A 57,671-nucleotide genomic window follows, 5' to 3' on the forward strand; every position below is an offset into this window, starting at 1 on the left:
TCCGTATTTCTCTACGGTCCAGTCGATCAGGGCTTTGATTTCGTCTCCTTTGGACACGTCCACTTTGTATGCTCCGGCTGTGCCACCACCTGCTTCAATCTCAGATGCAAGCTTTTTGGCACCCTCTTCGTTATAGTCTGCTACAACAATCGTTGCACCCAGATCCGAAAGCTGAAGCGCTGTTTCTTTACCAATACCACTCGCTCCGCCGGTGATAATGATTACTTTTCCATTTTGTTCAGACATAACGTAGGTCTCCTTTGATAAGAACATATTTTGCACACTAAAGTAAGCAACTATATTTTCTTCCGTTCTTTAATCATATTAAACGGTTTACCGCTTTGTCAAACAACAGGAAATTCTTTCTCCATTATGAGAAAAATGTCATATCCAGCACACAAATCCATTACATAGTCTTGCTAGTGTGAAGCTAAATATTCATCTGACTCGGATGCAGGGTCAAATTTTTCCTTACTCATAAACCAAGCAGCCAATAGAGCAATAACGGCCGGAATGATGGCCCAGGCAAACGTATGAACGATGGATGAGGACAATGCTTCTGTAATCTTATCCAACATTGGCGCAGGAATATCAGCACGAGTGTCCGGTTTTAGGACTAAGCTAGGATCACTCAGATTCACGCCACCACCCTGCTCACTACCATTACTATTTCCAAAGAAGGAAACCAATTTACTCGCAAATACGTGACTCTGTACGATACCAAATACCGTAATTCCCAACGTCATACCGAGTTCCCTATTGAAGTTAAGGGTTGAGCTGGCAGAACCGCGCTGTCTTGCTGAGAAACCGTGAATGGCTGCATTGCTCAATACAGAGAACGAAGACCCAATGCCCAGACCAACCAGAATCATGAAAATGGTCACCATAAATCGGGAGGAATCCGTCGTTAACGTTGTCAGCAAGGCGATACCAATGACCAGCAGCGCAAGTGTGGGTAACATGATGGAGCGGTATCTGAGCTTGGTAAGCATGGCTCCTCCACCCGCAGCTGTTACAACTGATCCAAGCATCATCGGCAGCAGAACCAGACCGGAGTTGGTAGCTGATCCACCAAGTACGCCCTGAATATAAATGGGGATATAGATGGAAGCTGTAATAAAGGCTGCACCGCTAAATATAGCCATTAGATTGCTGGTGGAGTACAGCCGGTTTTTGAACATGCTGAATGTAATAATTGGTTCTGCCACACGCCGCTCTATGAACACAAATGCAGTCATCAGCACGGCGAACGCAGCAAACAAACCCACAATCATGCTGGAATTCCAGGCATATTCCTTGCCTCCAAGTTCAAGTGCAAACATGAGGCACACGATGGAAGCTACCAGTGTGAATGCGCCAAAATAGTCAATTTTCTGTTTGGAATGCTCTACGGATTCTTTATAGAAGAATGCAATCATGACAAAGGCGATCAGACCAAGTGGCAGGTTGATATAGAAAATCCAGGACCAATGAATGTAATCAGTGATATAGGCTCCGAGAAGTGGTCCGAAAATACTGGATAAACCAAAGACTGCACCAAATAGTCCACCCACTTTACCCCGTTTGTCTGCGGGAACGACATCGAACATAATGGTAAATGCGATCGGCATCAACGCTCCGCCGCCGATTCCTTGAATCGCACGGTAAATGCTGAGCTGAATGATGGAATCCGCTGTCCCGCACAATGCAGAACCAATCATAAATACGATGATTCCAAAAATGAAAAACCGCTTGCGGCCATACATATCCGATAGTTTACCGAAGATCGGCATACCCGCCATCTCTGCAACCATATAGGCAGAGGTGACCCACATTAATTTATCAAATCCGCCAAGATCACCCACAATGGTACCAATTGCAGTGGCTACGATGGTGTTATCCATCGAAGCCATGAGAATGGCAAGCAGCAAGCCTGCAAGAATAACGCCTAATTTATTGCTTTTTACCATGATTATTTTTCCCCTTATCCATTCTGATTAAAGCCCCTCGGCTAATATACGCTTCAAAAATTGTCCTGTATGGGAGGCTCTGACCCCCGCCACCTGCTCCGGCGTGCCTTCGGCTACTAGCTCACCACCCGCTGCGCCACCTTCTGGGCCAATGTCAATAACCCAATCGGATTCCCGAATCAATTCCAGACTGTGCTCTACAACGACAACGGTATTCCCCGACTCAACCAGCTTATCCAGCAAAATATGGAGTTGCTTGATGTCTGACGGATGAAGGCCGGTTGTTGGCTCATCCAATAGATAGAGCGTGTGTTTTTTGGTCTTTTTACTCAGCTCTTTTGCCAGCCTGATCCGTTGACCCTCACCGCCTGACAATGTTTTGACGGATTGCCCCCATTGGAGATAACCAAGTCCAACTTCACACAACATCTCGACGAGATCGGCGATTTTGGTCTGACTTTTCAGGACAGGCAGACTTTCGGCTACTGACATATTCAGTACATCGGATATCGAGAATCCTTCGTATTGAACCTGTAACACCTCATCCATGAATCGTCTGCCCTTACAGTCATGACAAGTTACCTCCAGATCAGGCAGGAAGTTCATGTCCACAGACAACACTCCCAGGCCTTGACAGGTTTCACAGCGCCCTCCGGGTGTATTGAACGAGAAATGCTTCGCAGTAAGCTTTCGTGCCTTGGCATCTGGCAAACCAGCGAACAGTTGGCGCAGGTGCGTAAATACGTCTGTGTAGGTGGCAACATTCGACCGTTGCATTCTACCCATTGGCGTTTGGTCAAAAATAACGATATCACCTACGTGCTCCAACCCTGTTATCTCTTCACAACCTGATGGTTTCTGACCTGATTCCATTCCCTGTGCGAGGATATCAAATACAAGCGTAGATTTGCCTGACCCTGAAACACCCGTTACGGAGATCAGCGTGCCTAATGGAAAAGATACAACCGGAATATCAATGTTGCGCAAATGCGCTCCCCGAATGGAAAGATGTTGCCCCGTACCTGTTCTTCGGTTATAAGAAGGACTAGCCACAGATTCATTTCTCAGATAAGCTCCCGTAACCGAAAGCTCACTTGCCATTAAATCCTCCAGGCTCCCTTCACCAACAACCATTCCTCCATTGACTCCAGCACCAGGTCCAATGTCGATCACATGATCAGCAGCACGCATCATCTCAATATCGTGTTCAATGACGAGGATCGTATTGCCCAGATCACGAAGCTCCTGAAGTACGCGAATCAGGCCAATGGTATCTTTCGGATGAAGCCCTGTCGTCGGTTCGTCCAGAATATACAATACGCCCGTTAAACCAGAGCCTAGAAGCGATGCAAGTCGTAATCGCTGAGCTTCACCACCAGATAAAGTTACGGTCTGACGATCCATGGAGAGATAGCCAAGTCCAACATCCATAATGCGTTTCAACTTGGTGGGCAGATCATGAAGGATTGGATCAAGCAGGTGATGTGCCTCGGGTGAGATCACTTCTTGTAGTCCTACCGTCCATTCCAGCACTTTACTGAATGACCAGTTGGTTACGTCGGAGATGGATGCGCCAGCTACGCTTACCAAAAGAATTTCTTTTTTCAAACGAGCGCCCTGACATTCAGGACACTGCTGTTGATGAAAAAAACGTCCGTCTTTTTCCGTTCCGCCACCTTCTCCTTCCTTTTCTTTATATCGTCTCCACAATCCGGGGATCACACCTTCGAACTTGGTTCCCTGGATGGGCTTGATATTAGGGTAATGCTGCTTAAACGCTTCGCTCTCGACGCCGTAGTACAGCAAATCGCGCTCGATTTCACCAAGGTCCTTCAATGGACGATCCGGATCGAATCCGAATCCAAAATGCTGTCCAGCCGCAACCAGAATTCGGATCTGGATATCCCGATGCACACCATTTAACGAAGCTACACCTCCATCCCGCACACTAAGCTCAGGATTGAATACAGCCGCTTCGTTGATTGATGCCACATGACCAAGCCCACTACATACATCACAAGCACCCTCCGGTTTGTTGAACGAAAAGTGTGACATGCCAAGCTTCTCAAGCACGGCATTGCAATGTGGACAATGTATAGTCTGATGACCCATGTATTCGTCTTCCTCGGTTAAATGACCAGCCGCTTCCCACGATGGCGAAATGGTGCCATTACAGGATGGACATATACGCTCCCCAAGTCTGGAAAAAATGAAACGAACGTAAGTGTAAATGTCTGTCACTGTTCCTACTGTTGAGCGTGGATTCCGGTTAGTAATGTGCTGTCCTACGCTGATGGATGGAGAAAGACCTGTGATGGACTCCACTTTCGGTTTGCTGATCGAATCCGATGTTAATCCCATCGATTCCATGTATTGTCTCTGGCATTCTCGCTGAAGGGTATCCATTGCCAGCGTGGATTTGCCGGAGCCGGACGGACCCGTTAGAACAACCAACTTATACTTCGGAATCGAAAGTGAAATATTCTTCAGGTTGTTCTCACGTGCTCCTTTAATCATCATTGTTTCTCTCAAAATCGATCGTCCCCTTTGCAAATAAGTACAGAGTTCGTTAAAATAAGTTGAAATTAATCATACGTCAATCTAGTATCTCCAAAATTTATTGTCTCGTTAATCTAATATCTCGATAATCAAGATATATGTCATCTTAAGAGGAGGGTTATCTTTTGTCAAGAGAACATCAACAACAACCTACCGAATTACAGGAGAATTTTACGTTGCGAATGCGGAGCCTGGGTACCCGAACCGTTTTATATCAGCAGCATGTAGCTGCCTCTTTGGGCTTGTACAATAACGATTTCATATCCGTGGATATCCTGCGCGAGAAAGGTCCAATCACTGCTGGTGAGCTGTCAAAACTTACCGGTCTGGCCACAGGAAGTGTCACGACATTAATTGACAGGCTTGAGAAGAACGGCTTTGTCCGTCGAGAAAATGACCCTAATGACCGCCGTAAAGTCATCATTGTGCCTTTGTACGAAAACAAGGAAGAGGTCAGCAGCACCTACCTCACCCTTCATGCAGCTATGGTTAATCTGGCTTCCACATACACAGAGGAAGAGTTGGAGCTTATTACAGGGTTTCTGAGTAAAGCAGGAAATGTTCTGGATGGACAGATTGAAGATCTAAGCTCCAAAATTCGTGGCAAATCAACATCGTGATCCATTTTTATATTTTGTAAAAAATGTGAGTTATATTAGAAAAACAAAAAGGACGATACCCGCAAGTGATCAAAATCACTCCGGTATATCGTCCTTTTTGGGGATGAAGCCGCTTTGACTCAAGGCCTATCCTAGTTTAAATCTTAATTGGCCTCGATCCCAAGCCCGCTTAACGGATCTTTTAAACCATTAATATTGGTGATCAATTCAGGAATACCTGTCTTCTCCCAGTTTTCTGCCGTAAAACCATGCTCTGCAAGCGTGTTCTCAAATTGACCCACAACTTCAGTTAATTGATTGTTGTAACTGACCAGATTTTCATGAATGCTTTCCCCTATCGCTGGTGCTGTCAGCTGAGAGAATTCGCTGGCTTCCGCCTGAATCTGATCTATTTTCTCCTGTACCTGAGTTGTTATTTCAGGGTTACTCACCGCTCCTGATGCGAGTTCTTGCAGATCGGCTCCGGCGTTCGATACTTGCTCTATATAATCAGTAGCCCCACTAACGTAATTCAAACTTTGATTCGCTTGTTCTACAACGGAACAGGCCGATATCACAAGAATACTTGACGCAATGAGGCCTGCCATCATCAATGTGTGCTTTCTTTTCCGTTTAATCATGACCATCTCCCCTTCTTCAACTTGAAGTGTTTCTTCCAGATTTATGATAACTGCTCCGTATGCTTCATTGCAAATGGGTCTACATTCACCGTTATTAACATGTATAATAAAGGAATCATACGGTAAAGGGATGTCATGAATATGCTTCAGGCCTTAAATGTACGCTTGAACCGCATCATGCCACTGATTACTCCAATCAGCATTATTATTGGCGTTCTTTGCGGGAGTCTTCTTTCTTCTTATACCTTTTTGTCGCCATGGCTTTTTGCGTTCATGACGTTTGCGGGAAGCATCAGTCTCGGGATACGGGATTTTGTGAACGTGCTGAAGAAGCCTTTTCCACTGTTCGTTTGTCTGTTTATTCTGCATCTGGCGATGCCTCTGATTGCTCTGGGCATGGGTCACCTGGTCTTCCCAACGGATGCCTACACGATAACGGGCCTTGTTCTGGCTGCCGTTATTCCGACAGGTGTGAGCAGCTTTATCTGGGTCAGTATCTATCGGGGCAATATCGCTCTGACGCTGTCGATTATCCTGATTGACACCATGCTTGCTCCTTTCGTGGTACCCGGCGTATTATCCTTGCTGATTGGCACTAGCGTATCGTTGGATATAGCAGCCATGATGAGCAGTCTGTTCTGGATGATCGTTGTTCCCTCCTTGCTCGGGATGCTTTTGAATGAATGGACCAAAGGGGCCATTGTTCCAGTCTGGGGGCCTAGACTGAATCCGTTCTCCAAATTGTTCATGGCAGCGGTTGTCGCGATTAATGGCTCTGTTGTTGCGCCCTATTTAGCTGACTTTAACTGGCAGCTCGCTGGTCTAGCAGCAATCATTATTTTTCTGGCCTCATTTGGCTATGCTCTAAGTTACTTCGTTGCCCGATTACTCGGTTGGAATGAAGCCGATCAAGTCGCACTTGTATTCAACGGAGGCATGCGCAATATTAGTGCGGGAGCGGTGCTTGCCGTATCGTATTTCCCTCCACCGGTTGCCGTCCCGGTTGTACTCGGCATGGTATTCCAGCAGATGTTGGCCTCGCTTGCAGGATATCTGCTTGGCCGCCGCTCGCCGACTCTTCACAATGCTGATAAGACGTCCGCAGCCTAGTACAAAATAAACAAATCAAAAAAACGCCGACAGTATTGTCGGCGTTTTTTTGATTAAACTTTATCAAGCTACGTATTCATAAACCTAGTAATCCGAAAGCGAAATTCCAGTTCCAATGATAAGTACGAACACTAGAATATACACAACAATTCCGATCGCTGCCCACAGCAACGATGCTTTGGCATAATTGGCTTTCGAAGGATTGGAATCTCCAAATGCCCATACAAACAACATAATAATGTTTACAAGCGGAATCATCATAAGGAACAACGTGAGCATCCAACTACCGAAACTTACTGGCTGTGGTCCTGGCTTATGTACTCTTTGACTAGCAACTTCTGACATAACATTTCTTCCTCCTTTCTTCTTCATTTCAATTGCTACCTGCTAAGACAATCTACTTCTACTTTATAAAGAAAAGTTTGCCGTTAATAAAAATACCGGAAATCTCATGAATTTACAATGTAATATTTACCATATTAGTTTCAACATAAAATTTTTATAATATATCCTGATTCTGTATAACACAAAGGACCTGCAGTAAGTGACACTTATGATTAATGTGTCTACTCTGCAGATCCTCGTTCATTCTATTTCTATTTTCCTCACAGTAATTTACAAGGTATCACAACGATTTCAAAAATCCCACGATTCGGGAGGCAATTCTTTCATGTCCGGCCTGGTTGGGATGAAGCCCATCAGGTACAAGTTTTCTTGCCACACGATACCAAGACAATCTTAATAGAGAAGGGGATCAGCATCTATCGCTCATACATTCCAGGCATTCTCCACTAAAATATCACCTTGTTACATCACGCACGGTGCTGTTCCTCGCCTGGATGATGTCTCCACTGGAAGCCATTGGTGTATCACCTGCTACGGTATGCGCCAGCATTCCGGCTGTCGCAGCAAAAGAGATTGTCTCCGCTGGCATCCACCCCTCCATTTCACCATACATGATGCCGCTCGCAAACGCATCGCCCGCGCCGATCCGGTCATAAACAGAAAAGGTCAGCGGCTCGGAATAAGCGAACACCCCTTCCTTGAACATATAGCCCTGTAGGCAGTGTCGGTTATCGCTGTATATGGTACGATGCGTTCCAGCAAGGGTACGCACGCCATACCGTTCGGCAACCAGGGGAATGAGCTCAGTCAGTTGCTCTTCCCTTTGTACTTTGTCCGTATTTAACCCCAGAATATGAAGAGCATCCCGCTCATTCATCAGGACGATATCTGACAAATGCAACATTTCCTCATAATGCGGCTTCGCCATGGCATAACCCTGATCCCCCCATAAAGCAGGACGATAATTACAATCAAAAACAACTGTGCCGCCTTGTTCTTTGACCGCCTGTGCCAATTGTTTCATCGTCAATCTCACCGAATCATTCATCGCCAGCGTGATTCCGCAGAAATGAATAGCGTTCATGCCTGATGCAACTTCCGCAAAGGGATACGTGCTTTCAGGCGCAATATTAAAGCTGCTCTCCATCCGGTTAGAGTAAGTCACCCGCCCAGGTCTGGCCCCATAACCATTCTCCAGAAAGTACATCCCGATATACTGCCCTCCGCGACGCACATACTCGGTGCTCAGGCCCAGTCCGCGCAAGTAGGATTCGGCGGCATCACCCAAGGGATTGACTGGAAGCCTCGACACCAGCAGGCCTGCATATCCGTAACGTGTCATCGCCGATACTACATTGACCCCACTGCCCGAAAAGGAGTATTTCAGCCGATTACTCTGAATCAACAGATCATGTCCCGGAACTTCAAGCCGCATCATGACTTCGCCAAAAGCCCCTACGCGTTTAACCATACTTCTTCGCCAGCGTCTTCATTGCTGCATATAACGACTGCACATCACTTACAATGGTCAGACCCTCCTGATCAATAATGGAGGAATACACATGTGGAATAACCTGCGGAACCCCCGCATCCAGTGCGATTTCGAGAATGGCTTCAAAATTATCCATATCGATGCCACCGGTAGGCTCCAACGCAAAGTCCGCTTCTGCACACGCTTTCGCTACCGCTCGCAGTTCATCTTCCCTTTTTAGCCCCTGCATCGGGAAATACTTCAGTGCATTGCCACCCATATCCCGTACCAATGCAATGGCCGCGTGTACAGGCACCACGGCAAGCTCGGATTGGGCAGCGCTCACTGGACCCGTCGAAATATTGACAAAGCCCGGCTGACCAGTCGGGGAGACGAGGCTGTTAATCCAGCTGTCCCGGTCTCCGAGATTCGCTCGGGTTGCGCCGACTGCCGGAAATACCTGATTGATATGACTTCCCGGAAAATGCTTTACGATTTCGGCAACGACAGCAGCCTGTCGATTGTCTCCGGCACCTAGTCCAATTGAAACGGCATTGTCAATTTCCCGCCCATAGGCTTCCATCGCTTCCACCGCTTCAGCCACAGTGGCATAATCCTTGGAAAGAACGCCAACCAGAACATGGCCCTCAGCTGCATCAAAAACCTCTTTTGCATTCGTAATGTCCTTGGCGAGCACATTCAAAGCCACCCGATTGTTATAAAATCGTTTTGCAATCTCAGACATTTCCTTCTCCTCCTGTCAATTGTCGAATTCGATCTTCAATGACCCGCATGTCATCCCCCATCAACGGACGGGGATCGATATCGAAATAACCTTGCCTTACGCCATAATCACGAGTATAAATGGCTATAGGACCGCGTCTCAGCTCCTCATTAAGCTGTTTGGCACTGATCCCCGCCTTCGCTTCGTCGACCTGGATGCGCCCCCTGTAAATCGCTCGGCCCGCTTCGTCCTGGACAATCGATACCTGAATCCCGGCTATCTGATTGAGTGACATTAACTCCTGCAAGGAAGCCCTTTCCTGCTCACTATGGTCAGCTTTGACTGCATATTCATCCAAAGCCTGAAGCAGGCCAAACGTAGTTTCTTTACCTACTTTCATGCTGCGCCCGATCCCGTGAAGCTGAACCTTCAACCATTCGATATAGGTTCGTTTACCTGCCACAATGCCGGAAGTTGGGCCTTCAATGGCCTTGGAGCCGCTGTATATGGCTAAATCCGAATACTTCACATATTTGTGCAGTTCCTCTTCCGCAGCCGCATCGACAATGAGGGGTACCTCACACTTCTGGGCAACCTGCCAGGCTTCCTCTATGGAAATCATGTTTTTCTGTACCGCATGATGGGATTTGACGTATAGGATCGCAGCCGTTTTGTCTGAAACCGCATCCGCGATATGCTCCGCCCGACCTTCATTGGCATATCCGGCTTCGATCAGCTTCCCACCACCAAGGTAAACCATCGTCTCCACGGGTGCTCCGTATTGTACATTGTGGCCTTTCAGCATAACAATTTCATTGTTCGAAATGACTTCCTGATGTAGCTTCAAACTTGCGTGGCGGTTGCCCTTTGTTACCATGGCAGCTACGGCGAGCGCGATGCCACTAGAAGCGGAATTGACAACAACGGCCGCTTCGGCACCGATTAGACGGGATACATAGTCCCCTGATTTGTCTACAAGATCTGCGATCTCCACATAACTCTGCCCGCCTTGCTTCATGGCATCCATGACTGTGTCCGTCGGTGCAGATACGCCGAGGATACTCATCCGCCCGCTGGCGTTGATAACACGTTTCAGTCCATATTTAACATTCAATGAATTGGTCACCCACAATCACTCCTTTTACTTCAATTTGACGGCTGCCTATCTTATTTACTCCCTCGGAGTCCACAAGCGTTACAGGCTTGTCTACTACTTGGAAAAGAGTCAAATTGGCTTCATCACCTGCTTGAATCCTCCCCAGCTGCGGTCTGCCCAGCCACTCTGCTGCCCGTACGGTCACCCGATCTATCGTCTCGTTCAACGAGTAGCCAAGGGCCAGAAACTTACTTAACAGATTAGCCATGCTGTAGACCGGACCGTTCAGACGATTGCCCCTGTAAATATCCGTACTGATCGTATCCGGGTCAATGCCATGCTTCTTGGCAGCTTCTGCAACCTGAAATGAAAAACTCGCAGTCCCATGTCCCACATCCAAATGCACACCGCGCTTGATGGCATCGTTCAATACATCCAGCGGCGCGCCTCTATCATCGAACAAATTATTGTTTTTTCCATTTAAATAGTGAGTGACCACATCACCACCCTGTAAGAGCGGCATGACCTCACGAATATCAGGTGGGGCTGATCCAATGTGAACCATAAGCGGCAGGCCTGTTTCCTGCGAAAACTCTCTTGCCAAATACAGCGGCCGCAGTCCGCTTTTGCCAACCACACTCCCACTGATTCTTGCTTTTAATCCCACGATGAATTCAGAATATGCCCGGGTAGCCTGTAACAACTTGTCCCTATCAATCCAGTCCAGATTCGACAATTCGTCAGTACGCAGTAAGCCGAGGCGAGATATGTTCAAAAAGGCAAACACCCGGGTAGCCGCCTTATGAGTGCTTATCGCCAGATCGCCAATTCGATCAGCACCGCAGCTGCCTGCGTCCACAATCGTAGTAACGCCCTGTTTTACACCGATTTCATCAATGTCGTCCCCATAAGGATCAAACTCTGGAAAAGCATGCACATGCATGTCGATCCATCCGCTGGATATGTAAGCTCCAGGCGATTCCCATATCCGATCTCCGGTTGCCGTTCCACCAGGAGCGAATTTCACAATCAGTCCCTCATTGATAACCACATCCACCTCTTCACCGCTTGTAAGACGGACTCGACGCAATACCAGCTGACCGTCCATCACAATCCCCTTCCTGTTCTGGAATATTGGATTCACCTGTTCCTGCTTCATATGTATTGATATGAAAATACCCCTCTGTTCAACAAAAATAAATTCATCTTCCCAGATGCTCATACTCTTGTCTACTAAAAGGGGTAGCCTGTCAGTAATATTCTATTACTTCTATTCCTATTTCCACAATGCCTGTTTATTTCGGCTGAATATATCCTTCAGCTTTGAGCAATTCAGCGATCAGAACAGCACCGCCTGCTGCTCCGCGCAGCGTGTTGTGAGACAGTCCTACAAACTTGTAATCATATAGGGAGTCTTCGCGCAGTCTGCCCGTTGAAACGCCCATACCGCGCTCGATGTCACGATCCAGCTTCGTTTGTGGTCTGTTCTCTTCTTCAAAATACGTAATGAACTGTTTCGGTGCGCTTGGCAGACCCAGTTCTTGCGGACGACCTTTGAATTGCAGCCAACGGTCCAGAATTTCTTCTTTGGATGGTTTTTTCTCAAAGGATACAAATACTGTCGCCAAGTGACCATCTGTTACCGGTACACGGATACATTGTGTTGTAATTAATGGTGAGGACGCTTTTACAATCTCATTATTTTGAATGCTTCCCCAGATGCGCAGCGGCTCCTGTTCACTTTTCTCTTCCTCGCCACCGATGTATGGAATCACGTTATCCAGCATTTCCGGCCAGTCGGTAAAGTTTTTACCTGCGCCAGAGATCGCTTGGTATGTGGAAGCCACCACTTGAGTTGGATTGAACTCGCGCAACGCGTGAAGTGCAGGTACATAGCTCTGAATCGAGCAGTTTGGTTTCACTGCGATGAATCCGGTTTTCGTTCCGAGACGTTTGCGTTGAGCTTCAATCACGTCCAGATGTCCTGGGTTAATTTCCGGAATAACCATTGGTACATCCGCTGTCCAGCGGTGAGCCGAGTTGTTGGAAACAACCGGAGTTCCCGTTTTGGCATAAGCCTCTTCGAGCGCTTGAATTTCATTCTTTTTCATATCTACAGCACAGAATATAAAATCAACCTGGCTTGCAAAAGCTTCCACTTGGGAAGCATCCTGCACAACGATGTTTTTCACTGCTTCCGGAATCGGAACAGTAAGCTTCCATCTGCCTTGTACGGATTCTTCGTATGTTTTACCTGCCGAGTTAGCACTTGCTGAAATAGCCGTTACTTCAAACCATGGGTGTTCATTGAGCAGATCCACAAAACGCTGACCTACCATCCCCGTTCCTCCGACGATACCGACTTTCAATTTTGCTGACATAAAATCATCATTTCCTTTCGGTGTGAGTTTCCCCTTATTAAACACTATTCAGGCATTTCCAAAGCGTGTAGCTAACATCCCGGAAAAACCAAAAAATCCCATCCCCAAGACAAAAGTCTCAGGGACGAGATTGTTACACTCGTGGTACCACCCAGATTCGCCAATATGTCGCCATACCAGCCTCTTCGAGTTAAGGATAACTGCATTCAATTATGCCGCATCCGCATATACTCTCGCTCTGTAACAGGAGCTCCTGTCACACCATCCCTCAAGCCTTCAAGTTCCGATGTGCTGCTCTGAGTCTTTATTCAACAAAAAATTCTTTACCCCTTTTCAGCTGCCGGAGCTCTCTGTGAAAGAAACCTTTTATCTACTCATCTCTTCGTCGCATTTGATATTGCGATTATAATATCAAAATTACCATCGTGAAGTAAACACATTTTTTTAGATAATGGAATTTATACGTTTTCAGCGGAGCTGCACAATTCAATTATCGCAAGAAAAACTTTAGCTAAACGCGGTCTATCTTCTGTGAAAGTACGTCGATAGACGTTTTTCTTATAAATTACTGCAAATGGCTATTTCTTTACTGCTATTTGGCAACAAACGCATACGTTCCCAGTGGACTCCCAGGCCCGGAGGCATAATGTGTCCTAAGTAATTTCAATTCGGAAAGAAGAAGTGTTTTTACCTTATTCGGAATCGGAAGCATCTTGAGTTCCACAGGCGCTTCTGCCAGTGTCATTTCGGTTTCCCAGCGACCGTCCTGCAGCTCGGGAGAATGGATCGAAATCTCTTCCTTAATCGTCCAGCCCGCCGCAGAGACAAGCTCTTGGATATCCTCTGGTGTAAAAAGCGTGCGCACATTGGAGAAGCTGTTCTCCTTGTAGCATTCGACCTGGGACTGAATCAAAACGGATAACCAGTGCGAGAGCTGGCTCACATCTGTAACTCTTGCATCCCATTCGGCGAAACATAGCTGATGTCCCCACGTCCTAACCTTGCTAAGAATCTGCGCGAGTTCGTCAAATGATTTCAAGTACCAAGAACAATGGGAAAGTACAATCACATCAAACTCATTCTCGCTGAATTGGGCCTGATCACTTAGAATGTCGAAATCATAGTCCATTCGAATTCGGTCACCCAGCGGAGATTTCCGCAGTTTGGCTGCCGCTTCACCTACGGTCAGTGGTGCACCATAATCCTCTGGTGCAATGTCTACACCATGAACGTACCCGTGCTCCCCCACCAGATGTGCAAGCACGGCCGTTGTATCTCCCTGACCACAACCGATTTCCAGAACGCGGCTGCCTTCCTGGATCCCCCAAAAGAGTCCCAGTTTCATCCGATGCTCGGTCTGAATGTATTGAATGGCGGCGTTGTCCTCCACGTCCATATACTTAATAAGGTCCCTGATGATAGACTCATTCATGATTCCTCACTCCTCAAAGAGCAACTTGAACTTCTTGCTCATTGTATCGTGACAGGCACCATAGTACAATGCTGGTGTCTATGCCAGAACTATGACACAGAGGAGACTCCGTCCTACAGCAGATCTAAACCTCTGCTACATATCAATCCCTATCCCCACTGCGTTGCAAGCTTCTGAAGATATGGTGTCAGCATGGGCTGTAATTCCTTACGCATCAGTCCGATCTCCAAGATCGCCTGAATATATCCGAACTGATCACCAATATCGTAGCGGCGCCCTTCCAGCTCAAGGGCCAGCAGTTCTTCCACCTCGCTTACTTGTTTCAGCGCATCCGTTAGCTGATATTCCCCTCCAGCCCCTCTCTCGATTTGATCGAGAATGGGAAAGATGGAAGGTTTCAGAATGTATCGTCCCATCACGGCTGTTCGGGAGGGCGCTTCTGCCATTGAAGGTTTTTCTACCAGATTGGTAATTCGGTGAACCCGATCCTGTGCGCCCTGTGAATCGATAATTCCGTATTTACTCACGTCAGCATCCTGCACTTGCCGTACGCCGACAATCTGGCTGCCTGTCTTTTCATATAAATGAATCATCTGTGCGAGCGCCGGAGGATCAGACACCATAATATCATCTCCAAGCAGTACGGCGAACGGATCATCTCCCACAAACTGACGAGCACACCCAATCGCATGGCCCAATCCAAGCGGCTCTTTTTGCCGGATAAAATGAATACTCGCCATTTCGCTGATCGCTTGTACCTCTTCCAGTAGTGCTTGCTTGCCCTTGGCGTACAGGGAATGCTCCAATTCAACCGATTTGTCAAAATGATCCTCGATCGATTTTTTATTGCGTCCGGTTACGATGATGATATTTTCAATGCCCGATTGTACCGCTTCTTCCACAATGTATTGGATGGCCGGTTTGTCCACTATCGGCAGCATTTCTTTGGGTTGAGCCTTGGTTGCCGGCAAAAATCGGGTGCCAAGCCCCGCTGCCGGAATAACTGCTTTTTTAATTCTCATATCATGAAACACTCCTTTCATTAGCATCAGATGAAGGATCAGATCCTTGAACGGGCTCTGCCCGGAACACCCAATACCGACTGGCAATATAGTTTATAACCATGCCTGAGAGAGTCGCCAGTATTTTACTCATTACAACACTCCAACCTAATGTGCTATTGCAGATATACAAAATCAGGGAGGATAAAGACAGTACCACCAGATTGGTGATTACAAAACGCATGATTTCGTTTTTTTTGCCTTGTCTTCCCGCATCCTGGAAGGTCCACCTGCCGTTCCACCAGTAACTGTTCACGACCCCACAGCTATACGAGATCACCTGAGCAATTAGAGCAGGTGCGCCTGCGGCAGCGAGCAACATGAATACCATTGCATCCACCGCCGTATTCAGGACACCCACAATTCCAAACTTAAATATAGTGACCAAACGATTAGTCATGATGAGCAACTCTGCCCGTTAACCGTGACTGACTCGACTGACTTTCCACCTGATATACATCTCTTACGATATATAGCGGACGCGCCTTCGTTTCATCATAGATTCGGCCAACATACTCGCCAAGAATGCCCAGCATGATCAGAATAAAGCCGTTAAAAATCAGCATGATGCTGACCATTGAAGGCCATCCTTTGATCGTTGAATCTGTAAATATCGCTGAAGCGATGACACTTAGCATATAAATGAAACCGCCGATGGATAGAACAGCTCCTACGTAACCTGCAAGCTTGAGCGGTTTGTGTGAGAATGAGGTAATGCCGTCCAGACTCAGCTTCAGCATGCGTTTCAACGGGTATTTGGTCTCCCCTGCCAAGCGTTCATCCCGTTCATACTCAATGGCCGTCTGACGGAACCCCACCCAACTGACCAGTCCGCGAACAAATCGATTTTTTTCCGGAAGACGTTTCATCTCATCACATACCTTGCGATCAATCAGACGAAAATCGCCGGTATCCACTGGAATATCCGTATCCGTCGACGCACGCAGTACGCGGTAGAACAGGCTTGCCGACCATTTCTTGAAGCGGGTCTCCCCGCTTCGTCTGGTCCGACGGGCATAGACAACCTCATAGCCCTCTTTCCACTTGTCGATCATGTCCAATATCAGCTCGGGAGGGTCCTGAAGATCCGCATCAATAATGACGACCGCATCGCCTGCTGCATAATCCATCCCTGCTGTAATCGCGATCTGGTGACCGAAGTTGCGTGCAAAATCAATCAGCTTCACACTCTCGTCCCAACGGGCGTAGTCACGGATCATCTGTGCACTTTGGTCCACGCTACCGTCATTGACAAACAGCAGCTCGTAGCTCTCTCCCGTACTGCCCATCACTTTTTTCAGACGCCGATAAGTCTCCTCAATCACCGCTTCTTCGTTATACATCGGAATGATAATGCTGTAACGGCACTTTTGAGCCATGTTCGTTCCCTCCCTTATACCAATCGATCACGCTTATAATTTCACTTCATATAAGGTGGTTTGACCACCGAAACCGGAACCGCTGTCCGTACCTGTCTTCCACTCTGACGTTGGAATTTCGGTACCATGCTCCTTAATCCAGTCACCGATATCAGAACTGCCACCTCGGCCGCCCATGCCACCTACCATGAAGTATTTCACTTGTCCACTCTTCACGAGTTGTTCCAGCTTTTCCGTTGTATACACCGGATCTGAGCCCGAGAACCCACCAAGCGTAATGACTGCTTCATTCTCATCGATGATATATGGAGCTGCCTGGTTATAGTCCGTCGTTGCGAAGAGATAGGTTTCACCTGTGTTATGCTCTCTCAGATAACTCAGTGTAGTGGTGTCCACTTCTTCGTTGCGGTTTCCCGCTCCACCTCGCCCACCTGTCGTCGGCATGCCTGCTCCGCCATTCATGTTTCCGTCTGAATTCGGAGGTGTTCCCATGCCCGCATTGTTCGGGTCAGCTTCATCGGATGATGGGAAAGCCTGATCGGTGTCGGTGTCATTTGATGCGTTCGGCGGAACCATATCGCCACCATTGCGACCACCTTGTCTATCTCCCATAGCCATGCCCATTCCACCGAACATCCCATTGGAACCTGTCGGTCCAGCCGCCGGAATCATGCTGTTGCCTCCATATGTGATAGGGGTGAATGCCCAATAGGTTGGACCGATCAGCATGACCATGAAGCCTGCGATAATCAAACCTTGTTTCCATGGGTGTGAACGATTAAGCATCACAATCAGAATAACCGTGATCAGAATACCTGCGATCAATTCACTTATGGACCAACCTGCCCCTATAGTTTCGTTATACACCTGCATGATATACCAGCCGAAGATGGTCGTAAGCAGTACGGATATCGGAAGCAGCCAGGCTTGCCAGCCATTGCGTTCACGATACGCCATCCACATGGCTGCAAATCCTGCTCCGGTTAATGCCGCTACTGGAGGGGCGAGCATAATCAGATAATATTGATGGAAAAAACCAGCTACACTAAAGAAAGCAGCTACCGGAAGCAGCCAGACCAGCCAGAACAAAGCTTCCTTGTGCTTATCGGTTATATTTCTCCGTCTTAATCCTGCAAAAATCGCGATGCAGCCAAGTAATACCATCGGCAAAAGCCAACTGGCCTGGCCGGACAGTTCGGTCTGGAATAAGCGCAGAGGACCTTTTTCCCCTGTACCAAACATGCCCCCCATGCCTCCACCGCCGCCATTACCGCCTCCGAAATTCCTTCCATTAGGCATCTCGCCACCGTTTGGCATCTGACCGCCCGGGAAAGTCATTCCGTTCATACCACCCATTTCACCATTTCCCGGTGCATTGCCTGTTGGAGCCGAGCCGCTGCCCGACTGATCGGATGCTGATGTCTGGGAAGCTGCGTTGCCACGGGCCTTGCCTTCATCAGAGGCGTTTGGCATGCCTGCATTCGCTGATCTGTTCTGTTGTCCCGTGAGACGGGATAAGCCGTTATATCCAAAAGCCAGCTCCAGCACCGAATTGGTTTCACTGCTGCCGATATAAGGCCGTTCATCTGTCGGTATAGAATCCACGGTGACTGCCCAGGATAAGGAAACAACTGCCAGCACTGCCGTACTTCCGATCAGCAGGATGATTTTTCTTCTCCACTTTGCATTGAATGCAAGCAGATAGAACAAGTAGAAAGCCGGAAGAATCATGTAGGCTTGCAGCATTTTCATATTAAAAGCAAGTCCAATGAGTGCAAAGGCAACCAGGATGCTCCACGTACTACCTTGCTTGCTTCCCTTGAACAAAAACCATGAACCCAGCAGCAACGTGAATACCAACATGCTGTCAATATTGTTGGTACGGCTGACCGCTGCCACAACAGGAACAGTCGCCATCGCAAGTGCTGAGATTCGCGCCGCGGCAAGACCAAATGTAGGCTTGACCATGAAATATATCAGCAGCACCGAACCGATCCCCGCTAACGCTTGCGGTAAAATAACACTCCATCCATGTAATCCAAATACGTAAGCAAAAGCGGTTTGAATCCAGAAGACAACCGGTGGTTTGTCTACGGTTACCGAACCAGCCGAGTCAAGCGATGCGTAGAAAAAGTTATGGAAATTTCTCAGCATGCTCCCGACGGCGGTCGTATAATAGGAATTGGCATATTGGTCGTTCCAGATGCCATACCCGTTCAGAAATGCCGCCAGTAAAACAATCGGCAGAAGGACAAGGTCAATCCTTCGTTTGGCGTTATTCAATCTCAATCACTCCTTCAAGTTCTTCATGTCTACTATTGTGACAGGCCAAAGTAAAACTGGGATGAGTGCCCGCTGAATGTTGCCTGAGGATAACTTGCAAACTTTTCAGCTAATTTTCAGTTTGGCGAGCGATAATACAGCATATAGACCTCTAGATTTGAGGGTATATAATCGATGGATTTAACGGGAGGGAACGCCTGCTTATGAAGCTAAGTACTGGCATTAAAATACTATTGGCAGATGATGAACCACATATTTTGCAATTTCTGGAGCTTGGGCTAAGCAACGAAGGATTTGACGTACGTACGGCCCCGGATGGAGCCGCTGCGCTTGAATTGGCACTCGACTTTCGTCCACATATGGCCATTCTGGATGTCATGATGCCCGAGATGGATGGGTTTGAGGTTGTTGAGCGTCTGCGCAAGAGTGGGGCTCAGGTCGGGGTGATCATGCTGACAGCCAAAGATGAAGTCGAGAATCGGGTAAAAGGCCTATGGCTTGGTGCTGACGATTATATGATTAAGCCTTTTGCGTTCGATGAACTGCTTGCACGGATACAGGCAAGGCTGCGTAACCAGTTTCCTTTATTAATAGGGGCAGTGACTCATGGTCCATTCCGAATCGATGATCAACGCAAAGAGATTACCTATCACGATCAGATTCTGGAGTTATCTCCAACCGAATATGAACTATTAAAATTCATCGTGCTTAATCATGGCATTGTCCTGAGTAAAGCAACCATTCTGAACCGCGTGTGGGGATACGATTTTGGTGGAGAAGAGAATATTGTGGAGGTGTACGTCCGCTCCTTGCGTGACAAACTGGGGGATAAAGAACATAAGCTCATTCGTACACTTCGAGGTGTCGGATACAGGGTGGATCTCTAATGACCTCTTTATTAAAGAAAGATAAACATTTTTGGACATGGCTTCATCAATGGATATCGCCACATTCGCTCCGCTCTCAATTACTCGCGCGATCCCTGTTTATTATGGCTGCTCTGTTATTGTTAATTGGCATTCTTCAATTCTGGATTATGGAAAGCTTTCTGTATCGCAACCAGGCGAAAACCATGGAAGAGCAGCTCATGTCCATGCCTCCTGTGTGGCTCGGATCGTCTTCACGAAATGGTGCGACGAACAATCCTTTTGGTGGACAATCTGGATCAGATCCAAGAGGATCAGGCAATCGTTTCTTATACATTCCTGATCGTTCACTGGCCTTATTCGATAATCAAAGTGGCTTCGAGGACATTTTTGGTGAAGACGGTCTGACCGCTCCTCGCTTGACATCAGTTGAATATCAGAACATTACAGATCGGATCAACGATAAACAACATGTTCCGTACCGGATTGTAACGGATAACCAAGGCAATGAGCAGCTAATCGTCTTCTCCTCGCCTGGACCGCGTAATCGCGGCTTACCCATGGTGCAGATGGGCACTGCTACGAAACCGCTAAAAGATTTGATTGTGAAACAGCTTCTGATCTTCTTGATGTTATCCCTGCTGGCTATGGTGGCTGGACTCGTTCTATACGCCAAAGCACTTCGCCGGACACTGATTCCCTTGTCCAGTATGGTAGATACGGTGCAACGAATCGATGCAGGCAGCCTGGCCGAACGCCTTCCTTCTGTCCAGGGACAACAGGAAGTAGATCAGCTGGCTCTTTCATTTAACGGCATGCTCGAGAGGCTTGAAGACTCGTTTGAAGCGGAGCGGGAGTCGAAAGAACAGATGCAGCGTTTTCTGTCTGATGCTTCCCATGAACTGCGTACCCCTCTTACCTCCATTCACGGATTTATTGAGGTGCTCAAGCGCGGCGCAGCTTCCAACAGCGAGCAATTATATAGCGCTTTGAACAGCATGTATGGTGAATCGGTGCGGATTAACAAACTTGTAGAGGATCTGCTGATGCTGACCAAGCTGGATCAGGCGCCTCAGCAGGAGCAGGAAGTCATCCAACTTGACAGTCTGCTGCTCGAAATGCAGCCACAGTTGATCATGATGGCTCAGGAAAGACAGGTTCATCTCGACCTGACCGCTGAAGTTCATGTAATGGCCGATGCTCACAAACTAAAACAGGTTATACTCAATCTGTTCCACAATGGAGTACAGCACACCGATTCAGATCGGGGAACCATCAGTATTTCGTTGTATGCCGCTCAGCATAAAGCCGAGTTAACCGTCAAAGATAACGGCTCTGGGATTGAACCGGAACATCTCCCTCATATTTTTGAACGCTTCTATCGGACAAGCTCTTCCCGTTCTAGAAAACAAGGAGGCGCGGGTCTCGGCCTTGCCATTACCCGTTCGATTGTGGAATCGTATGGAGGGAAAATTGCAGTGCGCAGCCAACTAGGAGTAGGAACGGAATTTACGATTTTGCTGCCATTGGTCAAGAGTGAATCCTAAGCTGAACGAGGCTTGTAAGATGCAGCCTTTCGTTTTATTGCGGCTCTTATCACATGACAAATGCCCCTTTCATTTCTGCGGAGAAATGAAGGGGGCATTTGTTTGGTATCGGATTGGTAGAATGGTGAAGAGTGCATATGTATCAAGGATTATCGTTGGTCTACGAGCCATGCGTCAATTTCAACAATCCATTGATGCTGTTCATCAGCAAGTAATGTTTCCCATCCCAGCTCAGCAGCAGGCTTCAAATTTTTAGCCTGATCATCCACGTATATAATACGTACATCCCTGTCTAGATGAGATTGTACAAGTTCATATATCTCTATATTGGGCTTGCAATATCCGACCTGATTGGAAATGGTTATGCTCTTGCAGTACGGTTGGATCAACGGCAAAATAGATTGAATCCATTCATGACAATGATTGCTCAAGAGATGAAGTTCTGCCTGCTCGCTCCATCGTTCAAGACAATGCATGGCAGGTAGCAACTCTGTTGTTTGTTCAAGCAATTCATAAGCATACATCTTATCCATATTGGGATATTGTGTTTGCATCCAGATCCAGAACTGTTCCTCCGTCAGCCTCCCTGTCCACAAGTCCTTGCGTATACCGCTTAATTGCTCGATTAAAACAGGAAAAGGCGTACCTGCATACCTAGCAAGCTCCTGCCAGAATGAAGAGGAAAGATTGGTGATCAACACACCCGCCAGATCTAAAACAAGCTGCGGTTTGGAATCCATGGGATCACTCCTGTACAGTCATCTTGAGCCAATTACAGTAGGATTATCGTTGGTGCTTCAACAGTTGATAATGGTTGTACGGTTCATTCTCGATTTCGATCAAATTTAGCCATTCGAAATTGCATTTCTGTATTACCTTATTCGATGCCTGATTCGTTAATAAAGCAATGGCATTCAATACTTCAACGTTTGTATTTTCAAATAAATACTGCGTTATGCCTTGTACTGCCTGCGTTGTATAGCCACGGTTCCGGAAGTGTTTCGAAATGCCGTACATAATCTCCCGATTGGGCGCTGGCAGTTCATCCTTGATCCCCGAACAGCACCATCCAATAAACTCATCATTTTCTTTGAGCACGATAGCCATACGTAAACAGAGGTCTCCAATGTCCCCTTCCGCCAAAACAGCTTGTTTAAAATTCTGATTCTCAGGGATTTCGTATTGAGTGAGCCAAAGTGCTCTATCTTCAACCGCAGCATTCCATCCCGGCAAAAATTTGTAAACCTCAGGTTGCCAGGTGATTTCCTGCAATTTCTTCAAATCCTCAAGTCGATACTCGCGCAAATAAATATCTTTGCATTCAATGATTAATTCATCACTTTGTATGGTTTGTTTCATATGTTTTTCTCCTTAACTTGCAACTAAAGTTCATCTAATTAACATTGGCAGATCATCAGCCAATTCCCGTCCGGGTCCAGGAAGTTAAACCATTTATCATGCTCTATTGGCGTTGTTATGTTTACATTTTTGGATTGCATATACGTATAAGCTTCTACAATGTTAAGCGTGTCAAAATGGAATGCTGGCGTTTTAAATGTACGATCCTCTGAATAAATTTTGCTATCTAGCACAATACGTGTTCCATTCATCGGAATAATGTACAGATGACCAAATAAAATCTCCCCGTCGACAGGTAAACCCAATATGTCGCAGTACCATTCACGTGCTTTACCAATGTCACGAACAGGGATAAACACTGTACTGATCTGTTTTAAAATGGGACTCACGCAAGTCCCTCCTTTTTCATAAACTCGTCTTTGGTTAATCCGAACAGGATCATATCCTGATATTTCCCATCGGTATAAATCACCTGACGACGCACGCCTTCCTGCACACATCCAAGCTTTCTCATCATGGCTGCGGAAGGTTCATTTCCTTCCAGAACATAATCATTGAATTTATTAAGCCTGCGCTCGAAAAAGGCATATTTCAACAATATTCGAATGGCTCTCGTCCCGTATCCTTTTCCGCGATGATCCCTGTCAATTTGAATCCCAATACTAAAGGTTCCATTCCGCTCATCGATGCTGTTCAGGTTCACGCCTCCAACATTCTCACCATCCATATTTTCAATCGTGAACATGATCCGCCCTCTGTCTAGAGAGAAATCGGAAAAGGCTTCCGTAAATTTCTTCGCCTCAGCATTCGTAGGTGGCAGCTCTACTGCACATTCCAGTAAACGACGAGCGGGTGAATCAAACCGGTTATAATAATGATCCTCCCAATCTTCCTCACGCAAAGCACGTAATCTGACCTTATCATCCTGCCAAAAATAATCGCTATAGTTAATCTCTCTCATTCTGACATCCCCCGCTTGACCATGAATTGTTTATCATTTTAATACGAACTACGCCTATGATAACCCATATTGTGGAATTTGAGGAGATTTGTTTTCATAAACGGTACAACTAAAAATAGCCCCCGGACAGGAAAATCCTGCCGAAGGCTATCATCTATTTTATATAATACGTCATTACGATTCTTCTTCTTCCGGGTACTGAGGCTTGGTTACATTATCGGGAACCGTTTCATCGTAGACATCCTGACCTGGATAATCCCGAACCTCCCCTTCGTGCAGCTCATGATTTTCATAATCGAAACGATGCGCGGTCCTTTGATCCACTCGCCACGGCGAGCTTTTGCCAAGAGATTCAGACATTAGAGATGAGCCGTAAGGACCTTCAGGGAACTCTTCGAGTGTGATATCATTTCGCTGCGACTCCACCGTGGACACATCGGTATATTCTTGTCTTTCTTCTTGCAAAAATTTATCCTTCATCGTTCGTCCCTCCATATCTGCTTCGTGGTGATCAAAGCATGTTTATTTTGAGCGGAAATGAAAGGATTTATGCATGATCAATGGCAAACACTGCGTTTCAGTCTCTGATCCAGATATAAAATACAAAAACAATAAGTCCGATTATGCAAGTCCATGTATCTCGTCTGGACCATACCAATAAGGAGGAACGTGCTCCAAGCAGGGAATTCTCTCTAACTTTCCGCATTTCCATCGCAATCGTCATATCTTCTGCACGCTGAAACAACGCCATGAGCAAGGGAATAACCATTGGACCAAGATCACGTACCCGTACCGTATTCGGTCGTAATGCAGCTTTGCCGCGTGCCCGGACGATCAGCGAGAATCGCTGCCATTCACTCCAGATCATCGGGATAAAACGAAAGATTAAAGACACGGCGAGTGCAAACGACGACACGGGCAGCTTGATTTTTTCGCCGATACCAAGTACCCAATTCAGTCCCTCGACCATGCGGCCATAAGGCGTAGTCAGTGAAAACCAAAGACTTGCTAACGTAACGATAAACAAACGGTAGACATTCATTAACGTCCCCTCCGCCTGTATCAGGGAAAATCCGAATTGTAGGCCGCCACCTTCTGTAGAAAGAGTCGTGCCCGACAACGCGGTTGATACGAGAAAGAACAGTACGAGCGGTTTCATTAATTTCAAGCATCCCATCAGAGCCTGACGTGGCAGCATAACGAGCGCCAAGATGACTGGCACCAACGTAAGAGATAGACCTAACCAGTCGTGTTGAAGCATCGCAGCGGTCACCAGCAAAATGTATAGAACCCATTTCAGACGCGGGTCCATGGCACCATACAATCCTCTGTTGGATCCTGATTCTGCGTGGGTGTGTATGACCCCCTGTGTGCCTTCTCCTCCCAAAGTGTCGGAGCTTGAAAAGACAAGCTTCGCTTCATCTGTGAATTGATCCTCATTACCAATAACATCAACCTTCTGCTCTAAAGGCTCATTGACGGACTGAACAATACCTTCAGCCATTTCCTCCGGGGTCAACGCAGTAGAAGGAAAATGAATGCCCGCCGCCGCAAATTGTTGTGCCAGCTGCATGGAGGGTGGCAGACCAATTCCGGCAAGCTCCAGCAGATCTGGCCTTGTATGAAGTTCCCTTGGTGTGAGATCAGCAACTAGACGTCCCTCCTGCAACAAAAGAACCCGATCTGCATGTGGTAAAAATGTGTCCAGGTCGTGTGTAGCCACAATGGCTCCCTCACCTGCAGTTCGATGCTGATTCAAAGCATCCAGCAGTATAAGCACACTTTGTGCTTCCAATCCGGCGCTGGGTTCATCGAGCAATAGCCATGAAGGCTGCGTAGCAGTTCCCAAGGCAAGCCCCAGTCTTCTCCGTTCCCCCCCACTTAGTGCAAAGGGGGATCTGTCCGAATGGAATCGTTCTTCCCCTCCCTGACCCGCTGGGGAGTCCCAGCGCTCCAGCGCTTCGGAAATCTGCTTTTTCTTTTGTTCATCTGGTAGACGATATGGACGCAGGGAATAAGCAAATTCACGGCCAATGCTTCGGGCGAACAGCTGTTGCTCTGGGAATTGAAAGACCAGCCCCATTTGCAACAGAATGGACTGCGGCACTTTCCCGTTCTGCCAGAAAGGCTCTCCGTCCAGCTTGAGACTGCCCTCATCTGGAGGTTTTAGGCCAGCGATCGTTTGCAGCAGTGTGGTTTTGCCTGATCCTGTGCAGCCTAACAATAAAGTGATTTCGCCACGGTTCAGTTGGACAGTGATATCTTGAAGCAGCGCTCTTTTGTCAGGTTGTGATGAAACTATACCTACATGTTCTAATTCGATTGCCAATGGGCTACCTCCTTAACCAACTGCTCTGGTCGCAGAGGTGTCGCATGTTGCAGCAGACCTTTCCGTTTTAGGAGTAGAGCCGTCTGCACTGTAAAAGGTGGAGCAAGCCCAAGCTGTTCGCAGGGTGATGGTTGTTGTGCTTCTTTTCCAGCGTCAGCCGTCGTCTCTTCCTTATCTTTTCCATAAAAGAAAGCCGCAGGCACTCCATCGTAAACACAGCGTCCCTGTTCCATGGCAATAATTCGATCGCACAGCGTCGCTTCCTCCAAATGATGCGTAATCCAGATTACCGCCGTCCCTTGCTGGACAATGGCTTGAACTACCGCCTCCATTCGTTCTCTGGCTCCCGGATCAAGCATGGCCGTAGGTTCGTCCAGAATGAGTACATCCGGTTTGGCCGCCAGCGCTACCGCGATATTAAGCAATTGCTTCTGTCCTCCAGACAGCATCGATATTGCCGCCTCCGGCGAGTGCTCAAGTCCTACCGTATGTAATGCGTGCTCTCTCCGTCGTAATTGTTCATCAGGAGATTCCAGCAGCGAGGATAAGGAAAAATGAAATTCCTCCTCAATGGTGTCTCCAAGTACCTGCGCATCAGGCTGCTGGAGGACTCCACGAACAACCAGTTCCGAAGAAGCCTTCCTTTCTCCACCGGATAGCGGAGTGAATCCGATTAGCAGCCCTGCCAGCGTACTTTTGCCGCTACCATTGGCTCCCACAATACTTATCCATTCTCCCGGAGCTAATTCCAGCGAAACTCCATCCACTGCCTTACGAACACGTCCTGACTCCGACGCATAATGAACACGGACATTCTCTAGTTTTATCAAAGGTGTAACGTCTTGCATCGCAAATTGGTCCTTTCCCTTTTGAATCTTTTGTGGTACGATCCAAATCGTTAACCACATCCGTTTAATCGGTTAACAATAAGATTACCAAAATTGAAAGGAATGTTCAAACATGAAATTATCTTTGCGAGGTATTGTATTCAGCGCACTGATGGCAGCCATACTTGTTCTTTTTGGTTACATAAGTATTCCCATTGGTTTCTCTCCTGTGCCGATTACGCTGCAAACTCTTGCGGTTATGCTGGCAGGCGGACTGCTTGGCCCATTATATGGTTTTCTAAGTGTCGCTTTGGTCGTGGTCCTGACTGCAATTGGCTTCCCGCTTCTGCATGGCGCAGGCGGACTTGCAGTACTCCTTGGGCCTACCGGGGGATATGTTATGATGTGGCCCTTCTCCGCATTGCTCATTGGACTATTGCTCAGCAGAATCAAACTGAACGGATTCGTTGGTTATTTCCTGGCCTTTATTGTATTTGAGGTGTTTGGTTCAATGTTGATCTATGTCTTGGGCGTTCCTTGGCTGGCCTATGCTTACAAAATGTCGTTACCCGAAGCCATGATACAAGGGTTCTATCCCTACATCATCGGTGATCTGATCAAAGCCTTGTTCGCTGCGATCATCATCGCACCTGTGCGCATGGTCTTCCCTCCGCAACGACTAACAGGCAATATGAACTCAACGGTTGTGCGAGCAGATTCTTAGGACATCATTGGATCGTGAATAAAACGAAACAAATGCCTCCAAAATTAATTTTTGGAGGTATTTTCTTTTGTGCCAGAACGTCATGTCCATATTTTCCATGCTTCAAGTCCATATTCAACATGTTCTTCAAAAGAAGTCTTGACTATAATAATTGATAATGATTATCATTATAAAAGAAAAAGGGGATTTCATTATTATGTTGCGTCATCCAAATAAACTCCAGCTTTCGTGCATTATCCTTGTGCTAACCTTGCTTCTCTCCGCTTGCGGTCAAGGGAAACAAACATCATCACCTTCTACTGAAGGTAATTCTGCACAGCAGACAGAAACGTCAACCGATACTGCCTTAGAATCGGCAACTCGCGTATATAAGGATGCTCTGGGCCGTGAGGTAACGATTCCAGCCCATCCCCAACGTGTTCTCACTACACAATATTTACCGGAAATGCTGGCAGCAGGACTTAAGCCCGCTGGGGCAGCATCACATCTGCTTAACAACTATGTCTCGATTCAAGATCAATTGGAAGGGATCGAAGATATCGGGGTCTCCAATAAGCTGAATTTGGAAAAGGCACTCGAACTGCAGCCGGACCTCATCATTGCTGCAGAGTGGAATGAGGATCAATTGGAGCAGCTGTCCAAGATTGCCCCTACGGTTGTTGTTCAATGGGAAGGTGCCGATGCATTCCAACATTTCAAGTCAGTGGCTGACGTTTTTGGCAGAAGCGAACAGGCACAGGAATGGATTCAAGCATTTAATCAGAAATCCGAAGAGGCACGGACCAAGCTTTCTTCCTTCGTTTCACCAGATGAGACATTCGGCGTTGTGGTTATTGGCGGATTTGAAAAAGGTCAACTCAGAGTGTACGGGAACGCTAATGTCGGTTATACCTTATATGATGCTCTGAAGTTCAACATGACGGATACCGTCAAAGAGGAATGGGCAAAAGGGAATCATGAACTCGGCATCAACATCTCTCTTGAGAAACTGCCGGAATATGCTTCAGCAGATCGACTGTTTGTGGTAAGATTCGATAATGATCCTGATTTCCTGAAAGAGGTGGATGATAGCCAGTTGTGGCACTCACTGCCTGCCGTCAAAAATAATAAAGTTTACGTGGTTGATGAGAGCCTATGGTTCTCTTACGACGTGATGTCTCTCAGTGCTCAATTGGATGATGCCGTTCAATTGCTCACCAAATAAAAGATATTAATCACATCATATACAATAGAGGAGAAGTTCTTCAGCGATCCTGCCTGAAGAGCTTCTTTTCAGCTTTTGAGGAGGGATACCATGATTTCGCTGGTCTATATACTTACAGGGACATACTGCAATGCGATATCCGGTCCGTGTACAAAATCAATACACCGTCATACATTGATGATCATCACCGAAGGGCGTGGTAAAGTCCATTCCATGGATAAACAGACTGAGGTTATGCCAGGAAACTGCTTTCTATTTCATCCCGGTATGGAAGTGCAGCTTGAGAGTCTATCAGATCTTCCTCTGCAAGTATATAGCGTTGAATTCGAACCTCTGCCCGTGCCTGTTCAGGGTACGCCCCGAATGGCTGCATTAGCGCAAGGACAAGTATACCCTGAACATGTTTCTCGCATGATTCAATTGGTACACTTGCTGCATCCCGTGGAGGATCTTTGCGATGAAAAGGAAAACTACAGCAAACATGTGCTGTTTCAGGAATTGATTTTACTAGCCATGAAAGCCGACACGATGGATAAAGAACATCGCAGCATACAGGCCGTAGATACACTCCTTCAACGGTTGGAACAATCCGTTACACTTGACTATACTTTGGATCAACTTGCCGCAGAGACTGGGCTATCCACACGCCATTTTTCACGTCTTTTTCGTGAGCACACCGGACAGAGCCCTATCCAATATTTGAATGCCTTGCGAATGAATCGTGCCAAAAAACGTCTGCTGGAATCAAACGATTCGATTCAGGAAATTGCAGGACACATCGGATTCCGCGATCCTTTTCATTTCAGTCGCAGCTTCAAGCAATATACCGGTGTATCGCCGCGTTTATATATTCATTTAAGAAAGCATACAATGCGTGTCGCCTCCTTTCAGTTCCTGGGTGAGCTGCTGGCGCTCGGCATAACACCTATTGGTGCACCTTACCAATTGCTAGACTGCCGTTATTACCAGGGTCATGTGCGAGGTGTTCCTTCGATTGGAAATTCCGTGGTAACGCCATATATGGATAAGATATCGGAGCTGAAACCCGATCTCATCGTGACTTTTAACGGGCATCATTATGCCGAATACTCCAAAATTGCTCCTACACTGGATGTTCCCTGGTCCCTGCCCTTCTTTGAACGCTTTCGTCTTATTGCGGATTTGACTGGAAGGACATCTGTGGCAGAAGCCTGGATGGAAAGCTATATGAACAAGATCAAGGAAACCCAAAGAGTCTTGTCTCCTCTTCAAGATGGTGACCAAACAGTTTCATTCTTCTGGATGAGAGGACTTCCCGCTACCTTCCAGGTCTACTACGACGTAGGTGTGTTATATCGTGATTTGCAATTAAAACCACCTGCTCCGGTGCTGGCAGCCCAGCAAAATAAATCTCATCCGTTCAAAGAAGATATTCCTTTGGATCAATTGCATAAGTATGCGGGTGATCATCTCTTTATCGTTGTGTCGGGCGACCCGGAATCCATCCGACAGTTTGAACAGCTTGAACGCAGCAAGTATTGGCAGCAGCTTCCGGCAGTGCAGAACGGTCAGGTTTACCGTATGACGGAGGACTGGCTTCGGGAAGATCCAATCTCCATGATGGGACAGGTTCAGGATCTGATGAATTTGATTGGGTAACAGCAAAAAAAGCCGCGTCCACGTAAACAGAAAATGTTCTGTTCCACGTAGGACACGGCTTTTGTTATTTTTACTCTTGTTCCTGTCCCTTTCTTCCATACAGGGTAAGTAAAGGCTCTTGAACCCGAACTTGTCCCGTAGTCAAAGGAACCACTTCCTCATAATTCGCAGAATTCGTAACAATTATAGGGGTTACCGTATGATAACCAGCGGCCTTGATTGCAGCGATATCGAATTCCAGCAGCAAATCTCCTGCTTTAACCCGATCTCCTTCCTGAATATGTGATGTAAAGTGCTGACCATCGAGCTTGACGGTATCCACCCCAACATGAACCAAAATCTCCGCACCTGTATCCGATACAACAGCCAGGGCATGTTTCTTTTTGAAAGCCACGGTAATAGTACCGTCAAAAGGAGCAACGACTCGGCCAACTGCTGGCTCAATCGCAATGCCTTTGCCCATCGCGCCGGATGAAAATGCCGGATCTGGCACCTCAGTCAGTTCAACAATGGTTCCCTCAATCGGGCTAAGAACTTCTTGATCCAAGGAATCCGCTGTTCTTACTGATGCATTGGTGGATTCCGTGCTTTTTTCTTGTTCTTCCTCTTCCACCGGATCTTTGAATCCCATAATGTACGTCAATGCAGCCGAAACAACAAAGGATACACAGATCCCAAGAATCAGTCCAGGGAAGCCCTCTCCACCTGGTCCATAGAAGATAGGCAAAGTCAGTAATCCTGGAGCGCCCGAAGCAAATGCCTGAGTACCTGCCTGACCAATGATGGCCCCACCAACAGCACCCCCGATCACTCCTGCGATGAATGGACGTTTGAGTGGCAGAGTGACACCATAGATGGCAGGCTCGGTAATCCCGAACAAGGCCGTCAATGTCGATGAACCCGCCAGCGTTTTCAGCTTCTTATTTTTGGTTTTCAACATAACGCCGAATGCAGCTCCGGTCTGTGCGAAGATGGAAGCCGTCGCAGCCGGTTTGACACCATCGCGTCCATATACAGCAACGTTGTTAATAAATACGGGAATGAGTCCCCAATGAATTCCGAAAATAACGAGCAGCTGCCAGCTTGCACCCATAACTGCTCCTGCTAATAGAGGACTGAATCCAAAGGCGGCCACAAGTCCTGATGCAATGGCATTACCTACATATACTCCAAATGGACCGAATACGAGCAAGGTAAGAGGTACCATAATAACAAGCAAAAATAATGGAGTGACAAAATTTTTCACACTTTCGTGAAGAACTTTATTGAAGAATTTCTCCAATTTGCTCATAACGATGACTGCCAGAATAATAGGGATAACGGTAGATGAATAATTCATCAAAATGACAGGAATACCGAAGAAATCGGTTGGCGTTCCCTCCGCCTTGAGCGTGACGATGGAAGGATAGATTAATGCGCCAGCAATGGTCATTGCTACAAACATGTTACCCTGGAATTTGCGAGCGGTTGTAACCGCTAACAGCAAAGGTAAGAAATAAAACAGGCTGTCTGCTGCTGCAAATAAGATCTTATACGTGGTTTCCGTTGTTTCCAGCCAGCCGACATTGCTTGCAATGAGCAGCAGCCCTTTCAAAATACCAGCTCCCGCCATTACCCCTAGCAGCGGTGCGAAAATACTGGAAATTACATCGATAATGCCGCCTAAGCCTTTTGCGGACTTCTTCGGCTTTTCCTTTTCGGAAGAGTCATCCAAAATGTTGCTGATCTGACCAATGGCGCTGTAAACCTCAGGCACCTTATTGCCCACGACCACCTGAAACTGTCCCCCGTTTTCTTTGACTGCGATGATTCCTTCTGTCTTTTCCAGCTTGGCTTTGTCTGCCTTGGCATCATCCTTCAATACAAACCGCAAACGTGTTGCGCAATGTACCAGTGATACCACATTTTTTTCCCCGCCGACCAGCTCGACGATCTCTTTTGCGAGTTTTTCCTGACTCATGATGTGCACCCCCATATTTACTAAAACAGGCACCTTACCGATTTTTTTGCACGCAAAAAACCTAAGCCTTGAGTAAGATTTGGACACATTGGTCCTGCCTTCTCATGACTTAGGTTTTGCCTGCATAACCAGTAACAATCCCAGTTAAATCGTATTCAATTCCTGTTAATCTCATATTATTATGATTTAACCAAATTTGTCAACATTTTAATTATTATCGATTAACGACTCGTTCAATGTGGACGGTCAGATACAATTTCTCTTCGTTGGTGAGCTGATGGTTATATTCCTTGTTGACGAACATTTCGATTTTCTCCGTACATGCCGCCGCTTCCGGGTGCTTCTCTTTGATCATGTCGTAAAAGTGGTCATAATTGTTGTCATAATGCGTCCCGCTTAATACCCTCTGGGAGAAGAATTTCAGATGCGTAATGAAGCGAAAATAGCTGAGAGACTCTTCATCGAATTCCATCTTGAAGTGATATTTCGCTATATTAATAATCTGCTGAATAAACTTCGTGATGTTCATCGTTGTAATAACTTCTTCATTCATCTCCGCATTGACAACATGCAGGGCTATATACGCTGCTTCATCCGGTGGAAGCTCGATATTGAGTCTGGACTTGATCTGCTCCAGCGTTTTCAGACCCAGTCCAAACTCAGCCTTGTACAGCTGTTTGATTTCCCACATCAGTGCATTCTTGATTTCAACCCCTTCACGATATCGTTCAATCGCAAAGTTAATATGATCTGTTAGGGAAACGTAGATATTTTCATTCAGATTACGGCCCAGATTCTCTTTGGCGTAAGTAATAATTTCTTCCACAATTTCGATCAGTTCCATTGGCACTTCGCGCAGCAGCATTTTGAAATTGTCGGATGTCTGCTTGTTTTTAAGCGCAAATACTTTCTGGATGCGGGTCTCGTCTACTTTATCCCCGGGCTTTTTCTTAAAGGCAATCCCACGCCCCATCACTACAAGCTCTGCTCCATCCGCCTGATAGATGCTAATGACGTTATTGTTGATAACCTTTGCTATTTTCACTTCAATCCCCCCGTCACGGTCCACTCTCTTGGCAGTCATATATCGCCTTTTGGGCATACAAAAAAAACCTGAAGCATCACAAAATAAACAAGACATGTACGTCTGTTTTTTTGGTGCTTAGGTTTTGCCTACTTCAAGTAGTAACAATCCCAAAACGATATAATTGCGTCAAGTATAGCGCGAAGAGACACAAATGTCAACGCTTTCAACGAGGGAACAATCGGAAGTTCCATGAAAAGTGGTCCTTCCGATATGATCATGGAGAATGTCCCTGTTTTTTCCCTGCTTATTCCTGTTCTAAATTGCTGCCATCTGATTCAATCACATTTTTGTACCAATGGAAGCTCTTTTTCTTGATCCGCTTCAAGTCACCCTTACCTTCATTGTCACGGTCCACATAGATGTAACCATAGCGTTTTCTCATCTCTCCTGAAGAAGCGCTGACAATATCAATTGGCCCCCAGCTTGTATAACCAATGATCTCTACACCATCCTGAATAGCTTCACCCATCTCGGCAACATGGCGTTTCAGATAATCAATCCGGTACGCATCATCAACCTCACCTTCAGGGGTAACCACGTCATTGGCTCCAAATCCATTCTCTACAACAAACAGCGGTTTTTGATATCGGTCATGCAGTTGATTGGCTGTAATACGGATGCCTTTGGGATCAATCGTCCAGCCCCATTCCGATTTTGCCAAATATGGATTCGCTACAGAACCAAATACATTGCCGCTCGTCATGTTTTTGACGACTTCCGGGTCTGTGGAGGTTGTACGACTTGAATAATAACTAAATCCGATATAATCAACCGTATGGTTTTTCAGAATTTCCGCATCACCAGGCTGCATGTTAATACTCAACCCATGATCCTTGAAGAAACGTTTGGCATAACCCGGGTACTCTCCACGCGACTGAACATCAATGAAGAAATAAGACTCCCTGTCTTTCTCCATGCCCTGGAACACATCATCCGGATTACAGGTATAAGGATAAAAGCTTCCTGCCGCAAGCATACAGCCGATCATTGCGCCCGGGATGATCTCGTGACAGGCTTTAACCGCCAGTGCACTGGCCACCAATTGATGGTGCGCTGCCTGATACTGAATCTCTTTCACATGATCGCCATCCTTGAAGACCAGACCAGCACCAAGGAATGGCAGATGAAGCAGCATATTAATTTCATTGAACGTCATCCAGTATTTCACCTTGTCCTTGTAACGGCTGAATACGGTTTTCGCGTAGGTTTCGAACAGAGTCACCAACTCACGGCTTCTCCAGCTGCCATATTTCTCAATCAGATTAACCGGTACATCGAAGTGAGCAAGTGTTACTACAGGCTCGATACCATGCTTCAACAGTTCATCGAATAATCGATCATAAAATTGCAAACCCGCTTCATTCGGCTGTGCATCTTCTCCGGTTGGGAAAATCCGCGCCCAGGCAATGGACACACGCAGCGCTTTGAAGCCCATCTCGGCAAACAGCGCGATATCCTCGGGATAACGATGGTAGAAATCAATTGCTTCATGCGAAGGATAAAACTCGGTTTCCAGCGGGGTTAATGCAAGGACATTACCCTTCATGATGCTTCTGCGATTCTCTCCTGTCGGCAGCAAGTCAACAATGCTCAGCCCTTTGCCATCTTCCAGATATGCACCCTCTGCCTGATTGGCAGCAATGGCTCCACCCCACAAAAAGTCTTTTGGAAACTTAAAATTAGTCATCCGTATTCTCCTTCCAAATATGTAATTCTGTTATCCGCTCAAATCGCAAGAAACATTAATAAGACAAAATATTTAAGTTGAACTACACATTTACATCATAAACGGAGAGGACAGAAAAAATCTGGAGAAGCAAAGCTAAAAGCTTTCTGACAGAAAGCTGCTTCGGAAGCATACGCTTCGCCTTTATCGCCGGATTTTCCCTTTAAAAAGGGAATCAAAAAATCTGGGGATAACAGCGATCGGAAGATTGTTCTGGCTGCGCAGTGTCCAATGTAAAATCGTTTGTTCGTTCAACTTAAATACAAAAAACCCGAACCAGCCCGGATACACGTTGCAGTGTATACAAGCCAGCTCAGGTTATGCCCTTATCGGTAACATTCCCAGATCACAATTATGCGGATTGGATAAAACTTTAGCAAGAATTAGGGCCATTGTCAATTTAATAAGCGTGATATATATCCTGCATCTGCATGGAACGTTGTCCCTGCAACATACGAAGACGCATCGAATACTAAGCAAAGACTAGAAAGATCGGTAATCGATCTCAAGTAGAGTTCATGCTATTGTCCACGGAGGTTTTTCATGCAAAAAAACCTGTTTCGTGCACCACATATAATATTCCAAAATTGTCATAACCACTAATTTTTACATGAAATATTAACCAATTATACTGGTATTATCTTCTATTAAAGCATGATATATTTCAATTCAGAAAACGCTTTCAGTAATTTTGATTTGGAGGTGATCCGCGTTTTTAACAAGCTTACGGCTTGTTTTTTGTTGAGCTTTATTGCCAATCTTTGCAAGCATCCTATTTTAGTTCAACGATTATAACTCAAAGGAGAATATGTTAATGAAAAACAACCGCAAATCGGCTCTCTCACTCACGCTCGTGACTGCGATGATCCTGTCCCTCTTCTCATCCACCATTGCTTCTGCTGCTAATGATGACTCGATTCAGGCAAGTGCAGCCGCTGCTCCAACCAATATTCAGTCCTATGTTACTGCGATGGAGCCGGGCTGGAATCTGGGTAACTCGCTGGACGCTGTTGGTGCAGATGAGACGGCCTGGGGTAACCCGCTAATTACTCAGCAACTGATTCAAAATATCGCTAATCAAGGCTATAAGAGTATTCGTATTCCAGTGACCTGGCAAGCTCATATAGGTGGAGCTCCTAACTACACTATTGATACCGTTTACATGAACCGTGTACAACAGGTTGTAAACTGGGCGCTTGATGCCAATCTGTATGTCATGATCAATATCCATCACGATTCATGGCAGTGGATCAGCTATATGGAGAATGACCATGCCAATGTCCTTGCACGTTACAACTCTGCCTGGACTCAAATTGCCAACAAATTCAAAAACTCATCCACTAAGCTGATGTTCGAAAGTGTAAATGAACCTCGCTTCACCGAAGGTGGTACAACGAATACCGCTACAGCGTATGCTTTACTGGATGAGTTAAATGTATCTTTTCATAACATCGTGAGAGCATCCGGCGGCAACAATGCAACACGTCCATTGGTCCTCCCAACGATGCATACTTCTTCCGCTCAACCAGATCTCGATGCATTATCTCAGACAATTGCGAAATTAAATGACCCTAACATTATCGCTACCGTTCACTACTATGGTTTCTGGCCATTCAGTGTGAATATCGCAGGTTACACCAAATATAATGCTGAAGTGCAACAGGATATTACGACTACATTTGACCGAGTGTACAATGCATTCACAGCCAAAGGTATTCCGGTTATCGTCGGTGAGTATGGCTTACTCGGCTTTGATCAGCACACAGGTGTCATCGAGCAAGGTGAGAAACTGAAATTCTTCGAATTTATCGGCCAATACCTGCGTCAGAAACAGATGACCACCATGTTATGGGATAATGGACAGCATTTTGGCCGTACCAGCTTCACCTGGTCTGACCAGGATCTGTATAACACAATGAAAGCAAGCTGGACAGGTCGTTCCTCCACAGCTGAATCTGATCTGGTTTATCTGAAAAAAGGGGCTGCAATTCAGGATAAAACAGTAAAACTGAATCTCAATGGCAATACATTTAGCTCTCTTGCTAATGGCAGCACTACCCTTGTTCAAGGTACAGATTACACGATCAGTGGTGATGTGCTGACATTGAAATCAAGCCTGTTAACCAGACTGACCACCTCAGGCAATCTTGGGGTTAATGCCAAGTTGACCGTCAAATTCAACAAAGGTGCAAACTGGAACCTGAATATCATCAAGTATGACACGCCTAAACTGAGCAATGTAACGGGCACAACGAGCTCGTTTGCGATTCCCACTACCTTTAATGGCAATCAGTTGGCCACCATGGAAGCAACTTATACAAGTGGCGGAAACGCGGGTCCGCAAAACTGGACTTCATTCAAAGAATTTTCCTACGCTTTCAGTCCGAATTATAGTAGCAACGTCATTGAACTGAAACAAAACTTCTTCAACGAAACGAATAATGGAGAAGTCATTCTCAAGTTCCACTTCTGGAGCGGAGACGTAATTACGTACAAAATTACAAAGAATGGTTCCAGTGTTGTCGGAATCTCTTCCTAATTGGATTTTACAACTCAATCTACAGCATATTGGAATTCACGAAACGTTCTGTCCAGGGCAAGAGGCTCTGGGCAGAACGTTTTTCATTATTATCCTTGGTTAATCTGACTGGCGACGAGGACCCACTATCAGTGCCTTTACAATAAAAATGAAACATCTCCACTCCGGCTGTGAATGACATATGTTGCTCCCAGACCTTTATAAACAAGCCCAACAGGTGCCCTGTTGCTAGAAACGACATAGAGTTGTTGCGGACACAAGCTGCGACACAGCTCAATGTCCTGACAGCACTGCGGCAAGCTATTTTCGAATACAAAGGCGCTTTTTACTACAAATTCAAGCGGAAGCTGGTTACGGTCTGCCATTTCCTGAATGTAACGCACAGTAACTGCACCAAGCGATTGAAGTTGTTCCCCCTCTTCTTCACTGTGTACAAGCACGACAACTGCAAATCCTCTCTTCAGTAATACATCCACAAAATTCATTCCCGCCGCACCGTGTCCTGTCGAAACCACCATCATTGCTTCATCCATTGCCGCCAACCTCGCCTTCACATCAGATCCTGCAAATGCCATCTGGAGTACGTTATGTGCGAATCATAGTCCTCTGTCTACATCTCTGCAATTGAACGGTATTCGATTTCTGCACCGTTCTGATCGATTCCAGACAATCCAGGTGAGGATTTCTTGACTAATCTCCTCTTTACGCTGTCATGCGGCATGTTACTCGGTCTGTCATGAGCGGAAGAAAAAATCGAGTTATTCGAGTCCAAAACGAAGATATATCTCTTGTTAATCGCTTACATGTATGGATCCCAAACCAAAAATCGGAAAATCAGGCGTATATCCATTCCGGTAGATTTTACTTGAGCTGTGTTCAGTCGTAATATAATCGGCAGGATAACAAAAACAATAGAAACGATAAGGTGATTTTGCCTATGGAGGTTGAATTGTGTGATTGCAGACTGTGATGTGGAAATTCGAACGGAGATTCGTGTTGATACCCGGATTAGTTCCATGGAGATTATTCGGTACGATATGCGAAAATTACCTTTCATAGCGCGGGAACATTCATCCTGTTACTGCGGATTGTTCAAAATCTCATGCGGGAATGTTCATGGTTTTGCCGAATTTGAATTGCCTGTAGGCTCCCATCCCTCTGATCTGGTAAAATGGGCTTCGGTGTTCAGAGCTTTAAAAGGCATGAAACTGTCACAGGTCATTCAATATATCCAGAAGCATCAAGAGCTATGGGGAAATGAACGCATGCTTTTCCTGCATGAAGCCGTCAGCAATTTGCTTCTTAACCTGGAGCAAGCCAGCACATCTGATGTGATGTTAAACCGGGAAGAAATTCGTGCCTTTATGATGCAATACGCACTTACGTATTATTCTTTTTGATACCTTCCGTTTAGAAGAAAAGATACATAAAAATGCAAAGAAACCCTGGTGATATACACCGGGTCTTTTTGCATTTTTTAACCTGTCTTTTTCAAAAGTTTACGCTTATTGCGGTTCAGTAAATTTCACAACGATTAGTGCTTCTCCATTAGCTTGAACAGGGCCGGTCATCGTTGGCATCACCTGTTCGATCCTATCATTCCCATTCGGGATGAGCACAGGTGTAATCAACGGCAGCCCGGCAGCCTGTATCGCTTCCATGTCAAATTCAATCAAAAGTTGACCTGCGGTTACGGTGTCTCCGCTATTCACATATGCGGTAAAACCTTCACCCTTCAGTCCAACGGTATTAATTCCAATATGCACAAGCATCTGAACACCGGTTTCGTGTTCCAGGATTACGGCATGTTTGCTTTTATTCATCACATGAGCGATGACGCCGTCAAAAGGTGCAAATACGTTGCCCTCAGAAGGCTCGATAGCGATCCCTTCTCCCATATGCTTTTCCGAGAATGCAGGATCAGGAACCTGCTCCAAAGCAACAGCTGTGCCTGTGATCGGTGATGCAATTTCCAACAAATCTACCTTGGTGCGATGGTTAACGGCCTGGCTGGCAGAGGAGTTTGACTTTTGCGACAGAACTTCCGTCTTGCTCTCATCTCCAGCATTGCTCGGAACTTCCTCCGCAACCGGCTGATCCTTATATCCGAAGAACCAGGTAAGTGCAAATGCAATTCCCATGGCCACCACGTTGGACAAAATGTACAAAGGCAATTGACTGTTCAAATACAGCAGGGTGCCCGGAATAACCGTTACCGCCATACCTGTACCTTGCAAATGGAACAATGACGCGATAAATCCACCGACAGCGCCTCCGACAAGGCCCATGATAAACGGTTTCATATACCGCAAGTTAACCCCGAAGATAGCAGGTTCGGTAATCCCTAGAAATGCAGAGAATGACGAAGGCAGTGCGAGTGCTTTCAGCTTTGTATTTTTGGTCTTCAACCCCACCGCCAGACAAGCCGCTCCTTGCGCAGCCATAGCACAGGTAATAATCGCGTTGAACGGATTAAAGCCCGTTTTCTCCAGCAATTGAATCTCCAGAAAGTTAAAGATGTGATGTACACCGGTAACGACAATAATTTGATGGAAAAAACCAATAATAATGCCCGCAATACCAAATGGCAGTCCCAATACGGCTGTTGTTCCATGCAGAACCCACTCCTCCAGGGAATGGAAAACCGGACCAATCGCGAAGAGACCAAGTGTAATCATGACCGTCAGTGTAATAAAAGGGGTAAGAATTAAGTCGAGCGCCTCTGGCACGCGTCTTCTTAGAACCTTCTCAAACTTCGCTCCGATCAATCCGACGAAGAACGCAGGCAGTACGGAACCCTGATACCCGACCACCGGTATGAATCCGAACATATGCAGCGGTTGTGCTGATCCATCGGCCACAGCGTATGCATTCGGAAGCGCCGGATTCACAAGCATTAGACCCAAAACGATGCCGAGAACCGGACTCCCGCCAAACACGCGGAACGCAGACCAGGCTACAAGTGCAGGCAGAAATGCAAATGCCGTGTCCGTCAGGATTTGAGTAAATAATAAGAAATTGGGCGAAATCTCCTCCGGTGTTGCACCAAATAGCGATAGAATTTCATTTTGAGTGAGCAGCCCGCGCAGACCCATGAAGAGCCCCGTTGCGACCAGCACAGGAATAATCGGTACAAAAACGTCACCAAACGTGCGAATGGCCCGTTGAAAAGCATTGCCTTCCTTTTTTCCCTGACTCTTCACGTCTTCCTTGGAAGACCCTTCGATGCCCAGCTTCTCAACCTCTTCAAATATCCGGTTCACTGTTCCTGTTCCAAAAATGATCTGATACTGGCCCGAGTTGAAAAAGGCCCCTTTCACTTTGTCGATGTTCTCGACCTGCTTCTGATCAATCTTGTCCTTGTCATTCACCATGATCCGAAGACGTGTTGCACAGTGTGCAAATGATGCGATATTTTCTTTGCCCCCGATGGCACGAATAACGTCCTGGGCAATCTGCTGATTATCCGACATGGTTCTTCATTCCTCTCACGTTATATCTAATAATCCCATTTTGATGCCTGAAATCCTGCCTTGCCTTCATGTGCAAAGAAGCGAATCTCCACACTTTCCTTGCTTGGGAAGATACGGCTTGTGAATACCTCTTCTCCATCATTGACAAAGATCTCAACAGAAGAAGAATCCACAAAGATATGGAACTTAAGCACGTCTGCATTCAATGCGCAGCGCCGAATATTCCCGTTCTGATCCGCGAGCGTGGCGCCTGACTGCGAACGATTCAGGGTTACTTTCTGAGTCAACCGATCATACTGCAACACGGTCTTCTCTTCTGCACTCGCCCGCAATTCAATGCCTACAACCTCTGCGTCAAAATTACGGATTTCACATTCCAATTCATAAGCCATTCCAGCAAAGTCTGCGAAAGATCGAGTCTCATGATCCATTGTGAATTCCATGTGAGTCCCTTCAGAATCCCCACGCAGCTTCACCATTTCAAAGACTGGCTGCTGAATTAATTTCCCCTCCCGGAGTGACAACTGCCGCGGAATTGTTAGGCAATGTGCCCATCCACTCTTATCTGTCGGATACTCCAAATCGGGAAGTCCCATCCAGCCCACCAAAATTCGTCTTCCATCTGGCGCCTGCATCGTCTGCGGGGCATAAAAGTCAAATCCACGATCCAGCTCCTGAAATGAACCATGTTCGAAGTGCCTTGTCTGAAGATCCAGTGGTTCGCCAATCAGATAGCCCGACTGAAAAATGTTCTGATACTCATCTCCCTGACTCTCTATTCCCTGCGGCGAAAAGATCAGCACACCCTTACCCTGCATCTCCATATAATCGGGGCACTCCCACATGTAGCCAAAGTTAGGTAGCCCAGTATGAATCTCTCCAAGAAACGTCCAGTTTCTGAGATCTGACGAGCGATATAATACGGTGCATCCCTTTTCATCTACACGCTGGGCTCCAATCACACAATAATACGTGTCACCCTGCTGCCAAGCCTTGGGGTCTCTGAAATGTTCCGTGTAACCAGAAGGTACTTCAGAAATCACAGGTTGATGAACTTTGGTTATTGAACCGCTTTCATGCATAATCGCCAGACACTGATACGGATGCCTGATCCAGTCCTCATCTCTTGTATTACCTGTGTATAGCAGATTGAGCTGGCCATCTTTTTCAATAGCACTGCCCGAATATGCCCCGTGTGAATCATATGTGTCGCCCGGCTCGATTCCGATTCCGACTTCTTCCCAGTGCACCAGATCCGTTGAACGGGTATGGTACCAATACTTCATTCCATGCTCGGTCCCGAGCGGGAACCACTGATAGAACAGATGATAATATCCCTGATAATAAGAGAATCCGTTAGGATCGTTAAGAAGTCCGGTTATCGGCTGGATATGGTAATGCTGTCTCCACGGACAAGCAGAGATCAAAGCTTCCAGCTTGCCTATTTCTCCAGGCTCTGCCTGCTCGATTCGTCTGTAGCGTTGCTCTCTAGTCATTTTCATAAAAAGTGTTCTCCATCCTAGCTAATATAAATTAGAGCAAGAAATTTTACACTTGGCCACTTCAATGGCAGAACAATCCTTCGATCGCTGTTATCCCCAGATTTCCTTGATCCCTTTTCTAAAGGGTGAAATCCGGGGATAAAGGCGAACACTACGTTTCTACAGATTTTTTCTGCCCTCTCCGTGATCGTGTAACTCTTAATTTAATTTATTTAAAAATCCAAAAAATCAGAGGAACCGGTTCCAACGCGCTCAAAAAAATAATTCCATACGGCTTTTTTCGCCTGCCCCTGTGTTCCCATATCCGTAGCGGACATTTTTTTTGGAACCGGTTCGATGGAATTATCATAAAGGATTCATTTATATCTTGTCAACGCTTTCTCGTGGAATAATCTCCACATCAAGAATCGTGCACTGCTCCACCGGATCGCCTTGTACCAGACGAATAATGTGCTGGGCCGCCACTTGACCTGCCTCAAAATAATGATATTTTACTGTCGTTAGTGTAGGATGAATCATCTCGGTAATTTCATACCCACCAAATCCGGTAACCGATAAATCCTGCGGGATTTGTATCTTATTGGAAAAAGCAATCTTCATCACACCCAGTGCGATGTTATCTGTTGCGCCCACAATAATCGTCGGTTTGCTTTTTTTCAAAATCGCTTCTGCGGTAATGATCGCCTCGGACATTTTAAAGCTTGTCTCGTAATATGTCACATCACATCCACCGCATTCGTCGATCGCACGCTTGAACCCCTGTTTGCGATGGATACCCACTGCCTGATCTCTCTCGGTAACGCCAATATAGACGATTTTCCGATGGCCCTTTTCCACAACATGTTTACCCATCTCATACCCCGCCTGATCATCATTATGAACCAGACTGTGTAACTGTTCATGCTGCTGCCCTACCAATAGCACTGGAATTCCGATGTCTTCAACGGCTTTGAGATGTGCATCGGTCACTTCTGCGGCAAGCAGAATAATGCCGGATACCTTCTGTCTGGCAAAGTCATATATGGCATCAATCTCGCGCTGCATATCCTGGCTCGTATTCGCGATTAGCATCTGATACTGATTATTTCTTAATTCTTCATCGATGCCGATCAATGTCTGAGAGGTTGCAAAGGAATCCAGACGAGGAACAACCGTTCCAATAATACTGGTTTTTTTGGCTTTAAGACTCTGTGCGAACGTATTGGGTACGTAATTGTATTGTTTAATAATACGCTCAATTTTCTGCCGTGTATCATCACTAACAGAACCACCATTCAGGAAACGAGAGACGGTGCTCTTCGCCACGCCTGCCATTTGGGCGATATCCGAAATCGTTTTATTCATAACTTCTCCTCTTATTCTCATTCGCTTGAATTCACTTATATTACCTTATATTATACTTCGAATGGCAAACCCTTGCGAATACTATTCCCATGGAGATATTAGTAAATCTCACGCAACTCTGAACGTGCATGTTCAATCTGTCACGGTAAAGCGTTATTGATGCATGGCATTAATTCAGCTTCTTGCAGACATGGAACATGAGATGCTAGTATAACTTCAATTCATAACGTGCATCATGAAATACAGAACCAAACATCATTATTCATACAGGCTATGACGGAAAGAGTACGCGGAGTTATCGTTCATTACAGGGACGTGGTGCCGAAGACTGAGAGCACCCGAAAGGAACATGCCGCCGAAGTTCACTCCCGAGCCGATTGCTGAAGAGCTGCTCCTCATGGATATAGCTTCTAGGACAATCCGTTCCTTGCGTTAAAAGGTCAAAGTGAGAAACAGATCGGCTGTATTCAATCAGCAGGACCGTTTCTAATTAGGGTGGTACCACGGCTTCTTCGTCCCTTACGGATGAAGGGCCTTTTTGTGTTTTTTCATAAATTTAAATTGAAGGAGTGGATCAGTATGGATCAAAGCATGAACTTGGAACAATTAAGAGGCCGATTGAGTGAGATTAATCATAACCTCCTGCACTTGTTGTCAGAACGGGCCCAAATTACACAGGAAATTGGTCAAATCAAGGAAAAACAAGGTGTACCCAAGTTTGATCCGGTTCGCGAAAAAGAAATGCTGGAGGAACTGACTGCTGCCAATCCTGGACCTTTCCAAGACGATGCCATCAAACTTCTGTTCAAACAGATTTTCCAGGCTTCCCTGAACCTTCAGGTCGACGAACACAAGAAACAACTGCTCGTTAGCCGCAAAAATCAGCAGGAAGATACTGTCGTCTCCATCGGAAACGTCAAGGTTGGCGCAGGCAAACCCATTATGATCGCTGGCCCATGCTCGGTTGAAAGTTATGAGCAGGTACGCCAGGTCGCAGCAGCGCTGAAAGCGGCCGGCATTACCGTAATGCGCGGAGGTGCATTTAAACCTCGTACTTCTCCATATGACTTCCAGGGACTCGGAATCGAAGGATTGAAAATTCTGAAGGAAGTTGCCGACGAGTTCGGACTGAAGACAATTAGTGAGATTGTGCATCCAAGTCATATTGAATTGGCTGGACAGTATATTGATGTCATCCAGATCGGTGCCCGTAACATGCAAAACTTTGAACTGCTCAAGGCTGCCGGGGATGTTAAGATTCCTATTCTGCTGAAACGTGGTTTGGCGGCAACCATTGATGAATTCGTTCATGCTGCGGAGTACGTTGTCTCCCGCGGGAACAAACAAGTTATGCTGATTGAACGCGGCATTCGCACCTATGAAAAAGCAACACGAAACACACTAGACATCTCTGCTGTGCCGATTCTGAAACAGGAAACCCATCTGCCTGTGCTTGTGGACGTCACCCACTCTACAGGGCGCAAAGATATCCTTGCGCCATGTGCCAAGGCAGCTCTTGCTGCGGGTGCAGATGGCGTTATGGTTGAGGTTCATCCGAATCCGGCGGTAGCCCTCTCCGATAGCGCACAGCAATTAAATATCGAGCAGTTCCACCAGTTCCTCTCCTCTGTGAGACAATCTGGATTGCTGAAGGATCAATAGGTTAGTTAACAATAAAAGCCTGACTGAAATGTGTGGTTCATACGAAAAACGGTATGATCCTACATTTCTCAGGCTTTTGACTATCTTAATCTTAATTTTAATCCACATCTTAATCTCTATATATCGGCTCTGCTCCACTTTCTCAAACCTCAATAATAATGGGCAGGATCATCGGTCTTCGTTTTGTCTGGGCGTAGATGTAATGACCGATCTCGTCTTTCAGCTTTCTTTTGATCACATTCCACTGATTCGCTCCGCTTCCGGTTAACTCATCCATCTTGTTCTGAACCAGCTCCTGAATCTCTTTCATGAACTCCTCAGAATCCTTCACAAACACAAAACCTCTGGAAATAATCTCAGGTGCTGTCACCATATGTTTCTCCGTTTTGCTCAGCGTAGTCACAATCACCAGCATTCCATCGGATGACAGTTGCCGGCGATCACGCAGCACGATATTCCCGACGTCGCCCATGATCAGACCGTCGACCAGACTGTTGCCTGAAGCAATTTTGGGACCAGGAGATGCCACGCCGTCTTTGTACTGAATCATATCCCCATTGTTCACGATGAATACATGATCCTGTTCGATCCCCACCGACTCCGCCAGTAGTCTATGCTGATACAGCATGCGGAACTCACCGTGAACTGGAATTAGATAATCAGGCTTCATCAGGGTCAGCATCAGTTTGAGTTCTTCCTGGCTGCCGTGTCCTGATACATGCATGCCTGCTGCTCCGCTTGAACCGTAAATGACGCGTGCTCCGAGCACATACAGATTATCAATGACATGCGCAAGATTGCGTTCGTTCCCCGGGATCGCCCCAGCGGCAATAATGACGGTATCTCCAGGTGCGATCTTCACATGAGGATGTTTGGATGCTGCCAAACGGGATAATGCTGCCATCGTTTCACCCTGACTTCCCGTACAGAGCACAACGACCTCATCAGGTGGAAACTGGTCCGAATCAATGGCCTCAATGAGCAGCCCCTCAGGTACATCCAGGTATCCCAGTTCACTGGCTACGGACACTACATTAAGCATGCTTCTTCCCAGCAGAGCCAGCTTGCGCCCCGTCTCGAATGCTGCATTTACAATCTGTTGAACCCTGCTTACGTTGGACGCAAAGGTAGAAATAAACACTTTTTGTTTGGCACGAATAAACGCGTCCAATATGTGGTCACCTACGACACGCTCGGAAGGGGTGAACCCGGGTCTCTCTGCATTGGTGCTCTCGGACAACAGCACGTGCACACCTTGTTTGCCAATCTCGGCCATACGGTGCAGATCGGGATACGGCCCATTTACAGGTGACATATCAAACTTGAAATCCCCGGTATGGACGACATTTCCTCCAGGTGTTTGAAAGAAGATACCCAGGCAATCCGGTATGCTGTGACTGGTCGCAAAAAAAGAAACCTGAATTCCACCCAACGTAATGCTGGATTTGGAATCAACCGTATGCAGATCTGCTTTGCGCAGCAGCCCATGCTCTTTCAGTTTCAGTTCAATTAATCCTCGTGTCAGTCTGGACGCATATACCGGGATATTGATTTGTTTTAACAAATAGGGAATGCCGCCAATGTGGTCTTCATGTCCATGGGTAACCACAAGCGCCCTCACCTTGTCCAGGTTTTCCAGCAGATACGTCACATCCGGAATGATGAGATCAATGCCCGGCAGGGTTTCATCTGGGAATTTGGAACCACAATCGATGACAATGATGTCCTGATTATATTGGATCAGATACATGTTCTTACCTATTTCATTCAAGCCGCCAAGTGCTGCGATATACAATTTGTTGTGGGCGAGATTCAAATCGGATGCATCCTCCTCTACGTTGCAGTACTAGCATTGAGCTTTGCATTTTTCTATGTATTTTTAGTATGGAAATTCTGACCGCAGTTATGCATTTCGCAGCTGTTTCCATGCAAAAAAGCCACAGTGGAAAACTTCTCCACCGTGGCCTGCATCATCCTATACGAAAGATTTATCTCGTTGAAGTAAAACTTCCTGCTCATAGGTTTTGATCTCAGCAATCCACTGTTCGCGTACAGGTACTTGCTGTTGGGCACAATAATAATCCCAGATCGCGCCGAAAGGATAGGACTTGAATTCTTCCGTCAAAGCAAGCCGGAGGGTGTAATCCCCTTCCAGTTCCGCTGATTTCAGAGCATCCACAGGTTCCAGCATCGCACGCAGTAAAGCTTTAATCGTGTTGCGTGTGCCAACTACCCACGCAGCAACCCGGTTGATGCTTCCATCAAAGAAATCAAGTCCGATATGTGTAGTTGGTAGCAGATCATGACGTACCAATTCGCGAGCAATTTCCAGCAGCTCATCATCCATAATGACAACATGGTCACTGTCCCAACGCATTGGACGGCTGACATGCAGCAGAATGCCGTTGGTAAACAGGGCAAGTGAAGACAGTTTGTTGGAGATGACTTCTGTTGGGTGAAAATGTCCGGCATCGAGACAGATTAACGTATCATTTTGAAGTCCATAGCCCATATAGAATTCATGAGAACCAACGACATACGCTTCGGAACCGAGGCCAAACAGTTTACTCTCGACCGCATCCAGATGATACTTCGGATCAAGCTTCTCGGCAAATACCTCATCCAGTGAATCTTTCAATCGCTTCCGCGGTGTCATCCGATCGACCGGATTATCTTTGAACCCGTCCGGTACCCACACATTGGTTACACAGGTCTGACCCAATTGCTCACCAAAGTATGCGCCAATGCGGCGGGATGCTTTGCAGTGATCAATCCAGAACTTGCGAATCGCAGGATCGGAATGACTTAGCGTGAAACCGTCACTTGATTTTTCATGTGAAAAACAGGTTGGATTGAAATCCAGACCGAGCCCTTGTTCTTTGGCCCATTTCACCCAGTTCTCATAATGCTTCGGCTCAATCCGATCCAGCTCTACTTGTTCGTCCGTATCCGCATAGATCGCGTGCAAATTGACCTTATGTTTGCCGGGAATCATTGAGAAGGCTTGCTCCAGGTCTGCCCGAAGCTCTGCGGGTGTCGTTGCAGCCCCCGGATATTGACCCGTAACGGATATTCCACCCGTAAGTTCCCCATCTTTATTCAGAAAACCTTTTACATCGTCCCCTTGCCAACAGTGAACAGACACTTTGATCTCCGCGAGCTTCTTCAGCACTTCATCCGTATCAATTCCATGCTGGGCATATAATGATTTGGCTGCTTCATATGCTTGCTTGACCTGATTTTCCATGTGCGAGAACCCTCCTTATTATCGTGTAAATGCTGCTGGCACACCGCCATCAATCGTCATCATGCAACCGGTTGTTTTTTCCGATTTGGATGAGGCAAAAAAGGCGATGCCTTCCGCAATATCTCTAGGATAAATATTGACGAGCAAAGTTGTACGTTTACGATAGTACTCTTCCAATTGATCCGGTTCGATACCATAGGCTGCTGCACGTTCATTTCTCCATGAACCGTTCCAGATTGCTGAACCTTGCAGGATGGCATCCGGGAGAATTGTATTTACACGAATGCCGTATTCCCCACCTTCAGCTGCGATGCAGCGGGCCAAATGAGCCTCAAGTGCTTTGGCTGAGCTGTAAGCTGAGGCGCTTTTGCCTGCATAGACTGAGTTTTTGGACCCGATAAATACCATACTGCCGCCAATCCCCTGCTGCTTCATTAACTTGAACGCTTCGCGTGCTACGAGGAAATACCCCGTACCCAGCACACTCATGTTCAAGTTCCACTCCTTCAACGATGTTTCGTCGAATGGACTGGAGGTGGCCAAACCCGCATTGTTCACGATAATATCCACGCCGCCATATTGTACGGCAACTTCGGCATATGCAGATTGCACGGCTTCCTCATCGGTCACATCCATCTTCAATGCATATGCGCGATTAGCACCATATTGATCGTTAATTTCCTGAGCTACCTTCTGCGCCCCTTCAAGGTTAAGGTCCGCAAGAACGACATGCGCCCCTTCGGATACCAATCTGCGTGCGGTTTCACTTCCAATTCCGCCGGCACCCCCGGTAATAAACGCCACTTTGCGGGAAAACTCAGTCTCCGCCGGAGCCAGCGATAATTTGTAAAGCTCAAGCGGCCAGTACTCTACATTGTAGGATTCATTGGCGCTGAGGGATACGAATTGGCCCAGACTTGTCGCACCGCGCATAACCGCAATGGCTCTATGATACAATGCCCCGCTTACCTGGGACAGGGCCCAGCTCTTGCCTGTGTTGATCATGCCCACACCTGGGATGAGAATGACACGAGGTGCAGCTTCGAACATCACGTCACCATCATTTTTGTTGCTCTCAAAATATTGTTGATATTGTTCTTTGTAGGTGGCTACGCCTTCCACCAGTTTGGATTTCAGCCCTTCAATATCCTCCGCGTCCGGTGTCCAATCGATGAATAGAGGTACCACTTTGGTGTGCACCAAATGATCCGGGCACGCCGCGCCTACCTGTGACAGCTTCGGCGAATCCACTCCTCCAACGAAGGCAAGCACATCCTCCTGATCGTCAAAGGACAAAATCATTTTTTTGCTATCCGATACCGCTCCCCGAATGGTCGGCATTACTTTGGATACGATCTGGCGACGCACTTCTGCCTCAAACGCAGGATGCTTCTCTCCGCCAAACAGGCTTCCTTCGTCAACACGTGCTTCAATGAAGGCTTCCGCTTCATTAATAATTTTGATCGTCTGGGCGTAACATTCTTCCGATGTTTCTCCCCAAGTCACAAGTCCATGCTTCTCCATCAGAACCAGTTCGGCATTGGGATTCGAGAATACGCTTTCAGCAATCATCTTGGATAGTGTGAATCCTGGACGCACATAAGGAACCCATACAAATCGATCCCCGTAAATCTCTTTCGCCAGTTCTTTTCCGTTATCTGCACAACACAGACTAATAATCGCATCTGGATGAGTATGGTCCACATGTTTATATGGAAGGAATGCATGCAGCAACGTCTCAATGGATGCACGCGGGTGTTTGGAATCGATCATGCAATGACCCAGGTATTCGACCATCTCTTCATCCGACATGGATTCCCGTTCGATTAATGGACGAATATCTTCGAGTCCAAGGCCTGTAAAATGCTTCGCCTGCATAGAAGCCAGATCAGATCCGCTGCCTTTTACATACATCACTTCTATATCACGGCCGCGAAAATCTTTCACCGTCGTTTTGGTAGACGTATTGCCTCCGAAAATGTTACATACACGTCGATCTGACCCAATCAGATTGGATCGGTAGACCAGTTGCTCCAGTCCGGTTGTTTTCTCCGAAGCCTGTGATGAATTCCATAAACTCTGTACCATTTGTTCCCCTCCGATAATGTTTGTTTTATTCCTAATCAGAGTTTATCATCTTTGTTTTGTTTTGAAAACAAAAGATTTTAAATATAAACGGAAAAATTCAAAAGAATTCTGTTTTGATGATTTTTCTTTCAAAAAAAAACACCCTGACGTGTTGGTCAGAGTGTTTGGAAGAGATTTTGTGGTCACAACAAGCTTAATGTCGCTAGTGGATTGGATGAATCATTTTAGCAAAGCTAGACCCTATAGACCCTAGTAGATCCCTGCTTTTTTTGAAGTATTTTTAATTCCGTAAGTGTCGTTTACAACCGTGTTTCCAAAGGATGTCAAACTTCCGTTAGGACCCGTAGCTAAGTCCAAATAGTTCAAATCAGAGCTGTTGCCATACCAGGACCATGCGAGCCAGCCTACCCCTTTTTCCTGACCATATTTCATGATCGCATATTCATCGACATCTCCGTTCGTGTGATATCCACCGAATTCACCGATGATCAGGGCCAGACCTTTGTTTAATACGCTTTCCATGTTGGCTTTTACGGTTGCCGCGTCTTTACCGGCATATTCATACATGTGAATCGAGAACACAGTATTTTTCTGTGTATCTGCTGCAAATACACTTTGTCCATAATCCACGATGGATTGCGGGTATTGCCCCCAGCCCGCTGCATCCACGATCAATGTATTGTTAATACCCGCATTTCTCAGCTTCGGAATTGCTTTTTTGTATCCGTCAGCCCAAGCACTACCGTTCCATGTTCCATACCATTCGTTTGCAATATTTACGATAACTCTGTCTTCTTTTCCAATGAGTGCTTCCTTGATGCTAATCCAGTAATTCACTGCTGCATCCAACGAATTATAGTCATCCTTACCTGTTGCATCATGTACTTCAAGCACCGCAATCATTTTGTTTGCGCTTACAACATTAATGATGTTTTTAACGGAGTTCAGATCGTCTTTGGTGTACTGCACGCCATTGGATAGCACAATTCGTACAGTGTTGGCACCTGTTTTGGCAATCGCAGGAATAGCCGTGTTCAGGTCGTTTTTAAACCATGAATGTCCATGATTGACACCTCTCATAACGAATGCCTTGCCAGTGGAATCGTACAATTTGCCTCCGCTTACATAAAATCCTGTAGCAGCAGACGCTTGGGGTGCAGCACTCCCCAGAATCACCAACATAAGTGCAGCTATTACGGTAAAGACTGTACACTTTTGCAACTTGACCATTCGCTAGAACCTCCTACATTTTTTTTATTTATTTCAATTAACCCTGCTCAAGGCAATAAGTTAACTAAAATCAGGAGTATCTCACACATCCATAAGGTTATAAAAATCAATAAGTAACTTTATAATAAAATAAATAATTTAATTTTATTTACCTTACCGTTAAGGTTATGGACATATAATAAAATGAAAACGCTTACTGGTCAAGTTATTTTTACCATGATAAGGAATTTATTTTGTACTCGCTACCTCCCCCATCAACACTCCCTATTTGGCAATCGCCCCCCTAAACACTTCAAATCGTTTTCAAAACAAAGAGAGCACCTCGTTCACCCCTAAAAGAAGTGAATAGGTACTCTCTGTTTCATATCCATGGTCAATGGATATCATCTACGCCGGGCAAAGTCCACAAATCTGAACTTGTCCGGGCGATGCCTTGCCTCTGTGAACTGAAATTGACTTGCATCCTCCAGGTAAACCTGGCTCCTAACCACAACTACATTGTGGAATCCTTCGAGATCAAGCAATTCCCTATCCTCAGCAGTAGGCTCCTCCACCAAAATTTCCTTTTTGGCAAAAGAGATGGTCAGCCCGAGCTCTTCCTCAATGTACTCGAAGATGGAGTCATTACATATTTCCTTGCTCAAACCGGGAATAAGCCTCTGGCTTATATGGTCCTTGTCGAGAATGACATGTTCGCCATCCACTTGCCGTACACGTCTGATCTCCCAGACCTTTTCATTCAGGCCAAAATTGATTTTCTTGAACAAGGCCTGATCAACCTTTTTTTCTTCAAAAACCTTAACGTACGTTTTGGCCCGATGTCCCATTTTTTTAGCCAGTTCCTTGAAGCTGACGAGGCCAGAAATAGGAAAATCAATTTTACGTATATCCAGTACAATGGAGCCCTTACCTTGAATTTTCTGAATATAACCTTCTTCAGACAGCATTTTCAGCGCTTTGCGAATCGTCTCTCTGGACGTTTGATAACTTTCCGATAAATCCAGTTCCGAGGGAAGCAGCGTACCTGCTTCAATTTCTCCAGTCCGAATACGAGCTGCAATATCTTCATAGATTCGGATAAATTTATTATTCATCATTCATCACCACTGTCCATTACCCTTTTTTATCATATTGGCAACCTATTATAACATTAAAAGTAGAATAACGGATAATGTGGCTACTGAGGATGATGAAATGATGAATTTCCATGTGGTTCAATCCTAGTTTTTTTACTCCATTTTGACATGTTAGCCTTACCGTCTATATCAATACTCGTTCCTTTATCATCCATAGTTCGGTTCTCTTCCTACATAGTTTGACCTTCTTCTATAATACGGATCAGTTTGTTCAGTCGGAAGATCAGGGCTGCGGCTTCAGATCTGCTCAGATGCTGCATGGGTCGGAAACTGCCGTCTTCGTACCCGGTAAGCATGTACATTCCAGCAAGCTCTTCGACCTCTTCTTTGGCCCAATCCGACACATCCACCTGATCCGTAAAGGCACGACGTGAAGTTGCGGGTTGCGGGTTGATTTTACGAATAACATTCGCAATGATTTTCGATGCCTGTTCCCGGGTTACGAGTGCATAAGGAGCAAATTTACCATTACCCATGCCATGTACCATACCAAGACTTACGGCTGCTTCTATCTCAGGAGCAAACCAATCCTGATCGTTCACATCCCGAAAAGCATGCTGATAAACGGCAGATGTATCCAGACCCATTAATCGCACAATAAGTGCTGTGAACTCAGCTCTTGTAATGGGACGACGGGGTTCGAAGCGGGTTTCACTCACACCTTGAATGATGTTTTGCTCTGCCAGCCATATAATCTGATCTTTATTGAATGTTTGACCAATATCAATGAACTTAACCTCTTTCTTGGCTGTTGTTTCCGCTTTGTCATTTTGCTCAGGTTGAGACACAACGGAATTAACATCCTCCGGTTTGGAGGAAGGTGCAGGTGAACCAGCTCCACTTCCGCTTGGAGGTGGATACGGCAGAGTCATGGCAGTAGCCTGCTGGATTTCACTTTTTTCCCCGGCTGAATTTTCAGTCCACAATATGACATCATAGCGCTGTCCGCCCGTTAGTCCTGTCCAGATGTAGCTTCGATCTTTTCCACGATAGATCTCCCGCCCACTACTAGAAAGCACGATCGTTTCATTCAAAGATTCCAATTTCCAGCTCAATGCAATGCTGCTTGTGCTCTGGGAGTTCGCTGAAACGGTGAATTCTTCTGAAGGCAATGTCTCGAACTCGGGTACATCGACTGTCTTTCCGTCTCCCGCCTCATTGAAAGGCACAATAGAAAAGTCGGAATAGACCTGGGCACTTTTCAATTCAGTCACATGAATCGACGTTTCCATTGTTGTCGCAATCAGCTCGTCTTCCTGATAGATGCGATAGCCTGCTGCACCAGGAATCATATCCCATATAATATCTGCACCATGCTGAGCGCGTTCTTCCACTTGAGGTGGAGAAGGAATTTTGCCAGGCAGCGTTACTGCTGTTATATTGAAACCGCCCTCGCTCTTACCGGAAGCATTTACGGTTTTGATGGTATAGACATAATTTACACCAGGCTCAAGCCCATGGTCTTCGTAATAAGGCTCGTCAACAGACACTCGGCCGATCTCCGCACCGTCACGTTCAATGATGAATTGCTCAGCCCCCTTGACATGGCTCTTTTCGAACTGAAGTTGTATGCTCTCCTGTGTCGAACGATATTCCACTTCCTTGGGAGCTTCCGGTTTGGTCAACAACGTATAATTAAGCTTATGTGATGTATCCCCCTGCTCGTTCTCGGTATACAGTTCAATGGAGTAGTTCGTTCCGCCCTGCAGCTCATTTACGATATACTCTTTTTGTTTGCCTCTATACAGCTCGATACCGTCCAATAGAACGACAAACGTTTCGTTTAAATAAGGGAAATCCCACTCCAGTCTGGCATGATCCGTCTCCGGATATAGCTTCATCTCAATAGAATCGACATGAGGCAGCGTGAAAAATGGAGCAACGACCATTGGAATTCCATTACCCGCTGTATTATAAGGAACGATCTGTACTTGATCATATTGGGCTGCACTGACTAGCCCCTTAAGGGTAACTTCAGTCAAATCACTCTCTGTAATTGTTGTAAATTCGTCATCCGCTATCATTACAATGTAACCCTCTGCACCTTGTACTTTTGTCCACTTAATCACTGCCTCCGTCTCTTCAATCACGTCTGGATGCAGCGTTTCCGTAATTGTTGCAGGCAGCGTACGCAATTGAACATCAAATCCCGTATCGCTATCGCCGGAAGCATTCGAAGTCTTAACCGTATAAGTGTATCTCTCTCCCGGCGTCAAGTCCTTGTCTTCATAAGAGATACTGTCAGCCGGAATACGGTCAATTTCAATACCATCTCGCATAATGATTAATTGTTCTGTGCCTCGTGTGGCGCTGCCACTCAGATCCAGCGTTGCCGATTGATCGGTTACCGCAGCAATACTTGCTGTTTGTGGGGATATGGGTTTGGTCAACAAAAGAACCTGAATAGGAGAAGAGCGGTGACCATCCTCATTCATAACTGTAAGTTCAAACGTATACGTTGTGCCATCCAATAAACTGGCGAGATGGACCAATGGTTCGGACACAGTCTGAACTCCCCCCGTTGTCTGATTGCGAATTTCATATGCGGCTGCTCCCTTTACTGCTTCCCACGCCAGATCAAACGTGTGCGTTCCCTTGATCACTGTAATTCCATCTGGTGATAGTGGCAGAGTTTGAGTTGTTATTCCATAGACAAGGGAAGCACCCGAACCACTTGCATTAACCGCCCGGATCTTGTACGTATATTTCGTGCCGGGCGACAAATCCTCATCTACGAATCGGGTTTCACTCGCATCCATGCGAGCAATCTCTCGCCCATTGCGTTCAATGATGTATTCGTCTGCACCCTTTACCCCTGTTTTGGTAAAATCCAGACTAAGACTGTTTTCCGACACTTCCGTTGCCTTAATCTCAACTGGCTTCTCAGGCAATGTAAGTATGGATATACCCGTCGCTTCGGATGGGGTCCCTTGTCTGTTCACTGCAACAAGTGTGTAATGATGCATCGTTCCATCCTCAAGTCCTGAAATAAAGGTCGTCAGCTCTGTTCCACGGTAAATCTCTTTGTTCCCCTGCTGAATTACATACTCCGAGGCACCTGCTACCGAAGCCCATGACAAGGTGGCTTTATGTACTCCTGGTTCAACAACGATTTCTGAAGGGGCGGTCGGTTTGGATAATCGAATCAAGCTGGCGGACTGACCGACTCCAGACGTGTTCACGGCCTGTACTTCCACTAAATACTCCATACCTGGCAACAATTCTTCAGCCGTATAGGCAAGTCCCGAAGTTCGCCCCACTTCCGTCCCATTGATACTCACAATATAGGATTCGGCTGTATTTACAGATTCCCATTCCACCCCAATACTCGTTTCATCCGTACGTGTTACTTTGAGCCCTTTAGGTCTGGTTGGCAAAGTAAGCAGTTCACCGCTTGTGGGTGCACCATAACCAGCAGCATTTCCGGCCTCCACCTGATACGTATAGTGGCGGCTGCCTGATAACTGATGGACTTCAATCTGTGTATCTGAAATCTCATAACTCTGCCCCTCAAGAACGACCCGGTACTTCGTCGCGCCGGGGACTGCATCCCATCTGAGTGTTGCTCCTGTTTCAGTCGGTTGAACAAAGTGAAGACCTGAAGGACTCTCGGGAAGCGTCGTTCCAGATACTCGATTGGATTGACCTTGTCCACTTCCATTGCCTGCCTGAACGTCCACCTGAACCAACGTTCCCGCAGTCAATCCCGTTAGCAGATATTCATGGGTTCCAGCAAGCAGCGTCTCCCGCTTCTCCCCATTCACAAAGACTTCGTATCGCTCCGCGCCTCTTACAGGATCCCAACTGAGATGCATGCTCGTTGTTGTAGCATTATCTATACTCAAGCTTTCAATGGCCCCCGGCAATGTCAGCAGCTTCTGCAAACTTGTTACTGGACCTTCTCCTGTCTCGTTTGCGGCCAGCAATTCATAGCTATACTCTGTTCCACTATCCAGACCTGCGTCCACATACTCCGTTTCCAATCCTTCGTAGACTCCAGCTCCACTGCGTGAAAGGCTGTAATACGTAGCTGAAGTTACCGTCTCCCATCCCAGAGAGATCTCATGCTCCCGAATCTGCACTGCCGCAAATTCACCAGGTGCTGCAGGCAATGTCAGGAATCCCACCCTGCTGATTTCTCCCGTACCACTCTCATTCAGTGCTGTGACCGAAATCGTATGAATGCTCCCCG

45 protein-coding genes and 1 other annotated feature (2 of these 46 running past the window's edge) are annotated in these 57,671 nt (G+C 46.4%); of the genes, 10 read left to right on the top strand and 35 right to left on the bottom strand.

Features of this window, described 5'->3' with window-relative positions; genetic code table 11:
* The 3 genes from gpAD87_RS12775 to uvrA all read right to left on the bottom strand — a co-directional run.
* Nucleotides 1–246: the 5' portion of an SDR family NAD(P)-dependent oxidoreductase gene (locus gpAD87_RS12775; RefSeq protein ID WP_063563536.1), read on the bottom strand. 510 nt of this gene lie to the left of the window's left edge; 246 of the gene's 756 nt are visible here — the first part of the coding sequence; it begins with the start codon at nt 244–246; the stop codon falls past the left edge of the window.
* A gap of 173 nt (nt 247–419) precedes the next feature.
* On the bottom strand, nt 420–1,949 hold the full coding sequence (locus gpAD87_RS12780) for an MDR family MFS transporter (protein ID WP_064638736.1): 1,530 nt from the start codon (nt 1,947–1,949) through the stop codon (nt 420–422).
* Between the two features lie 27 nt (nt 1,950–1,976).
* Nucleotides 1,977–4,481 (bottom strand): excinuclease ABC subunit UvrA, encoded by a 2,505-nt coding sequence (gene uvrA / locus gpAD87_RS12785; protein ID WP_064638737.1) that lies wholly within the window; start codon nt 4,479–4,481, stop codon nt 1,977–1,979.
* A gap of 209 nt (nt 4,482–4,690) precedes the next feature.
* On the opposite strand from uvrA, the gene gpAD87_RS12790 reads away from it, so the two are divergent.
* Nucleotides 4,691–5,128 (top strand): MarR family winged helix-turn-helix transcriptional regulator, encoded by a 438-nt coding sequence (locus tag gpAD87_RS12790; RefSeq protein ID WP_197521477.1) that lies wholly within the window; start codon nt 4,691–4,693, stop codon nt 5,126–5,128.
* 143 nt (nt 5,129–5,271) lie between these two features.
* On the opposite strand, the gene gpAD87_RS12795 is transcribed toward gpAD87_RS12790, so the two are convergent.
* Nucleotides 5,272–5,748 (bottom strand): DUF6376 family protein, encoded by a 477-nt coding sequence (locus gpAD87_RS12795; RefSeq protein WP_064638739.1) that lies wholly within the window; start codon nt 5,746–5,748, stop codon nt 5,272–5,274.
* 141 nt (nt 5,749–5,889) lie between these two features.
* Here gpAD87_RS12795 and gpAD87_RS12800 point away from each other — a divergent pair, with 141 nt between their 5' ends.
* Nucleotides 5,890–6,858, top strand: a complete 969-nt coding sequence (locus gpAD87_RS12800) for a bile acid:sodium symporter family protein (protein WP_064638740.1) — start codon at nt 5,890–5,892, stop codon at nt 6,856–6,858.
* 84 nt (nt 6,859–6,942) lie between these two features.
* On the opposite strand, the gene gpAD87_RS12805 is transcribed toward gpAD87_RS12800, so the two are convergent.
* From gpAD87_RS12805 to gpAD87_RS12855, 11 genes are all read right to left on the bottom strand, one after another.
* The gene (locus gpAD87_RS12805) at nt 6,943–7,203 is read right to left on the bottom strand and encodes a hypothetical protein (RefSeq protein WP_231952538.1); all 261 of its coding nucleotides are present in this window, start codon (nt 7,201–7,203) and stop codon (nt 6,943–6,945) included.
* A 454-nt stretch (nt 7,204–7,657) separates the two neighbouring features.
* A complete protein-coding gene (locus gpAD87_RS12810) occupies nt 7,658–8,674 on the bottom strand; it encodes a sugar kinase (RefSeq protein WP_064638741.1) in 1,017 nt (338 codons plus the stop codon).
* A complete protein-coding gene (dagF, locus tag gpAD87_RS12815) occupies nt 8,667–9,419 on the bottom strand; it encodes a 2-dehydro-3-deoxy-phosphogluconate aldolase (protein ID WP_064638742.1) in 753 nt (250 codons plus the stop codon). The genes gpAD87_RS12810 and dagF overlap by 8 nt, the downstream gene beginning before the upstream one ends.
* On the bottom strand, nt 9,412–10,524 hold the full coding sequence (locus tag gpAD87_RS12820) for a DgaE family pyridoxal phosphate-dependent ammonia lyase (protein ID WP_082935114.1): 1,113 nt from the start codon (nt 10,522–10,524) through the stop codon (nt 9,412–9,414). Before gpAD87_RS12820 ends, dagF begins: the two co-directional genes overlap by 8 nt.
* Nucleotides 10,502–11,602, bottom strand: a complete 1,101-nt coding sequence (locus gpAD87_RS12825; protein ID WP_064640893.1) for an amidohydrolase/deacetylase family metallohydrolase — start codon at nt 11,600–11,602, stop codon at nt 10,502–10,504. Before gpAD87_RS12825 ends, gpAD87_RS12820 begins: the two co-directional genes overlap by 23 nt.
* Nucleotides 11,603–11,789: 187 nt before the next feature.
* Nucleotides 11,790–12,875: an aspartate-semialdehyde dehydrogenase gene (asd, locus tag gpAD87_RS12830; RefSeq protein ID WP_082935115.1), complete on the bottom strand. Its 1,086-nt coding sequence runs from the start codon at nt 12,873–12,875 to the stop codon at nt 11,790–11,792.
* 117 nt (nt 12,876–12,992) lie between these two features.
* Nucleotides 12,993–13,270, bottom strand: a binding site (T-box leader).
* 197 nt (nt 13,271–13,467) lie between these two features.
* On the bottom strand, nt 13,468–14,307 hold the full coding sequence (locus gpAD87_RS12835; protein ID WP_064638743.1) for a class I SAM-dependent methyltransferase: 840 nt from the start codon (nt 14,305–14,307) through the stop codon (nt 13,468–13,470).
* Nucleotides 14,308–14,456: 149 nt separating this feature from the next.
* A complete protein-coding gene (gene galU / locus gpAD87_RS12840) occupies nt 14,457–15,329 on the bottom strand; it encodes a UTP--glucose-1-phosphate uridylyltransferase GalU (RefSeq protein ID WP_064638744.1) in 873 nt (290 codons plus the stop codon).
* Between the two features lies 1 nt (nt 15,330).
* Nucleotides 15,331–15,768, bottom strand: coding sequence for a GtrA family protein (locus gpAD87_RS12845; RefSeq protein ID WP_064638745.1), 438 nt, complete (start codon nt 15,766–15,768; stop codon nt 15,331–15,333).
* Nucleotides 15,761–16,747: a glycosyltransferase family 2 protein gene (locus tag gpAD87_RS12850; RefSeq protein ID WP_064638746.1), complete on the bottom strand. Its 987-nt coding sequence runs from the start codon at nt 16,745–16,747 to the stop codon at nt 15,761–15,763. Before gpAD87_RS12850 ends, gpAD87_RS12845 begins: the two co-directional genes overlap by 8 nt.
* A 33-nt stretch (nt 16,748–16,780) precedes the next feature.
* Complete coding sequence (locus gpAD87_RS12855) at nt 16,781–19,030, bottom strand: ArnT family glycosyltransferase (RefSeq protein WP_064638747.1); 2,250 nt, start codon at nt 19,028–19,030, stop codon at nt 16,781–16,783.
* Nucleotides 19,031–19,233: 203 nt separating this feature from the next.
* Between gpAD87_RS12855 and gpAD87_RS12860 the strand changes: the two genes are divergently transcribed.
* Both gpAD87_RS12860 and gpAD87_RS12865 read left to right on the top strand, forming a co-directional pair.
* On the top strand, nt 19,234–19,917 hold the full coding sequence (locus gpAD87_RS12860; protein WP_063563521.1) for a response regulator transcription factor: 684 nt from the start codon (nt 19,234–19,236) through the stop codon (nt 19,915–19,917).
* Nucleotides 19,917–21,443, top strand: coding sequence for a sensor histidine kinase (locus gpAD87_RS12865; RefSeq protein ID WP_064638748.1), 1,527 nt, complete (start codon nt 19,917–19,919; stop codon nt 21,441–21,443). Before gpAD87_RS12860 ends, gpAD87_RS12865 begins: the two co-directional genes overlap by 1 nt.
* A gap of 149 nt (nt 21,444–21,592) precedes the next feature.
* On the opposite strand, the gene gpAD87_RS12870 is transcribed toward gpAD87_RS12865, so the two are convergent.
* The 7 genes from gpAD87_RS12870 to gpAD87_RS12900 all read right to left on the bottom strand — a co-directional run bounded on the left by gpAD87_RS12870 (nt 21,593) and on the right by gpAD87_RS12900 (nt 26,922).
* Nucleotides 21,593–22,183, bottom strand: coding sequence for an HAD-IA family hydrolase (locus tag gpAD87_RS12870; protein WP_064638749.1), 591 nt, complete (start codon nt 22,181–22,183; stop codon nt 21,593–21,595).
* Nucleotides 22,184–22,226: 43 nt separating this feature from the next.
* Nucleotides 22,227–22,802, bottom strand: a complete 576-nt coding sequence (locus tag gpAD87_RS12875) for a GNAT family N-acetyltransferase (RefSeq protein WP_064638750.1) — start codon at nt 22,800–22,802, stop codon at nt 22,227–22,229.
* A 38-nt stretch (nt 22,803–22,840) separates the two neighbouring features.
* Entirely contained in the window at nt 22,841–23,191 is a 351-nt protein-coding gene (locus gpAD87_RS12880; RefSeq protein WP_064638751.1) for a VOC family protein, read from the bottom strand.
* On the bottom strand, nt 23,188–23,763 hold the full coding sequence (locus gpAD87_RS12885; protein WP_063563516.1) for a GNAT family N-acetyltransferase: 576 nt from the start codon (nt 23,761–23,763) through the stop codon (nt 23,188–23,190). The genes gpAD87_RS12880 and gpAD87_RS12885 overlap by 4 nt, the downstream gene beginning before the upstream one ends.
* Before the next feature lie 174 nt (nt 23,764–23,937).
* The gene (locus tag gpAD87_RS12890; RefSeq protein WP_064638752.1) at nt 23,938–24,243 is read right to left on the bottom strand and encodes a hypothetical protein; all 306 of its coding nucleotides are present in this window, start codon (nt 24,241–24,243) and stop codon (nt 23,938–23,940) included.
* A gap of 97 nt (nt 24,244–24,340) precedes the next feature.
* A complete protein-coding gene (locus gpAD87_RS12895; RefSeq protein WP_064638753.1) occupies nt 24,341–26,092 on the bottom strand; it encodes an ATP-binding cassette domain-containing protein in 1,752 nt (583 codons plus the stop codon).
* Nucleotides 26,077–26,922 carry an ATP-binding cassette domain-containing protein gene (locus gpAD87_RS12900; protein ID WP_197521413.1) on the bottom strand — a complete coding sequence of 282 codons (846 nt, stop codon included), beginning with the start codon at nt 26,920–26,922 and terminating at the stop codon, nt 26,077–26,079. Before gpAD87_RS12900 ends, gpAD87_RS12895 begins: the two co-directional genes overlap by 16 nt.
* A 130-nt stretch (nt 26,923–27,052) precedes the next feature.
* Between gpAD87_RS12900 and gpAD87_RS12905 the strand changes: the two genes are divergently transcribed.
* The 3 genes from gpAD87_RS12905 to gpAD87_RS12915 all read left to right on the top strand — a co-directional run bounded on the left by gpAD87_RS12905 (nt 27,053) and on the right by gpAD87_RS12915 (nt 30,485).
* Entirely contained in the window at nt 27,053–27,643 is a 591-nt protein-coding gene (locus tag gpAD87_RS12905) for a biotin transporter BioY (RefSeq protein ID WP_064638755.1), read from the top strand.
* Nucleotides 27,644–27,800: 157 nt separating this feature from the next.
* Nucleotides 27,801–28,847: an ABC transporter substrate-binding protein gene (locus gpAD87_RS12910; protein WP_082935118.1), complete on the top strand. Its 1,047-nt coding sequence runs from the start codon at nt 27,801–27,803 to the stop codon at nt 28,845–28,847.
* Between the two features lie 90 nt (nt 28,848–28,937).
* Nucleotides 28,938–30,485 (top strand): helix-turn-helix domain-containing protein, encoded by a 1,548-nt coding sequence (locus gpAD87_RS12915; protein WP_064638756.1) that lies wholly within the window; start codon nt 28,938–28,940, stop codon nt 30,483–30,485.
* A gap of 70 nt (nt 30,486–30,555) precedes the next feature.
* On the opposite strand, the gene gpAD87_RS12920 is transcribed toward gpAD87_RS12915, so the two are convergent.
* The 3 genes from gpAD87_RS12920 to gpAD87_RS12930 form a co-directional block, all read right to left on the bottom strand.
* On the bottom strand, nt 30,556–32,445 hold the full coding sequence (locus gpAD87_RS12920) for a beta-glucoside-specific PTS transporter subunit IIABC (RefSeq protein ID WP_064638757.1): 1,890 nt from the start codon (nt 32,443–32,445) through the stop codon (nt 30,556–30,558).
* A 214-nt stretch (nt 32,446–32,659) separates the two neighbouring features.
* Entirely contained in the window at nt 32,660–33,490 is an 831-nt protein-coding gene (gene licT, locus gpAD87_RS12925; protein WP_064640898.1) for a BglG family transcription antiterminator LicT, read from the bottom strand.
* 286 nt (nt 33,491–33,776) lie between these two features.
* The gene (locus gpAD87_RS12930) at nt 33,777–35,219 is read right to left on the bottom strand and encodes a 6-phospho-beta-glucosidase (protein WP_064638758.1); all 1,443 of its coding nucleotides are present in this window, start codon (nt 35,217–35,219) and stop codon (nt 33,777–33,779) included.
* 853 nt (nt 35,220–36,072) lie between these two features.
* Here gpAD87_RS12930 and gpAD87_RS12935 point away from each other — a divergent pair.
* On the top strand, nt 36,073–37,797 hold the full coding sequence (locus gpAD87_RS12935; RefSeq protein ID WP_082935119.1) for a cellulase family glycosylhydrolase: 1,725 nt from the start codon (nt 36,073–36,075) through the stop codon (nt 37,795–37,797).
* Between the two features lie 137 nt (nt 37,798–37,934).
* On the opposite strand, the gene gpAD87_RS12940 is transcribed toward gpAD87_RS12935, so the two are convergent.
* Complete coding sequence (locus gpAD87_RS12940; protein ID WP_064638760.1) at nt 37,935–38,372, bottom strand: hypothetical protein; 438 nt, start codon at nt 38,370–38,372, stop codon at nt 37,935–37,937.
* A 396-nt stretch (nt 38,373–38,768) separates the two neighbouring features.
* On the opposite strand from gpAD87_RS12940, the gene gpAD87_RS12945 reads away from it, so the two are divergent.
* Nucleotides 38,769–39,197 carry a hypothetical protein gene (locus gpAD87_RS12945; protein WP_231952539.1) on the top strand — a complete coding sequence of 143 codons (429 nt, stop codon included), beginning with the start codon at nt 38,769–38,771 and terminating at the stop codon, nt 39,195–39,197.
* A 105-nt stretch (nt 39,198–39,302) separates the two neighbouring features.
* On the opposite strand, the gene gpAD87_RS12950 is transcribed toward gpAD87_RS12945, so the two are convergent.
* The 3 genes from gpAD87_RS12950 to gpAD87_RS12960 form a co-directional block, all read right to left on the bottom strand.
* A complete protein-coding gene (locus gpAD87_RS12950; RefSeq protein ID WP_064638762.1) occupies nt 39,303–41,270 on the bottom strand; it encodes a sucrose-specific PTS transporter subunit IIBC in 1,968 nt (655 codons plus the stop codon).
* A gap of 26 nt (nt 41,271–41,296) precedes the next feature.
* Nucleotides 41,297–42,772 carry a glycoside hydrolase family 32 protein gene (locus gpAD87_RS12955; RefSeq protein WP_064638763.1) on the bottom strand — a complete coding sequence of 492 codons (1,476 nt, stop codon included), beginning with the start codon at nt 42,770–42,772 and terminating at the stop codon, nt 41,297–41,299.
* A 360-nt stretch (nt 42,773–43,132) separates the two neighbouring features.
* Nucleotides 43,133–44,116, bottom strand: coding sequence for a LacI family DNA-binding transcriptional regulator (locus gpAD87_RS12960; protein WP_063563502.1), 984 nt, complete (start codon nt 44,114–44,116; stop codon nt 43,133–43,135).
* A 579-nt stretch (nt 44,117–44,695) separates the two neighbouring features.
* Between gpAD87_RS12960 and gpAD87_RS12965 the strand changes: the two genes are divergently transcribed.
* The gene (locus tag gpAD87_RS12965) at nt 44,696–45,778 is read left to right on the top strand and encodes a bifunctional 3-deoxy-7-phosphoheptulonate synthase/chorismate mutase (protein WP_064638764.1); all 1,083 of its coding nucleotides are present in this window, start codon (nt 44,696–44,698) and stop codon (nt 45,776–45,778) included.
* A gap of 142 nt (nt 45,779–45,920) precedes the next feature.
* Here gpAD87_RS12965 and gpAD87_RS12970 read toward each other — a convergent pair whose 3' ends face one another.
* From gpAD87_RS12970 to gpAD87_RS12995, 6 genes are all read right to left on the bottom strand, one after another.
* Nucleotides 45,921–47,594 carry a ribonuclease J gene (locus tag gpAD87_RS12970; RefSeq protein ID WP_064638765.1) on the bottom strand — a complete coding sequence of 558 codons (1,674 nt, stop codon included), beginning with the start codon at nt 47,592–47,594 and terminating at the stop codon, nt 45,921–45,923.
* Nucleotides 47,595–47,753: 159 nt separating this feature from the next.
* Nucleotides 47,754–49,025: an L-rhamnose isomerase gene (rhaA, locus tag gpAD87_RS12975; RefSeq protein WP_064638766.1), complete on the bottom strand. Its 1,272-nt coding sequence runs from the start codon at nt 49,023–49,025 to the stop codon at nt 47,754–47,756.
* A gap of 18 nt (nt 49,026–49,043) precedes the next feature.
* Nucleotides 49,044–51,113 carry a bifunctional aldolase/short-chain dehydrogenase gene (locus gpAD87_RS12980; RefSeq protein WP_064638767.1) on the bottom strand — a complete coding sequence of 690 codons (2,070 nt, stop codon included), beginning with the start codon at nt 51,111–51,113 and terminating at the stop codon, nt 49,044–49,046.
* A gap of 249 nt (nt 51,114–51,362) precedes the next feature.
* A complete protein-coding gene (locus gpAD87_RS12985) occupies nt 51,363–52,295 on the bottom strand; it encodes a glycoside hydrolase family 5 protein (RefSeq protein ID WP_442950737.1) in 933 nt (310 codons plus the stop codon).
* Nucleotides 52,296–52,726: 431 nt separating this feature from the next.
* Nucleotides 52,727–53,437, bottom strand: a complete 711-nt coding sequence (gene treR / locus gpAD87_RS12990) for a trehalose operon repressor (protein WP_079694432.1) — start codon at nt 53,435–53,437, stop codon at nt 52,727–52,729.
* A gap of 212 nt (nt 53,438–53,649) precedes the next feature.
* Nucleotides 53,650–57,671, bottom strand: partial view of a fibronectin type III domain-containing protein gene (locus tag gpAD87_RS12995; protein ID WP_064638769.1) — the 3' portion only. 3,442 nt of this gene lie beyond the right edge of the window; 4,022 of the gene's 7,464 nt are visible here — the last part of the coding sequence; its start codon lies beyond the right edge, outside the window; the stop codon is at nt 53,650–53,652.

This window comes from Paenibacillus sp. AD87 (genome assembly GCF_001659845.1).
In the GTDB taxonomy this organism is placed as follows: Bacteria; Bacillota; Bacilli; order Paenibacillales; family Paenibacillaceae; genus Paenibacillus; species Paenibacillus marchantiae.

Excerpts from the sequence above, each read along its gene's own strand:
- gpAD87_RS12780 (WP_064638736.1), bottom strand. The coding sequence starts at position 1,949 with ATGGTAAAAAGCAATAAATTAGGCGTTATTCTTGCAGGCTTGCTGCTT.
- gpAD87_RS12790 (WP_197521477.1), top strand. The coding sequence starts at position 4,691 with ATGCGGAGCCTGGGTACCCGAACCGTTTTATATCAGCAGCATGTAGCT.
- gpAD87_RS12795 (WP_064638739.1), bottom strand. The coding sequence starts at position 5,748 with ATGATTAAACGGAAAAGAAAGCACACATTGATGATGGCAGGCCTCATT.
- gpAD87_RS12800 (WP_064638740.1), top strand. The coding sequence starts at position 5,890 with ATGCTTCAGGCCTTAAATGTACGCTTGAACCGCATCATGCCACTGATT.
- gpAD87_RS12805 (WP_231952538.1), bottom strand. The coding sequence starts at position 7,203 with ATGTCAGAAGTTGCTAGTCAAAGAGTACATAAGCCAGGACCACAGCCA.
- gpAD87_RS12810 (WP_064638741.1), bottom strand. The coding sequence starts at position 8,674 with ATGGTTAAACGCGTAGGGGCTTTTGGCGAAGTCATGATGCGGCTTGAA.
- dagF (WP_064638742.1), bottom strand. The coding sequence starts at position 9,419 with ATGTCTGAGATTGCAAAACGATTTTATAACAATCGGGTGGCTTTGAAT.
- gpAD87_RS12825 (WP_064640893.1), bottom strand. The coding sequence starts at position 11,602 with ATGGACGGTCAGCTGGTATTGCGTCGAGTCCGTCTTACAAGCGGTGAA.
- asd (WP_082935115.1), bottom strand. The coding sequence starts at position 12,875 with ATGTCAGCAAAATTGAAAGTCGGTATCGTCGGAGGAACGGGGATGGTA.
- gpAD87_RS12835 (WP_064638743.1), bottom strand. The coding sequence starts at position 14,307 with ATGAATGAGTCTATCATCAGGGACCTTATTAAGTATATGGACGTGGAG.
- galU (WP_064638744.1), bottom strand. The coding sequence starts at position 15,329 with ATGAGAATTAAAAAAGCAGTTATTCCGGCAGCGGGGCTTGGCACCCGA.
- gpAD87_RS12845 (WP_064638745.1), bottom strand. The coding sequence starts at position 15,768 with ATGACTAATCGTTTGGTCACTATATTTAAGTTTGGAATTGTGGGTGTC.
- gpAD87_RS12850 (WP_064638746.1), bottom strand. The coding sequence starts at position 16,747 with ATGGCTCAAAAGTGCCGTTACAGCATTATCATTCCGATGTATAACGAA.
- gpAD87_RS12860 (WP_063563521.1), top strand. The coding sequence starts at position 19,234 with ATGAAGCTAAGTACTGGCATTAAAATACTATTGGCAGATGATGAACCA.
- gpAD87_RS12865 (WP_064638748.1), top strand. The coding sequence starts at position 19,917 with ATGACCTCTTTATTAAAGAAAGATAAACATTTTTGGACATGGCTTCAT.
- gpAD87_RS12870 (WP_064638749.1), bottom strand. The coding sequence starts at position 22,183 with ATGGATTCCAAACCGCAGCTTGTTTTAGATCTGGCGGGTGTGTTGATC.
- gpAD87_RS12875 (WP_064638750.1), bottom strand. The coding sequence starts at position 22,802 with ATGAAACAAACCATACAAAGTGATGAATTAATCATTGAATGCAAAGAT.
- gpAD87_RS12885 (WP_063563516.1), bottom strand. The coding sequence starts at position 23,763 with ATGAGAGAGATTAACTATAGCGATTATTTTTGGCAGGATGATAAGGTC.
- gpAD87_RS12890 (WP_064638752.1), bottom strand. The coding sequence starts at position 24,243 with ATGAAGGATAAATTTTTGCAAGAAGAAAGACAAGAATATACCGATGTG.
- gpAD87_RS12905 (WP_064638755.1), top strand. The coding sequence starts at position 27,053 with ATGAAATTATCTTTGCGAGGTATTGTATTCAGCGCACTGATGGCAGCC.
- gpAD87_RS12910 (WP_082935118.1), top strand. The coding sequence starts at position 27,801 with ATGATTATCATTATAAAAGAAAAAGGGGATTTCATTATTATGTTGCGT.
- gpAD87_RS12915 (WP_064638756.1), top strand. The coding sequence starts at position 28,938 with ATGATTTCGCTGGTCTATATACTTACAGGGACATACTGCAATGCGATA.
- gpAD87_RS12920 (WP_064638757.1), bottom strand. The coding sequence starts at position 32,445 with ATGAGTCAGGAAAAACTCGCAAAAGAGATCGTCGAGCTGGTCGGCGGG.
- gpAD87_RS12930 (WP_064638758.1), bottom strand. The coding sequence starts at position 35,219 with ATGACTAATTTTAAGTTTCCAAAAGACTTTTTGTGGGGTGGAGCCATT.
- gpAD87_RS12935 (WP_082935119.1), top strand. The coding sequence starts at position 36,073 with ATGAAAAACAACCGCAAATCGGCTCTCTCACTCACGCTCGTGACTGCG.
- gpAD87_RS12940 (WP_064638760.1), bottom strand. The coding sequence starts at position 38,372 with ATGGCATTTGCAGGATCTGATGTGAAGGCGAGGTTGGCGGCAATGGAT.
- gpAD87_RS12950 (WP_064638762.1), bottom strand. The coding sequence starts at position 41,270 with ATGTCGGATAATCAGCAGATTGCCCAGGACGTTATTCGTGCCATCGGG.
- gpAD87_RS12955 (WP_064638763.1), bottom strand. The coding sequence starts at position 42,772 with ATGAAAATGACTAGAGAGCAACGCTACAGACGAATCGAGCAGGCAGAG.
- gpAD87_RS12960 (WP_063563502.1), bottom strand. The coding sequence starts at position 44,116 with ATGAATAAAACGATTTCGGATATCGCCCAAATGGCAGGCGTGGCGAAG.
- gpAD87_RS12965 (WP_064638764.1), top strand. The coding sequence starts at position 44,696 with ATGGATCAAAGCATGAACTTGGAACAATTAAGAGGCCGATTGAGTGAG.
- rhaA (WP_064638766.1), bottom strand. The coding sequence starts at position 49,025 with ATGGAAAATCAGGTCAAGCAAGCATATGAAGCAGCCAAATCATTATAT.
- gpAD87_RS12980 (WP_064638767.1), bottom strand. The coding sequence starts at position 51,113 with ATGGTACAGAGTTTATGGAATTCATCACAGGCTTCGGAGAAAACAACC.
- gpAD87_RS12985 (WP_442950737.1), bottom strand. The coding sequence starts at position 52,295 with ATGTTGGTGATTCTGGGGAGTGCTGCACCCCAAGCGTCTGCTGCTACA.
- treR (WP_079694432.1), bottom strand. The coding sequence starts at position 53,437 with ATGAATAATAAATTTATCCGAATCTATGAAGATATTGCAGCTCGTATT.